Source organism: Pseudacidovorax sp. DMC4, assembly GCF_056314265.1.
The window spans coordinates 112,092-167,936 of record NZ_JBQUYR010000010.1 but is presented as its reverse complement, the minus strand read 5'-3'; the positions used below and the strand labels follow the sequence as shown (position 1 = coordinate 167,936).

Sequence of the window (55,845 nt, the reverse complement as noted above, 5' to 3'; positions counted from 1 at the left end):
CCGCGTACGCGCCGAGAAGCTGCGCGAAGCCAGCGAGCGCTACGCGCGTGGCCTCTTCGAGCGCTCGCCCGTGTCGCTGTGGGTGGAGGACTTCAGCGGCGTCAAGCGCCTGCTCGACGGGGTGCGGGCGCAGGGCATCCGCGACTTCGGTACCTTCCTCAAGGTGCACCCCGAGTTCGTCGGCCGCTGCGTGCAGGAGATCCGCGTGCTCGACGTCAACGAGGAGACGCTACGCATGCTGGGCGCGCCCGACAAGGCCACGCTGCTGCGCAACCTGCCCAAGGTGTTCCGCGGAGAGATGCACGACTCCTTCGCCGAGCAGCTGCGCGACCTCTGGGACGGCAAGACGCTGCAGCAGCGCGAGGTGGTCAACTACACGCTGGGCGGCGAGCCGGTCTACATCTACATGCAGTTCTCCATCCTGCCCGACCGGCAGGACAACTGGGACCTGGTGCTGCTCTCGCTGGTCGACATCACCGCGCGCCGCCGCGCCGAGGCCTACCTTGAATACCTGGGCACGCACGATGTGCTCACGCAACTGCGCAACCGCACCTTCTACACCGAGGAACTGTTGCGCCTGACGCGCAAGGGCCCCTGGCCCGTGTCCATCCTTGCGCTCGACATGAACGGCCTCAAGCAGGTCAACGACCAGGTCGGCCATGCCGCCGGCGACGCCCTGCTGCGCCGCGCGGGCGAGGTGCTGGCCAAGCTGGTGGACGCGCCCGCGTGCGTGGCCCGGGTGGGCGGCGACGAATTCATCGTGCTGATGCCCGACACCGACGAGCGCGGCGTGCGCAGCGTGCGCGAGCACCTGACCACCCTGGTGGACCTCAACAACCAGTTCTACGGCGGCCCCTCCGGTCACCTGCTGAGCTTCGCCATGGGCGCCGCCACCTGCCAGGCGGGCGAGTCGCTCGAGAACGCGCTGCAGGCCGCCGACCGCGCCATGTACGAGGACAAGGCCCGCCATTACGAGTCGGAGGGCCCGGCGCAGCGCCGGCCCCTCTGAGGCGCCCGCCGGACGCCGTCGCCGCCCTCTGCGCTGAACACCGGCCCTTCTTCCCCCACACCATGCCCCACCGTCTTCCCCGGCCGGCGGTCTGCCACTTTCGCACCGTGGCGGGGGAGCTTCGCTGGGCGGATGCCGCGGCCCAGGCGCTGACCTGCGGCGCGGCCGAACCCGGCATCAAGGCCAAGACCCTGCTGGCCGCCGGCGAGCGCGGCTTCGAGGAGGCCGAGGTGCCTGCCAAGGGGCCCGGCCCGGCCTGCTGGGTGGGCCTTCGCACGCCCAAGGGCCGCGTGCAGGTCGAATTGCGCGGCGAACGCGCAGAGGACGGCAGCGTGCTGTGGACCGCCAGCCGCGGCCCGGGCACCGAGGTGCTGCACCGCCTGGATCCGCTGACCCGCCTGCCGGGCCGCCTGCCATCGCTGCCCGAGCTGTCGGCCGAGCGCAGCGTGCCGCTGGCCCGACTGGCCGTCATCTACCTCGACCTGGACCGCTTCCGGGAGATCAATGGGCGCTTCGGCCCCTCTGGCGGCGACGCCGTCCTGCTGGAGGTCGTGCACAGGCTGGAACTGGGGTTGCCCGAAGACGCGGCGCTGGCCCGGGTGGGCGGCGACGAGTTCGCGGCCGTGCTGCCCAACGCGGGCTGGCCGGAATGCCAGGGCATCCTCGAGTACTGCCTCGGCCGGCTGGGCGACGACTTCCAGGTCCACGGCCAGCCGCTGACCGTGGGGGCCAGCGTCGGCGTGGCGCTGCGCGAGCAGGAAGGCCCGTCCATCGAGGTGCTGCTGCGCCAGGCCCGCCAGGCCGCCTTCGGTGCCAAGCGGGCCGGGGGCGGGCAGGTCAACTTCTTCGACGCGCAGGAGCATGCGCACGAGCAGCGTCTGGCCCAGCAGCGCCAGCGCATCGCCGAGGGGCTGGACGCGGGCGAGTTCTTCCTCGTCTTCCAGCCCAAGGTCGACATGCAGCGCGGCACCATCGTGGGCATGGAGGCGCTCAGCCGCTGGAACCACGCGCAGCGCGGCGTGCTGATGCCGGCCGAGTTCGTGCCCACCATCGAGGATCACGAACTGTCGGAGCAGCTGGGCGAATGGGCCATCGGCGCCGCCATCGAGGCGGTGCGGCAGTGGGCCGCGCAGGGTCGCCGGCTGTCGGTCAGCGTCAACATCAGCGCCGGGCTGCTGATGCGGGCGGATGTGGTGCGGCGGCTGTCCGCGCTGCTGGAGCGCTTTCCCGAGCGACATGCCGGCGCCCTGGTGCTGGAGATCCTGGAGACCAGCGCCATCCGCGACATCGACCTGGCCGCCAGCTTCATCGAGTCCTGCCGCCAGCTGGGCGTGGACGTGGTGATGGATGACTTCGGCACCGGCTATTCCTCGCTGACCTACCTGCGGCGGCTGCCGGTCAGCGGTCTCAAGCTGGACCAGTCCTTCGTGCGCAACGTGCTCACCGACCCGCAGGACCGCGCCATCCTGCAGGGCGTGATCTCGCTGGCCCGCGCCCTCGGTCTGGAGGTCACCGCCGAGGGTGTGGAAACCCGCGAGCACGGCGAGGCGCTGCTGGCCCTGGGCTGCCACCTGGCGCAGGGCTTCGGCATTGCTCGGCCCATGCCGGCAGCGGAGGTCTTCGGCTGGATCGACGCCTACGAAAGACAGCCGCTGTGGAAGCCGCCGTCGGACAATGCGCCCGCCATGAACAAAGCGCTCCCGCCGTGACGACCGTCCGCCGCCTGATGCCTCGCCTGGGCAGGAAGACGCCGGCCCGTGGGCAGGCCGCCATGCCGGCCTTCGACGACGTGGCATGGCGCCTGCGCGCGAGCCTGCTTGCCGTGGTAGCCCTGCTGGCCGTGGCGGCCAGCGTGGCCATCTGGCTGGCCGTCTCGCACCTGGCGCAGCGCATCGCGCGCGTGAGCGACGAAGACCATCAGCGCGCCAGCACGCGTGCCACGGCCGAGGCCATGTCCAGCCTGCAGCACCAGCGCGAAGCCGCGCTGGCCGGCACGGCGCGCATGCTCCAGCCCGCGGCCAGCGACGAGGAGCGCGCACAGCGCTTCACCGTGCTCGCGTCGAGCCTGGGCACCGTCTTCTCCGCCTCCTTCCTGATCGATGCGCTCGGCCAGCCGCTGGCACGTGCCGATGAGCATGGCGTCCAGGTCATGCCGGCCATCGGCCCCATGGACGACCGGTCCTACTTCCAGGAGGTGATGCGCACCCACAAGCCTGTGCTGTCGCAGCCCATCGCCGGGCGCAACACGGGCCGCGTGTCCATCGTGATGGCGCTGCCGGTGATGGATGGGCAGCGCGTGGTCGCGGTGGTGGCGGGTGTGCTGCGCCTGGACAGCGGCGACGTCGGCCGCATGGCCGTGGGACGGCTGCCCGGGGCCGTGCGCGTGGTCACGGACGACCAGGGCCAGATCCTGAGCCACGACGGTGGCCTGGCCCTGCAGCGCCTGCCGCTGTCGCGGGAGGCGCGCTTCGCGGAGGCCTTCGAGGCCTGGCGGGCGCAGGGCAGCCCGCGCCTCACCGAAGGCTTCGTCACCGTGGCCGGTGGACAGGTGGTGGCGGCCGTGCCGGTGTCGGAGACGCCGTGGCTCATCTGGCAGGCCCGGCCGGTCTCGGGCCTGCAGGGGGCGCTTGACGACGAACTCGAGCACACGCTGCAATGGACCCTCGGCGCCGTACTGCTGGCCGGCCTGTTGAGTTGCGCGTGGATCGTCTGGCGCCTGCGGCCGCTGGGCCGCCTGGTGCGGCGCGTGCAGCGGCTCACCGCGCCCATGGCCGATGCGCAGCCGGGCATGGGGTGGCCGGGCGGTGCGGGCGAACTGGGCCAGTTGTCCACCCTGCTTCGGCTGTGGGCCACTGAACAGGCCGGGCTGGCCCATGCCCACGCCGAGATCCAGACACGCCTGCGCGCCGTGCTCGCCGCCGCGCCCGTGGGCGTGGCCTTCGTGCGCGAGGGCGTGGTCGAGCTGGCCAGCGCCGAATGCTGCCGGTTGTTCGGCAATGACGCGCCGCAGATGCTGGGACGCGCCGCCCACGAGCTGTTCGAGGAAGCCGATGGCTTCCAGCGCTTCCTGCAGGCCGCGCGCGGCGCCGCCGCGCTGGGCGTGCCCTATGGCGGCGACTGGCGCCTGCGGCGCAGCGACGGCCTGGGCTTCTGGGCCAACCTGCGCAGCCGGCCGGTGGACTGGGACGACCTGTCGCTGGGCGAGATCTGGACGGTGGCCGACGTCACCGAGCAGAAGCTGGTGCGCCAGCGCCTGGAGTGGCAGAGCCGGCACGACCCGCTCACCGGTGCGGCCAACCGCATGTTCTTCGACCAGCGCATTGCGCGCGTGATGGGCAACCGGGAGCTGTTCAGCCCCGCGGTGCTGATCTTCATCGACCTCGACCACTTCAAGCCCATCAACGACACGGCCGGCCACCTGGCCGGCGACGAGGTGCTCAAGCAGGTGGTGCAGGCCATTGCGGCGCAGTCGCGTTCGGGCGACCTGGTGGTGCGGCTGGGCGGCGACGAGTTCGCGCTGCTGCTGGAGCAGTGCAGCGGCATGGCGGCTCTGGCGGTGGCCCAGCGCATCCGCGCGGCCGTCCAGGAGATCGTCGTGCCGTGGGAAGAGCAGGAGTTGCGCGTGGGCGCCAGCATCGGCGTGGCCGAGCTGACGCCCGACATCCGCACGGCCCAGGACTGGGTGGCCGCCGCCGACGCCGCCTGCTATGCCGCCAAGACCAGTGGCCGCAACCAGGTGCAGATGTCGCCGCCCCGCGTGGTGCTGCGCTAATCAGGCCGCGGGTGGCAGAAGCCGGGTCTGCTCCCGTTCTGCCACGGTCTTGAGCAGGTTCCACACGGCCAGGATGCGCGGCTGCTGCTTGCCTTCAGCGGGCATCGACATCCAGAAGGTGCGCGTGAAACGCGCCAGCGCCGGCAGCACGGGCGCCAGCCGCGCGTCGCCTTCGGCGACGAAGGCCGGCAGCACGGCAATGCCGGCGCCGGCGGCGGCCGCCTCGTGCTGGGCCAGCACGCTGGTGCTGCGCAGCGAGAAGCCATCGGGCCGGTGCAACTCGCCCAGGAAGCGCAGCTCCTTGGAGAAGAGCAGGTCGTCCACGTAGCTGACGAAGGCGTGGCCGCGCAGGTCCTCGCGGCGCGAGATGGGTGCATGGCGCGCCAGGTAGTCGTGCGAGGCGTACAGGCGCAGGCTGTAGTCCGTGAGCCGCGTGGCCACCACCGAGCCCCGCGCCGGGCGCTCCAGCGCGATCACGATGTCGGCCTCGCGCCGCGACAGCTGCAGCAGGCGCGGCAAGGCGAGCAGGTCGATGGTCAGGCGCGGATGGCCTGCGGCGAATGCGGCCAGCGCGGGTGCCAGCACCCGCGTGCCGAAGCCTTCCGTGGCGCCCACGCGCACGGTGCCCGACAGGCCTTCCTGCGGTGCCAGGGCCGGGCTGGTGCGCTCGACCGCGTGAAAGGCGGCCTCCATGGCCTCGGCCTGGGGCTGCAGTTGCCGGCCGGCCTCGGTCAGCCGATGTCCGCCGGCCTCGCGCGTGAAGAGGGCGGCGCCCAGGGCTTTTTCCAGCGCCTGGATGCGGCGCGCGACGGTGGTGTGGTCCACCGCCAGCCGGCGCGCCGCGGCCATCAGCGTGCCGGCGCGGGCGAGTTCGAGGAAGTAGCGCAGGTTGTCCCAGTCCATGGTCTGCAATTTTGCAAAGGCGACGCGAATTTTTGTCTATTGCTGGGGCAAAAGTGCAAAGCTATCCTGCGGCGGATCACATCGGCGGCACAAGCGCCGCCCCATCTGGAGACAAGCCATGACTGCCACCCCCACGCCCGCATCGCGGGTGCCCACCGTCAAACTGCTGATCGGCGGCGAGTTCGTCGAATCCCGCAGCACCGCTTGGCGCGACGTGGTCAACCCCGCCACCCAGGAGGTGCTGGCCCGCGTGCCCTTCGCCACGCCCGACGAGGTGGACGCCGCCGTCGCCGCGGCGCAGAAGGCCTTCAAGACCTGGCGCAAGACGGCCATCGGCCAGCGGGCGCGCATCTTCCTGAAGCTGCAGCAGCTGATCCGCGAGCACATGGGCGAGCTGGCCGCCATCCTGACGGCCGAGCAGGGCAAGACGCTGCCGGACGCCGAAGGCGATGTGTTCCGCGGCCTGGAGGTGGTGGAGCATGCGGCCGGCATCGGCAACCTGCAGCTGGGCGAACTGGCCAACAACGTGGCGGGGGGCGTGGACACGTACACGCTGCTGCAGCCGCTGGGCGTGTGCGCCGGCATCACGCCCTTCAACTTCCCGGCCATGATCCCGTTGTGGATGTTCCCGATGGCCATCGCCACGGGCAACACCTTCGTGCTCAAGCCGAGCGAGCAGGACCCGATGGTGACGATGCGCCTGGTCGAGCTGGCGCTGGAGGCGGGCGTGCCGCCCGGCGTGCTGAACGTGGTGCACGGCGGCGAGCAGGTGGTCAACGCCATCTGCGACCACCGCGACATCAAGGCGATCAGCTTCGTGGGCTCGACCAAGGTGGGCACGCATGTCTACAACCGCGCCACGCTGGCCGGCAAGCGGGTGCAATGCATGATGGGCGCGAAGAACCACGCCATCGTGATGCCTGACGCCAACAAGGAGCAGACGCTCAATGCGCTGGCCGGCGCGGCCTTCGGTGCCGCGGGCCAGCGCTGCATGGCGGTGTCGGTGGCGGTGCTGGTGGGCGAGGCGCAAAGCTGGATTCCCGAGCTGGTGGAGAAGGCCAAGACGCTGAAGGTGAGCGCCGGCACGGAGAAGGGCACGGACGTGGGGCCGCTGGTGTCGTGCGCGGCGCGCGACCGGGTGGTGGGGCTGATCGAGCGCGGTGTGGCCGATGGCGCCACGCTGGAGCTGGATGGCCGCAACCCGCAGGTGGCCGGCTACGAGAAGGGCAACTTCGTCGGGCCGACGGTCTTCTCGGGCGTGAAGCCGGGCATGTCGATCTACGACCAGGAGGTGTTCGGGCCGGTGCTGTGCCTGGCCGAAGCGTCGTCGCTGGACGAGGCGATCGAGTTCATCAACGCCAATCCGAACGGCAACGGCACGGCGATCTTCACGCAGTCGGGCGCGGCGGCGCGCAAGTTCCAGGAGGACATCGACGTGGGACAGGTGGGCATCAACGTGCCGATCCCGGTGCCGGTGCCGCTGTTCTCGTTCACGGGATCGCGGGCCTCGAAGCTGGGGGACCTGGGGCCTTACGGCAAGCAGGTGGTGTTGTTCTACACGCAGACCAAGACGGTGACGGCGCGGTGGTTCGACGACTCGACGGTGTCGCAGGGGGTCAATACGACGATTTCGTTGAAGTGAACTTGGTGCTGGGGCCCGGTGCTCGTTGTAAGTCCGACTGTGTGAGTACCGTTGCCATGTCTCCGGTCGTGGTGCGCTCGGTGTTCGAGGCGGGCGCGCCGGCCCGGGCGGCGGTGGGTAACGCGGCGTGCTTCAGTGAGGCGGTCGGCACTGCGTGCCGACTCCCCTGCGATGCTCGCGCACCCGGCCCGCGGCATAACTCGCTGCGCTGCCTGCGGCAGCTCCGCTCAAACAAACGCCGCGAGTCAGATCACGAAGCAGGCCTGTCCTTCGGCAGGCCTGCGGCCGGATGCACTGCGCTTCTCGGCGCCTCACAGGCGCACACCGCGTTACCCACCGCCGCCCGGGCCGGAACCGAAGCTGCGCGCGAATCCCGGTGTCGACACGTCTGTGTCGGTGTGACCGTTCTGGGCATGGCGGGCGTCGCGGCGGCCCCAGGCGATGGCGTCGGCGCGTCACGTCCGTCTCGCGCCATGCCGAAGGTGTTCTGGACATCCAAGGTCGGGCGACGGCGTAGGCTGCAATCCGTGGCGGGCAGGGATTGCGGCGTCGGTGGCACATGCGGCCAACCGGCAGGTGATGTCGGGCGCGGACGCCCGTGCCGGCACGATGATGCGCAGCGTCCCTGCGCGCGAGGACCGGCCCGCCGTGGGCGATGTGTGAGGCGGCGAGAAGCGCAGCGAACCCGGCCGCAGGCCTGCCGAAGGACAGGCCTGCTTCGTGATCTGACTCGCGGCAGTTGTTTGAGCGGAGCGCGCGAGCGCGCAGCGAGTTCTGCCGCGGGCCGGGTTCGGGAGCATCGCAGCGGAGTCGGCACGCAGTGCCGACCGCCTCACTCCGAGCCCGCGGCGGGCCGGTTCTCGCGCGCCGCCCCCACCGTACAAATTGCGCCGACCGAGAACGCACAGCCAGTCAATTGCGCACCTGAGCAGACCAAGCCGAGACAACGCGGCACAAACAAGCCGTCCAAGCGCCAAGAGAGACAAGAAGCACCATGGACTTTGAACTGACCGAAGAACAACGCGCCTTCGCCGACACTGCCCGCGACTTCGCCGCCAGCGAGTTCGCGCCCCATGCCGCGCAGTGGGACCGCGAAGCGATCTTCCCGCGCGAGGCCATTGCCAAGGCCGGCGAACTGGGCTTCTGCGGCCTCTATGCGCCCGAGCGCATCGGCGGGCTGGGCCTGCCGCGGCTGGATGCGGCGCTGGTGTTCGAAGAGATGGCTGCGGTCGACCCCTCGACCACGGCCTTCATCACCATCCACAACATGGCGACCTGGATGCTCGGCACCTGGGGCACCGACGCCGTTTGCGCGCACTGGGGCGAAGACCTGACCGCCGGCCGCAAGCTGGCCTCGTATTGCCTGACCGAACCGGGCGCTGGGTCGGACGCCGGCTCGCTCAAGACCCGTGCCGAGCGCGACGGCGACCACTACGCCATCCACGGCGGCAAGGCCTTCATCTCCGGCGCGGGCTCGACCGACGTGCTGGTGCTCATGGCCCGCACCGGCGGCGCCGGGCCGTCGGGCATCTCTGCCTTCGCCGTGCCGGCCGACGCGCCCGGCATCCGCTACGGCAAGAAGGAACACAAGATGGGCTGGAACAGCCAGCCCACCCGCACCATCGACTTCGACGGCGTGCGCATCCCGGCGGACCACCTGCTGGGCCAGGAGGGCGAGGGCTTCCGCATCGCCATGAAGGGGCTGGACGGCGGCCGCATCAACATCGCGACCTGCTCGGTGGGCGCCGCGCAGGGCGCATTGAATGCGGCGCGGCGCTACCTGCACGAGCGCCAGCAGTTCGGCAAGCCGCTGGCCAGCTTCCAGGCCCTGCAGTTCAAGCTGGCCGACATGGCCACAGAGCTGGTCGCCGCCCGGCAGATGGTGCGCCTGGCCGCCAGCAAGCTCGACGCCGGCCATGCCGATGCCAGCACCTATTGCGCGATGGCCAAGCGCTTTGCGACCGACGCCGGCTTCACCGTCTGCAACGAGGCCCTGCAACTGCACGGCGGCTATGGCTACCTGGGCGACTTTCCGCTGGAGCGCCTGCTGCGCGATGCGCGCGTGCACCAGATCCTGGAAGGCACCAACGAGATCATGCGGCTCATCGTCGCGCGCAAGCTGCTCGATGGCGATGCGGATCTGCGCTGACGTCCAGTCACGCCTCGCCGAGCCGCCAAACGAATCCCACTGCAGTCCCGTCCTTGATATCGCCGCGCGCCCTGCGTCGCTAAGCTCCCCGCCCATGACCGAACCTGTCGTCCTCTTCGATTCCCTGCCCACCGCCAATGGCAGACGCTTCGGCGTCGCCACGCTCAATGCGCCGGCGTCCCTCAACTCGCTGTCCGTCGACATGGTGCGGCTGCTCACGCCCCAACTTCGCGAATGGGCGGCCGACGACCAGGTCGTCGGCGTGCTGCTGCAGGCCGCGGGCGAAAAAGCCTTCTGCGCCGGCGGCGACCTGCGCCAGCTCTACCAGACGCTGCTGGATTGCGGCGAGCGCCGCAACGAATACGCCGAGCGCTTCTTCGCCGAGGAATACGAGCTCGACCACCTGATCCACACCTTCCCCAAGCCCTTCCTGTGCTGGGGCCACGGCATCGTCATGGGCGGCGGCGTCGGCCTGATGGTGGGTGCCTCGCACCGCGTGGTGACCGAAGGCAGCCGCATCGCCATGCCCGAGATCAACATCGGCCTGTACCCCGACGTGGGTGGCAGCTGGTTCCTGCGCCGCGCGCCGGGGCGCACGGGCCTCTTCCTGGCGTTGACGGCCGCGCAGATCAACGCCGCCGATGCCATCTTTGCAGGCCTGGCCGACGTGCTGGTGCCGCAGGCACGCAAACCCCAGGTGCTGGAGGCCATCGGCGCCACGGCCTGGCAAGGGCAGGGCGAGGCCGACCGCGCGCTGCTCTCCCGCATCCTCGCCACCGCGGTCGAGGATGCGCCGCGCCTGCCGTCGAAGCTGCGCGAGCACTACGACACCATCGAGTCGCTGATGGCCGGCGACGACCTGCTGGACATCGCCAAGCGGCTGCGTGCCGTGAAGGCCGACGACGCCTGGCTGCAGAACGCTGCCGCCGCCTTCACCAAGGGCGCGCCCAGTTCCATCGCGCTGTCGTGGGAACTCTGGCGCCGTGTGCCCCGCATGTCGCTGGCGGAGGTGTTCCGGCTGGAATATTGGGCTTCGCTGGGCTTCTGCGCGCACAAGGACTTCGCCGAAGGCATCCGCGCCGTGCTGGTCGACAAGGACCGCAACCCCAAGTGGCAGCCGGCCACGCTGGAAGAAATCACCCCTGAGTTCGTGCAGGACCACCTGCGCGAGCGCGGCGACATGGCGCCGGAGCTGGTGCCGCTGCGCTGAGCGGCGGTGGGCGGCTCCTCCGCAGCCGCCGCGCTTGCTCCCAAGGCACCAGCACCGACCACCGCACCCGCAGGCCGGCCTTCTCGTCCGCTGACATCACCCAAGACATCCAAGGAGACACACATGAAGATCGCATTCATCGGCCTCGGCAACATGGGCGGCCCCATGGCCCTGAATCTGCACAAGGCCGGCCATGCCGTCAGCGCCTTCGACCTGTCGGCCGCCGCGTGCGATGCGCTGCGGGCCCAGGGCGTGGCCATTGCCGCGTCGGCCGCCGCCGCAGTGAGCGGGGCCGAGGTGGTGGTCAGCATGCTGCCGGCCAGCGCCCATGTGGCATCGCTCTACCTTGGCGAGGGCGGCCTGCTGGCGCAGATCGCGCCCGGCACGCTGGTCATCGATTCGAGCACCATCGCCGCTGCCACCTCGCGCCAGGTGGCCGAGGCCGGCGCCGCGCGCGGCATCGCCGTCATCGACGCGCCGGTGTCCGGCGGCACGGGCGGCGCCATCGCCGGCACGCTGACCTTCATGGTGGGCGGCAGCGAGGCCGACCTGGCCCGGGCCCGGCCGGTGCTGGAGAAGATGGGCGCCAACATCTTCCACGCGGGCGGCCCCGGCGCCGGCCAGACGGCCAAGATCTGCAACAACATGCTCCTGGGCATCCTGATGATCGGCACCTCCGAGGCCATTGCCCTGGGCGTGGCCAACGGGCTGGATCCGAAGGTGCTCTCCGAGATCATGCGCCGCAGCTCCGGCGGCAACTGGGCGCTGGAGAAGTACAACCCGCTGCCCGGCGTGATGGAGACCGCCCCGGCCTCCAAGGGCTACGCCGGTGGCTTCGGCACCGACCTGATGCTCAAGGACCTGGGCCTGGCGCAGGAGAACGCCATGGCCGTCAAGGCCAGCACGCCGCTGGGCGGGCTGGCGCGCAGCCTCTATGCGGCGCACAGCCTGGCGGGGCATGGTGCGCTGGACTTCTCCAGCGTGATACGGATGGTGCAGAAGGGCTGACGCCCGGGTCAGCGCCACAGGCGGCGCGAGGCTGCCGAAGCCCATCCTGCAGCGGCCGCATCCGGGCATCGGTTCGAAGGCATTCCCGACAGGAACGCCCGGCATTTCCCTGCGGCTCGCGTTGCGTGGCGGGAGCCGCTGCGCAGACTGCTCCCTCCCACGCCTCTTTGTGTCGCTGCCCTTTGCAGGCGCGGCGCGCACTGTTTTGCGCAGTTTCCGCACCGCTCGGTTCGAATCCTCGGCGTAGCGCCGCCCGGCGCTCCATCGCTGCTGCATGCGTGCGCCGCATCAAAGCGCTTGCGCGCGCAACCTCATCCCATCTATTATTAGGTTAGTACCTTATGAAAAAGACCAGATCAAGTTTCGCGAGTGAACCGCTGTACCGGCAGGTCAGCGTGACGCTGCTCGAGCAGATCAAGTCTGGCGTGCGCTCCGTCGGCACCGTTTTGCCCAAGGAAATCGATCTTGCACAGGAGCTTGGGGTGAGCCGCGTCACGCTTCGGCAGGCGCTCGACATCCTCGAAAAGGGTGGGGTGGTCCAGCGTGTACGTAAGGTAGGAACCAAAGTCATCGCCGCTGCGATGGCCGATGCCTACGTGCAGCAGATGGACGGCCTCGAACACGCCCTGAGGCTGGCTGGCCAGACTGCCATGCGTATCCATGGCCATGCCACGGTCAAGGGAGAGCCCGACACCGGCCTCGTCGGCGTGCCGAGCAGCACCGGCTACTGGCTCGCGATCGACGGTGTCCGCCACATGCAGGGAGCCAGCACGCCGTGCACCTGGACCCGTGTCTATGTCGACAACAAATACGCGGGCATCACGCCCTTCCTGGCCGAGGAGGTCGACGGCGTCTACACGCTCGTCGAGAAGGTGTACGGGCTTGCGGTGCACAGCATCCGGCACTGCGTCTCGGCCTGTGCGCTGAATGCAGACGCCGCCGCTGCGCTGGGCCTGCCCGAAGGCGCGCCTGGGCTCCAGGTGCAGGCATGGCTCTATGCACCGGGGGATGTGCTGATCGAGTACGTGCGCTCCATCCACAACCCGGCACTCATTTCCATCGAACTCAAAAGCCATCGGGCACCCGCCTGAGGCGCTCATCCATCCATCCAAAGGAACACGACATGCGACTCATCGAGATCCCCGCCGGCGACGGCTTTTCATTGCCTGCCCTCCACGTGCCCAGCGCCTCCGGTGCCGGGCGGCCCCTGGTGCTGATCCAGGAGATCTTCGGCATCAACGATGCCATGGAGCAGGCCGCACAGGCCTGGGCCCTGGAGGGCTTCGAGGTCCTGTGCCCGGATCTGTTCGCTAGGCAGCAGCCGGGCGTGCGGCTGGATCCGCGCGCGCCCGCGCAGTTCCAGCAGGGCATTGCGCTCATGCAGGGCATGGACTTCGAACGCGCCGTCCACGACCTGGATGCCGCGCGCCAATGGTTCCAGGCCCAGGGCCGCGGCGACAAGGTCGGCGCGCTTGGCTACTGCCTGGGCGGACGGTTGGCCGTGATGATGGCGCTGTCCACGCCGATCGCTGCGGCCGTGAGCTACTACGGCGTCGGTCTGGAGGATCTGCTGCCGGCCCAGCGCGTCGATGCGGCCCCTTGCCTGCTTCACATCGCGGAGCTCGACGGGTTCGTGCCGCCCGCAGCACGCGAGACCATCCTGGCGCGGGCAGCGCTGCAGGACCGGATGCCGGCCCACGTCTACACGGGTTGCGACCACGCCTTCGCCCGCCCGGGCGGCGAGCATTTCGACGCCGAGGCCGCTGCACTCGCGCGCACGCGGACGCTGGCCTTCCTGGCAGCCTGAAGCGGATGTCGGACATGGCCGGGTCTTCCGGATCCCTCGAAGGTCGCGTCGTCGTCGTGACCGGCGCCGCGCAGGGCATTGGCCTGGCCGTGGCGCATCGCTTTGCGCGCGAGGGTGCGGCCATCGCCATGGTGGACGTGGATGGCGCTCGGCTGCGCGAGGCGGCAGCGCAGGTCCAGGCGACCGGTGTGCCGGTGCTGGAATGCGTGAGCGACGTCGCCCAGGCCGAGGCCCTGCAGGAGGCAGCCGAGGCGACCCGCGCGCGCCTGGGGCCCTGCGACGTGCTGGTCAGCAACGCTGGCATCCTGCTACGCAGCGCGTTGGACGAGCCCGGCAGCCTTGCCAACTGGCGCCGCACGTTGGCCGTCAACCTCGACGGATGCTTCCACGCCGCCTGGGCCTTCGCGCCCCAACTGCGGCAGACGCGTGGCTGCATCGTCAATGTGGCGTCGATCCACGCATTCGTGGCCGTGCGCAATTCGGCGGCCTACACCGCGTCCAAGGGCGGCGTGAAGCAGCTGACCCAGGCCCTGGCGCTCGAACTCGGCGGCGACGGCGTCCGGGTGAATGCCGTTGCGCCGGGCATCACGGAAACCGACATGACGGAAGGCACCCGCCGCGATCCCAAGGCGCTCTCCGCCTTCCTGGAGCGCGTGCCGCTCCATCGCACGGTCCTGCCGGCCGATGTGGCCCATGCCGTTCATTTCCTCGCCTCGGACCAGGCTGCCTGCATCACGGGTGTGACGCTGCCGGTCGATGGCGGGTACTGCGCCATCTGAACGCGCGGCTGTCCGATTTCCGTCAACCCTGAACCTGGAGTTTCCATGCTCACTCGCCGCCGACTCGTCGCCACCGGATCCGCCGCCCTGGTGCTGCCGCCCCTGGCCATCACTTCAGCACGGGCGCAGCCCGCACCCCTGAAGTCCACCCGGATCGTCGTGGGTTACGCCCCCGGTGGCACCACCGACCTGGTGGCACGCCGGGTGGCCGAGAAATTGGGCGGCAGCTTTGCCGAGACCGCCATCGTGGACAACCGGTCGGGCGCCGGCGGACAGATCGCCTGCATGGCGGTCAAAGGCGCGGCGCCCGATGGCCAGACGCTGCTGTGCACGCCGTACTCGTGCATGGTGATCTTCCCCTTCGTCTACAAGAAGCTGGGCTACGACCCGGTGGCCGACTTCGTGCCCGTGGGCATCGCCGCCACCACCACACAGGCCATGGCCGTCGGCCCGATGGTTCCGGCGTCGGTCAAGACGCTGCCGGACTACGTGGCCTGGGTCCGGGCCAATCCGCAGTTCGCCAGCTACGGCTCGCCGGCCGCGGGCTCGACCTCGCACTTCCTGGGCGCGCTGCTGGGGCTCGAATCCAAGCTGCCGCTGGTCCAGGTTCCTTACCGGGGCGCCGTGCCCGGTATTGCCGATGTGGTGGCAGGCCAGATCCCGGTGATGTTCACCACGACGGGCGATCTGCTGCCGCATTACAAGGCCGGCAAGTTGCGCCTGCTGGGCACTTCGGGGCCGCGGCGGACGGTCTTCACGCCCGAGGTGCCGACCTTTGCGGAGCAGGGCTTCCCGATGCTCAGCAGCGAGGAATGGTTCGGCTTCTATGCACCGGCGGGAACGCCGGCCAGTGTGGTGAAGAACGCCAACGAGGCCCTGCGCCTTGCCATGGCGAACCGTGCCGTCGTCGACTCACTGGCGGGCGTGGGTCTCGTGGCCTCCGTGTCGTCGCCGGAGGAGATGGCCGAATCGCAGCGGGCGCAGACCGAGCGCTGGGGTCCGCTGGTGCGCAAGATCGGCTTCACCGCGGAGTCGTGAGCCGCTGCCGTCGGCCGGGCGAGGACGCTGAGTCGCGGGCGGTCCAAGGCGCCGACTTCCGCCGCAACAGAGGCTACCGTGGCAAACCGTCGGCGCCCTCGATGCCGGCCCAGCCCGCATCCGGATACCGCGCGCCGGCGGCCGACCCGGGCGAGAAAAGCCGGTCCAGCGCCGCCATCTGCGCGCTGTCGAGCGCCACGCCTGCGGCGCCGACGTTCTGCGTCAGATGCGTCTGCCGCCGCGCTCCCGGGATCGGCAGCACGTGGGGGCCGCGGTGCAGCGCCCAGGCCAGGGCCAGTTGTGTGGCGGGCAGATCCCATTGCGCCGCCAGCGCCTTCAGGGCCTTCACCTGCCGCCGGTTGGCCTCGGCCGCTTCGCCGTTGAAGCGGGGCAGGGCCCGGCGGAAGTCGCCTTCCTCCAGTTCCGACGCTGCCGGCAGGGCGCCCGTCAGCATGCCGCGGCCCAGCGGGCTGTAGGCGACGAGAGCGACGCCCAACTGCTGGGTGAGCGGCAGCAGCTCGGTCTCCAGCCCGCGTTCCCAGAGGGAAAACTCGCTCTGCAGCGCAGCCACCGGATGGACCGCATGGGCGCGGCGCAGGCTCTCCGGTCCAATCTCCGAGAAGCCGATGGCCCGCACCTTGCCCTCGGCCACCAGTTGCGCCATCGCGCCGGCCACGTCCTCGATGGGCACCGCGGTGTCGCGCCGGTGGCAGTAGTAGAGGTCGATGCGGTCCGTGCCCAGCCGCCGCAGCGAGGCCTCGCAGGCCGCACGGATGTAGGCCGGCGTGTTGTCGATGCGCCGCTCGTAACGGCCCGGCTCGCGCACGATGCCGAACTTGGTGGCCACGGTCAGCCGCTGGCGGTCGGCGGCGGCGAGGCCGGCGAGCAAGCGGCCCACCAGTTGCTCGTTGTGGCCGAAGCCGTAGGTGTCGGCGGTGTCGAAATGCTGGACGCCGAGGTCGACTGCGGCGCGCAGCGTGGCGAGCGATTCGGCGTCGTCGGTGGCGCCGTAGAACTCGCTCATGCCCATGCAGCCGAGGCCGACGGGGAAGACCGGGCGGCCGGCGAGCGGGCGCGGTGCGGCAGAAACGGGATCGGAAGGGGCGGGGCGGATGCTCATGAAAGCCTGATGGAAGAAAGACGGCGGGCCCCCTGGCTGGCGGGCCAGGCACCGGCCTGGATGGAACTGACGCCAGCGCGGCGCGCACACCAGCACGCTGGACAGGTCTGCATCGTCGTCCGCAGGCGCCAGCGTGGCAATCCAGCGCAGGCTGCATGGCCCATGCAGCGCCGCTTCACAATCCGGCCCCATGACGCCGTCGCCACCCGACCTTCGCCAGCTGCGCGCCTTCGCCGCGGTGGCCGAACTGCAGAGCTATCGCCGCGCCGCCGCCCGCCTGGGCGTCACGCCCTCGGCGGTGAGCCAGTCGGTGCGGGCGCTGGAAGAAGCGTTGGGACAGCCGCTAGTGCAGCGCACCACGCGCAGCGTCGCGCCCAGTGCCGTCGGCCTGCAACTGCTGGCACGTCTGCGACCCCATCTCGACGGGCTGGAGGCCGCCTGGCAGTCCGCGCACGAGGCCGCGGGCGAGCCCGCCGGGCTGCTGCGCCTGAACATGCCCCGCAGCGCCGCACAACTGATCATGGCGCCGGTCATGTCCGCCTTCCTCGCCGCTCACCCGCGCATCGCGCTGGAGCTGCAGACGCAGGATGGCTTCCTGGACATCGTGGGCGCCGGCTGCGACGCCGGCATCCGTTTCGAGGAGGCGGTGCCGCGCGACATGGTGGCCCTGCCGATGGGCGGTCCGCAGCGCTTCGTGGTGGTCGGCACGCTGGCGCTGGCGGCCGCGGACGGCGCGCCTGAGGACCCCTGGGCGCTGCTGGCCCGGCCCTGCATCCGCCAGCGCTTTCCGCACGGCGAGCTCTATCACTGGGAGTTCGCCCGCGGCACCGAGCGCGTGGCGCTGGACGTGCCGGGTCGGCTGACGGTCGACGACCAGCCGCTCGCGCTGCAGGCCGCGCTCGACGGCGCCGGCTGGGCCTATGTCTACGAGGCGATGGCCGCGCCGCACGTGCGCAGCGGCCGGCTGGTGGCCGTGCTGGACGACTGGTGCCCGCCGGGCACCGGCTTCCAGCTCTACTACCCGGGCCGGCGCCAGACCTCGCCGGCCCTGCGGGCCTTCATCGACTGGTGGCGCGCGGAGGGCGAGCGGCTGCTCCGCACGGACCGGGCGGCGCCGGCCTGAGCAGCCGCGACCGGCTCGGTCGCGTCGAAGAAGAGGCCTCCGGCGACCATCTGCGGCCCATCAGTCGAAGGAGACGCCGAAGCCCACCCGGGCGATGGCCTTGCTGCCGCCCGTGCCCCAGCCGACGCCGGCATGCAGCGTCGTGCGGCCGTCGTCCGAGCGACGCAGGAGGTTCATGCCCACCCCCGCCTGGCCGTTGTAGCTCGCCACCGACCCGGTCAGGTGATAGCGCCGCTGGTCCATCGGCGTGACGACAGCCATCGCCGCAGCCGCCGCGATGCCGCCCGACAGGGCGGAGCCCTGGCGGCTGAGCTGATCCTGCAGCCGGTCGACCCGGCTCTGCAGGACCCCGGTGGACGCATTCAAGGCCTCCACGGCACGGTTGGTGGCGTAGAGCTGGCTGCCATTGACGGCGTCCGTGCTGGTGGGGCTCAACTGGCCTGCCGCCACGTTCTGGACCTGGCGCTCGCTGCCGTTGCTCCCGACCGAGACCGCCCCGGCCGGGCTGCCGCCCGCGAAGGCGTAGTCGCTGCCGGCGATCCGCGTGCCCGGCGTGGCCACGGTCGGGCGGGTCTGGCTGCCGGCGCCCAGGGCCACACTGTTGGGGGTGTCGGCCGTGGCGGATTCGCCGAGGGCCACCGACCCGGCACCGGAGGCCGACGCGTTGTGCCCGACGGCGACGGCGCCCGCGCCGGCTGCGCTGGTGTTCTGGCCGACGGCCAGCGCCTGGCCCCCGGCGGCGCTGGCGTCGGGCCCCACCGCCATGCTGCCCGTGCCGGTGGCGCCCGATGTGGCGGCCGAGGCATTGCCGGCAGTGCCGGCGTTGACGTTGAGGTACGACGTGTCGTTCACATTCACCCATCGGCCGCTGGTCCACACCATGAGCCCGGGTGCCAGGCCATTGCCCGAGGTGGTGTTGTAGACCACCATGCCATCGACGGGCTGGCTGCCCGCCAGGCCCCAGGTGCTGCTGTCGGTCAGGGGAATACGGGTGAACAGAAGACCGCGGCTGTTGCTGTCCATTTCGAGCAATGCGCCGGGATTGGCCGGCGCCACGCCGCTGTCGCTGATCACGATCTGTGCGCCGGCGGCCCCGCAAATCAATGCGCCCCCCAGAAGAATTGCCAGCGGTTTGCGCGCTGCGCCGACCGCCAATAAGACGTCTATTTTCTTTTTGTCAAAAAGCCTAAAAGCACATGGCTTCATGAGTGCACTCCCGGAAAGCCGGGAATGGTAGTGCGCCGCATTGCTCACTCGGAGTGGGCTTTCCATGCCAAGGAAGCTTACGTGAACAATTCTTTAAGCTTCACTGTTGCATTGACAGTTGGTTATCAGTCGTTTGGGCTTGCCGTCTTTTTTGAGCGTCAGTCGATCCATGGATATTCAGGGCCCGGCGGCGGAATAGGGACGCTGAATCGGCGACCGGTTCAAAGCTGCAAGACCACCTTCTGCCCGCAGGCCCGCGAGCAGCAGCTCATCATCTTGCGGTTCTCCTCGCGCTCGGCGCGGGTCAGCACGCGGTCGCGGTGGTCGATGTCCCCCTCGATGACCGTCACCTCGCAGGAGCCGCACAGGCCTTCCTCGCAATCGCTCTGCACGTCGATGTTGGCGGCGCGCAGGGCCTGAAGCAGCGTCTGGTCGGCCCGCACGGCGATGGTCAGGCCCGAATCCTTCAGTTCGGCGTCGAAGCCATGCTCCTGGCTCGGGTCCAGCGTGCCGAGCGTGGAGGCGAAATGCTCCACGCGCAGGCTGTCCTCGGGCCAGTGCGCGCTGTGCTCGGCCAGCGCGTCGAGCAGGCGCGTGGGGCCGCAGGCATAGACCTGCGTGCCGGGCATCGGCACGCGCAGCAATTCGGCCAGGTCCAGCCGCCGGCCTTCGTCGCCCGCGTGCAGGTGCAGCCGCTCGCCGTGCAGTGCCTGCAACTCGTCCACCATCGCCATCGTGGCGCGCCGACGGCCGCAGTAGTGGAGGTCGTAGGGAATGCCCAGCGCCTGCGCCCGCCGCGCCATGGCGCTGATCGGCGTGATGCCGATGCCGCCAGCAATCAGCACCAGGCGCTTCGCCCCTTCGTCGAGCCGGAAGTGGTTGCGCGGGCCGCGGATGCGCAGGCGGGCGCCTTCGTGGGCATGGGCATGCATCCAAGCCGAGCCGCCCCGGCTCTCTGCCTCCAGTAGCACGGCGATCTCGAAGGCACGGGCATCGTCCGGGTCACCGCACAGCGAATACTGGCGCGACAGCCCGGTGTCGCCGCACTCCACGTCGATGTGCGCGCCGGGCGACCAGCGGGGCAGGGTGCCCCCATCGGCGGCCACCAGGCGCAGGCGGACGATGCCTTCGGCCGCCGGCTCGGCACGCTCGACGACCACGGGCCGCGTCAGCGCATGGCCCGTGGGCTCGCCGATGCGCACCGGCGCGCGCTCGCCATCGCGGGCGGCCGGATCGCGGCGCTCGGGGTTGGCCGCCGGGTCCCATTCCACCCACAGGTGTTCGGGGCCGCGGAAGGAGGTGTTGGGCACGTAGCTGAACTGCTGCGCGGCCAGGCGCATGTGGGGCAGACGGCGGGTGAATTCCTCCAGGAAGACCTGCATCTCCATGCGCGCGAGGTTCTTGCCCATGCACTGATGCGAGCCGTAGCCGAAGGTCAGGTGGTCGCTGGCGTTGTCGCGGCGGATGTCGAACAGGTCGGCATCGGCGAAGTGGCGCTCGTCATGGTTGGCCGACGAGGTGACGATCAGCAGCTTGCTGCCCGCCGGAATGGCGATGCCGCCGACGGTCACGTCCTTGGTCGCAAGCCGGCGCCAGGCGGCGACCGAGCCGTTGTGGCGCAGGCATTCCTCGACGGCGTTGGGGATCAGGCCCGGGTCTTCGCAGATCTCGCGCCAGGCGGTGGGGTGCTGCAGCAGCAGCTTCATCGCGTTGGCCGTGGCGTTGGCCGTGGTCTCGTGGGCGGCGACGATGCCGGCCATCATCATCGAGTGCAGGTAGGAGTCGGTGACGACCTCCGGCAGTTGCTTCTGCATGCGGATGCCGTACTGCATCCAGCCCGGTGCGTCGGGGTTGGCGCGCATCTTGTCGAGCACCTGGCCCGCGTACTGCCAGAAGTTGCCGACGGCATGGGCGACCGCCACCTGTTCCTCCGGCTTCGGCCGGCCCCAGGTGTTGACGGTGTGGGCGATGGAGTACTGGCGCAGCGTGTCCATGTCCTCCTCGGGCACGCCGAGGAAGTGCAGGGCCACGGTGAGCGGCACTTCCCACAGCATCTGGTCCACCAAGTCGGCGCGGCCGTCGTCGATGAAGCGGTCGACGTACTCGCGCGCCAGCTGGCGCACCAGCGGCTCGTGGTGCTTCAGGTGCTCGGGCGTGAAGGGCTCCATCAGCGCACGGCGGCGCGGCATGTGGGCCGGCTCGTCCTCGTTGACCAGCGTGCGGTTGAGGGCGAAGCCGTAGCTGGCCAGCACCGCGTTGGCCTCGGGCCCGGTGGGGGTGATCTTCTCCAGCGCGATGGACGGGCTGAAGGTGAGGTTGTCCCGGAAGATCGCCTTGATGTCCTCGTAGCGCGTCACCACCCAGTAGCCCAGCAGCGGGCTGTAGAAGACGGGCTCCTGCTCCCGGGCCCAGCGGACGTACTCGGGCGGGTCCTGCTGGTAGCCGTCGCTGAAGGGATCGAAGGCGGCGCCGCCATGGCTGACCGGGCAGCCATTGGGCGCGGCCGGTGCGGGCGCGGCGGCATGGGCGAAGGGGCAGCCGCCGGCAGGAGCGGAAGCAGGGGCGTCGGCGGTCGAGGCAGTCATTCGGCAACTCCGGAAAGCGAAACGCCCGCGCTATCCCGGAAGACAGCGCGGGCGTCGGTGAAGAATCAATCGAGCGTGATGTTCAGGTCACGGATCAGCTTGTGCCAGCGCGCGTTCTCGCCCTTGAGCAGTTCGGCGAACTGCGCGGGCGTGTTGCCGACCGGCTCGACACCGAAATCGATCAGCTTCTTGTGCACATCGGGCGCATTGATGGCGGCCACCACCTGCTTGTTGAGGGCGTTCACCGTCTCGGCTGGCGTGGCGGCCGGCACGACCAGGCCCACCAGCGCGGCGGCCTCGACGTTCTTGAAGCCCAGCTCGGCGAAGGTCGGCACATCGGGCAGCTGCGGCAGGCGCGTGGCATTGGCCACGGCCAGGGGCCGCACCTTGCCGCCCTTGATGAAGCCCGCACCAGCCGCTAGGTCGACCATCATGGCCGGCACCTGGCCGCCCGCCACGTCGGCCAGGGCCGGGGCGGCGCCGCGGTAGGGCGCATGGGTCATCTTGAGGCCGGCCTCGGTCTTGAGCAGCTCCATCGCCAGGTGGTGCGGGCTGCCCGCGCCGGCCGAGGCGTAGTTGATGCCCTGCGGATTGGCCTTGACCTGGGCGATGAATTCCTTGGCGTCCTTGGCCGTGACGCTGGGGCTGACCACCAGGATCATCGGGAAGCGGCCCATCAGCGTGACGGGCGCCAGGTCCTTGCCGGGGTTGTAGCTCAGGCTCTTGTAGAGCACCGGATTGAACACCAGCGTGCCGTTGTCGGCCGAAAGCAGGGTGTAGCCGTCGGGCTGCGAGCGCACCACGTCGGCGGCGGCGATGGCGGTGTTGCCACCCGGCTTGTTCTCGACCAGCACGGGCTGGCCCGTCTGCGCGGACAGCTGCTGGCCGATGGTGCGGGCCAGGAAGTCCGAGCCACCGCCGGCCGGATAGGGCACCAGCCAGCGCATCTGCTTGGACGGATAGGCGGCCTGTTGTGCCTGGGCCGAGGCAACGGGCGCCAGCAGCGGCAGTGCCATGAGGCAGGAAGCCAGAAGCTTCTTCATTGGAAAAGTCTCCAGATCTTGACGCCCGACAAGGGGTCTTCGGGTTTTTGATAAGCGTAATTTTGGTACGCATTGCGTAATCTTGCGATCGGGTTAACCCCATTCCCTTGCGCACCATGCCCCGCCGACCTCCACCCTTGCCCGATTCCCCTGTTTCCGAAGCCGATGGCGCCACCGCCGGATCGGCCGAGCCTGGAGCCCCCGCGCGTGCCCGCGAACGCCGTCAGCGCGTGCAGTCCGCCGAAACCGGCATGGCCGTGCTCAAGGGCCTCGCGCGCCTCGGCGGGCGGGCCAGCCTGACGGCCCTGGCCGCCCACGTGGGCGAAAGCCCCGCCAAGGTCCACCGCTACCTGGCCAGCCTGGTCGAAGAGGAACTGGTGACGCAGGACAGCGGCTCGCAGCACTACTTCCTGGGGGCGGCGGCCATCCAGATCGGCGTGGCCGCCATGCGCCAGGCCGACCCGCTCCGGCTGGCCGAGCCCGCACTGGTGCACCTGCGCGAGTCGCTCGAAGTGACCTGCTTCCTGGCGGTGATGGGCAACAAAGGGCCGACCATCGTCCGCTTCGAGGAGCCCGGCCTGCCGATCACGGTGAACGTGCGCGTCGGCTCGGTGCTGCCGATGCTGTGGTCGGCCACGGGCCGCGCCTTCCTGGGGTGGCTGGGCGACGAGGCGCGCGTGCGTGCGTTGGCCGAGGCGGAACTGGCGCAGGCCGATGGGCGGCATCGGGCCTCGCTCGCGGACGAACGGCCCATCGCGCAGCTGTGCGAGTCCGTGCGGGCCGCCGGCTGCGCCTGGGTGCGCGACACCAACCTGCCGGGCATCAGCGCCATCGCGGCGCCCCTGTTCGACCATGCCGGTCGGGTGCGGGCGGTGATCACGGCGCTGGGCGCCACGGGCGGGTTCGATCCCGACCCCGAGGGGCCGGTGGGCCTGGCCTTGCGCGAGGCCGCGTCTGCCGCCAGCCGGCATCTGGGCCATGGGGTCCATGGCGGCGGCGCCTGAGTGCCGCCCGGCATGCGGCCCTTGCGCCGCATGTCGATGTCACGCCTGTCCTTGGGTGACCCTTACGCGGACTTGGCGAAGAACACCACGTCCGGCAGGTTCTTGAAGTGGGCATCGCAGGTCAGCAACTCCGCGCCCACGCGCCGGGCTGTGGCGTACACGATCGCGTCGGCCGTGGCCAGCCGGTATTCGCGGTGCAGGTCCGCCGCAAGCAGGGCAATGGCGGTGTCCAGGGGGACGACCACGCATTTCTGGGTGTAGGCCATCACCTGGTTGGCCTCTTCCTCGCCGACTTCCCGCGTCATCCATTTCGACAGTTCGAGCTGGACGATGGTGGGGACGATGCACTGCGCCTTCTGCGGAAATTGCTGGCCGACTCTCTTGCCCAATGCGCTGCCATCGAGCCATTCGATCCAGGCCGACGTATCGACCACCCGCTGCGCCGCCATCAGTAGCGGTCCTCGCGGTCACGGTAATCGTCTTTGCGCGCGCCCTTGGCAATGCCGGCCAATTGCTCCAACTCCGGTACGGGCATCACGAGCACGCCCTTGCCCTTGGGGATGAACACGAACTCCTGCCCGGGCTTCCACTGCTGTTCGTCCCGCACGGCCTTGGGAATGGAAATCTGGAACTTGCTGGACAACGTGGCTGTGGCGGCCATTTTCCTACTCTTCTGGTATCGATGATGAAAAGGTAAGAATATACCGCCCTGGCTCAATGGCGCCAGACCCGGCCGGCGGGGCCGCCCCATCGGCTCCGGTGACAGAGGGGATCGGCACAAACTGTCTGGATCGGACGCCGGGCGGCAGCGCGGCCGGCATGGCTGTCCAAGGCTCAGGCGGTGGCGCGACGGCGCCGCCGCCGCTCCGGCGATGCGGTCCGGAGCCCGCAGCGCCTACCTCATGCCGTGCTGGTCGTGCGGCTGCGCGCGCCGAGGTCGCGGCGAGGGTCGAATCCGGCCGTCGCCCTGGCGAGCTGCTCGTAGGCCGCGCGCGCCGCCGCGCTGTCGGCCGGCGCGACGGCGATCGAAAGCACCAGGTACAGGTCGCCACCCAGCCCGCGGCCCTTCAGCCGCAGCTTCATGCCCGCACGCGCCGCAGCCGGCACCTTCACCTGCCCGGTGCCGCCGCCCGGCAGCGGCACCTCCACCTCGGCACCCAGCGCGGCCTCGGCGGGCGTCACGGGCAGATCCATGACCAGGTCGCGCCTCTCGACGCGGTAGAGCGGGTGCGGCGCGATCCGCACCTCGAGGTACAGGTCACCGGCCGGCTCGCCGCCGATGCCCGGCATGCCCTGGCCCGCCAGGCGGATCTGCTGCCCGGGCCGCACACCGCGCGGCACGCGCACCTGCAGCGTCCGGGTCACCGGCCGGGGCCGCCCGCCGGCGTCGAGCTCCACCGCCTGCAACTGGATCTCGCGCTCGCCGCCGGCCAGGGCGAATTCCAGCGGGACCTCGATGGCGGCATGGCGGTCCTCGCCCGTTGCGGCGCGGGTGCGCCGCGCGGCACCGCCACCCGTGGGCCCGGCAGCGCCGGCGCCGAACAGGTCGGAAAAGAAGGCGCCGAGGTCCGGCGCCTCGGCACCGGCGCCCGGGCCGCCGCTGCGGAAGAAGCTGAAGCCGTCTTCCCAGCCCGGCGGCGGCGCAAAGCCGTCGCCGTGCCCCATGGTCGCGCCGCGGCGCAGGCGCTCGGCCATCGCGTCGTATTCGGCGCGCCTGGCGGGGTCGCCGAGCACCTCGTGGGCCTCGTTGATCTCGCGCATGCGCGTCTGCGCGTCGGCTTCCTTGCTGACGTCGGGGTGGTACTTGCGCGCAAGGCGGCGGTAGGCCTTGCGGATCTCGTCGGCGGTGGCGTCGGGCGCCACGCCCAGTGTGTCGTAGTGGTTCTTCGAAGCGTCCATGGCGTTGCGTGTCCCAGGTTGGTGGATGCGCAAGGCCCTGGCCGTGCCGGGCCTTGCGTCGCCGGACGCTCAAGGCGTGCCGCCCGGACGGCGCGGCGCTGTGGGGGCGCGCCACGTCGCGGGTCCTGCACGCGTTGCGCGCCAGGCGATGCTGACCCACAGGTGCAGTCCTGGCCCGATATTTGCAAGGGCGCGGCGACGCTCAGTCGAAGACGACCCGGTTGCGCCCCCGCGCCTTGGCGGCATACAGGCGTTCGTCGGCCGTCCTCAGCACCGCCTCCAGGTCGTCGTCCGGACCCCGCCACTGGGCAACGCCGAGCGACAGGGTGGCGGCCTGCCCCCCGGGCGCAGCCGACTCGGCCGCGCGGCGCCGCAGCGACTCGGCGATGGCCACCGCCTCGGGCAGGGCGGTGTGGGGCAGCAGCAGGGCGAACTCCTCCCCTCCGATGCGGCAGGCCAGGTCCTCGGGCCGCAGGCCTTCCGCCATGAGAGCCGCCAGCTGGCGCAGATGGGCGTCGCCCACGTTGTGGCCGAAGCGGTCGTTGACCTGTTTGAAGAAATCGATGTCGAGCAGCACCACGCAGAACGGGGTCTCGCCCTCGGCCAGCACGGCCAGGCTGAAATCGAACTGCCGGCGGTTGCCCAGGCCGGTCAGCGGATCGGTGGCCGCGTCCTTCTGCAGCCGGCGCAGGTTGCCGTCGAACACGCCCAGGCCGCGCAGCATGGCCTTCTTGAGCTGTGCCGCCTCGAAGTACCACGACGAGATCGAGCGCAGCCGCGCGTCGGACTCGCCGGGCTGGTGACTGGCAGCGGTGGCCGCCAGGGCGTGGAGCGGGCTGGCGATCTTCAAGGCAAAGGCCCAGACCAGCAGGAGCGCCACCGCGGCCAGCGGCAGTGTCCACTCCATCACCTGCCGCATCAGCGCACCGATGGGGGCGAGCGTAGCCGACAGGGGCCGTTGCACGACGATGCCCCAGCCCGTGGTGGGCACGATGGAATAGCCCGCCACCATCTCGATGCCCCGCGAGTTGACGAGCACCTCGCTGCCCGAGACGCCCTGGGCGATGCGGTCGGCCGCCACGTTCACGCCCATGAATGCGCCGACGCGCTGCGCCTCGGGGTGGTACAGGATGCGGCGCTGGCGGTCGACCACGTAGAGGTAGGAACCATCGTGGTAGTAGTGCGTGCCCAGCAGCTTGTTCAGCGCGCTCTCCTGCCGCAGGTAGATCGCGCCCAGGATCACGCCCTTGCGCGCGCCGTCGGTGGCCACGATGGGCTGCGAGACCAGCACCAGCATGTTGCCGCTGGGCGCGAGGTAGGGCGCGCTGACCCGCGGGCCCTCCGCCGCAAGGGCCTGTGTGGCCTGCGGCGTATGCAGCATCGAGCCACGCAGGTTGAGCTGTGGGGGCGAATCGGCCAGCACCCGGCCCGCGCTGTCGGCGATGACAACCGAATTGAGGCTGTCCGTCTGCAGGTGCAGGCGCCGGGCTTCGGCATCCACGCGCTCGGCGTCATGCAACGCCGGGGCCACCTGGCTGGCGGCGTAGGCCATCTGCTGCAGCACGCCCTTGAAGTAGTCGTCGGTGCTGCTGGCAAGCTTGTTCGCATAGGCTAGGTTGGATTCGAGCGACTGCGCGATCAATTGCTGGCGCTGCACCTTGTAGCTGGCGTAGAAGGTGGCCAGCAGCGACACCACGGCGCTGGACGTGGTCAGCGCAATGATCAAGTGCCTCAGGTTGACCACCAGGGGCCAACGGCGGCGGACGGATTTCATGAAGGCTGGTATCAACCGCCTGTGGCGTCAGAAAAAGTCAACTCATCGTTAATGTAGGCGCAATGACCAGTGCGCCGCCCCACAACAGGCGCCGCTGCCGTGTGTCAGGCGACAGCGGCGATGCTGCCGTCAGCGGCCCGCAACGCGCGCACGCCCCAGCGGCCATCTGCGGCGCGCTCGAAACGCAGGGGCTGCGCGTTGCCCAGCACCGCCGCATCCACGGGCACGTTCAGCAGCGCCGCCAGCACGTACAGGGTGCCGCCGTGGGCCACGACGAGCACGGGCGCCGGCTCCTGCAGGGCGGCGTCCAGGGCGGCACGCTTGCGGTCGACGAACTGGGCCAGCGTCTCGCCGCCTTCGGGGGCGCATGCCCAGTCGATGTCCACCGACGAGGTGCCCACGAGGCAGCCGAAGTGACGCTCGCGCAGCACCTCGCGCGCCACCGGGGTGAGCTTGAGCGGCGCCGCCACGGTGTGGGCCGTATCGAAGGCCCGCCGCGCGTCGCTGCAGACGATGCTGCGGATGGGCTCGTTCGCCAGCACGGCGGCGGCCAGCGCGGCCTGCTGCAGGCCCAGATCCGACAGCGGCTCGTCGTAGGACTGGAAGATCCGCAGCGCATTGCGCGGCGTCTGGCCGTGGCGAAGGAAATAGAAGTGGTCGACGGCCGGGTCCAGGGGCACGGCCGAGGCCAGCTGGATCAATTGCGCCAGGCCCTTGGCATGCTGGGTGAGTTGGGGTGCGGGATGGGTCATGGAACAGATCGGAGGTAGCGGCGCGGGTGCAGACGCTCGGTCGGGCGCGTTCAGAACTTGGGGATGCGCAGCGTCTTGCTGATCATCAATGTGCCCGACAAGGCGTACAGCAATGTGAAGGCATGCAGCGTCCACGGCCCGATCTCCCAGCTGCCGCCCCACAGCGCGCCGCCCAGGCGGTCCTGCGCTGCGGCCCAGGCCAGCAGCCCCACCAGCACCACGCTGGTGGGAATGGGCGTGCCTTCGAAGTAGCGCACCTTGTCGCCGCCTTCGGACAGCGTTTCGGCCGTGACGTTGTAGCGGGCCAGTCGGCTCACGCCGCAGCACACGAAGTACAGCAGCACCACCGCGTCCCAGCCGCCGCGCAGGCCGGCCGCGAAGCCCAGGGCAGCGGGCGCCACGCCGAAGGAGATCACGTCCGCCAACGAATCCAGCTCGCGCCCCAGCGCGGAATGGGTCTGCCGCCAGCGCGCGATGCGGCCGTCGAAGATGTCGAGCACGAACGCCGCCGGGGCTAGCACGGCGGCCGCATAGAAATGCCGCACATCGCCGCTGGCGACATAGGCCATGGCCAGCAGCACCAGGCCCATGCCGCAGGCGGCGTTGCCCAGGGTGAAGAAGTCGGCCAGATGGAAGCCGCGGATCATCGAGAAATGCCGACGACGCGCGGAAGCGTCGACGGGAGAGGCGTGGGTGGACATGGCGCGTTCACTCCTGGAAAGGGCTGAAAGACCGCATCACCCTAGCCGGCGACGGCGGCGGCCGATGTAGTCTGCCGTCCGGTTCCGGCCGCGGCGAGCCGCGCAAAGCGGCCCAGCAGGCTGGCGGCCTCCGGCGTGGGCCGGACCTGTGACGCCACCGCAGCGGGGTCGTCAAGATGGGGCGCCTGCGCCTGGACGTAGCCCTGCATCGCCTCGGCATCGAACTCCGGGTGGAACTGCACGCCCCAGGCACAGCGGCCGATGCGGAAGGCCTGGTGCGGCTCGTGCGCGTTGGACGCCAGCGGCACGGCGCCGGGCGGAAGCTGCAAGGCACTCTGGCGATGGATGACCTGGACGGGGAACTGCTCCGGCAGGCCGTTGAACAGGGCATCGTCCTGCGCAGTGGACGCCAGCCGCAGCGGCACGGTGCCGATCTCCAGCCCGCCCGGGTGGAAGTCCACCTCGCCGCCCATCGCATGCGCCAGCAGTTGGTGGCCGTAGCAGATGCCCAGCACGGGCACCTCGGCCTTCACGCAGCGCGCCAGCCAGGCGGCCGTGCGCTCGCTCCAAGGCGCGCGGTGCGAGACCATTTCATGAGAACCGGTGATGACGACGCCGCGCAGCGTGCCCGGCTCCGGCAGGAGGCCGCCATCACGCGGGTCGCAGACCTGGATCTCGCCCTCATCGACGCCGAGGCCACGGGCGATCCAGTCGTCGAAATCGCCCCGCTTGGCGCGCAGCGCGTCGAGCGTGCTGCCGGTCTTGACGATGAGCAGCGGCCGGGAATCGGCCGAGAGCGGGGAGGGGGAGGATGCAGGGGAGGAGAGGGCGGCACCAGCGGAAGTCATCCGCCGATCATGCCGCAGTGCGGCGGCATCCGGTGCCGGATGGCCCGGCGTCGCGCCGAGCCATGGGTGGGCCACTCAGCGCAGGCCGAAGAAGGAGAGCACGGCAGCGATGACGACGACCAGACCGACGATGTAGATGATGGTGTTCACGGAGGAGCTCCTCGAATTGCGATGGAATGCAGTGTGGGCCGGTCGGACGGCCGTCCGCCGTCGGACGGCCCAGGGGCCCGGTGTAGGAAGCCCGTCCGCGTTGTGAGGGAATTCGGCCCATCGGCCGGCCGCAATCGAGGCGTCAAAAGGGGGCAGCACGGCTTTCGGCCACGGGGCCCGCAGCGTGCACCAGGTGCGCCGCCACGCGCTCGACGGCCTCGTCGCGCGCGGACGAGACCACGTCCCGGCGTGCACCGGTCGGCCGCCACTCCGGATGCGCCCGCGCCACGCGCGTGGCCTGGACGGCGGCGCGCAGGGCATCGGACCGCTCGGGTGACACGGCGGCGGTTGCGGTGTCGACGGCCGCCGTGCCCACCGCGCCATGCCCGCGCGCCTCGAGCGCCCGCACCAGGGCCAACTGGCGCTCTGCCAGCACGTACAGCACGGTGTCCTCCACGGTCAGTGCCTGCTGCCCGCGCAGGCGTCCGGCCAGGCGGCGGCCCAGCGGGCCGAGCCCCTGGGCCAGCGCACCGCCCAGGGTGCCGCCCAGCAGGGCGCCGGCCCCCAGCGACAGCCCGCCCACCGCCAGATCGGCCGCGGCGCCCAGCACCGCGCCGACCGCCGCGCCCTGGCCCAGGCGCAGCCCCGCCTGACGCAGCAGTTCGGGGTTGAACAGGTCCATCCCTTCGAGGCCTTCCAGCTGCGGCAGCGGCGGCTCCGCCGCGTCGCCGGACCGGAAGCCATACAGCCTGAGCAACGCCGCGGTGTTGCCGCGCACCTCGTCCTGCAAGGTGGCGCGCAGGGCCTCCACCTCGGCGGCGCGGCGCTGCGGATCGGCCAACTGCGCCGTCGGCACCACCCGCTGCAATGCGGCGCAGGACACCAAGGTGCCCGCGACGGAATGGCAGGCGCCGGCATGCCGGGCGGCGGCTTCGGCCAGGAGGTGCGCGGCCACGGCACGCAGCGCCTCGCGGCGTGCAGGCAGCAGGGTGCCCAGGTCGTGGTACAGGTCACGCTCGGCACCGGTGAAGGGCGCGGCGGCGTCGAATCGCACCACGGCATGCAGGCCGGCGTCGGACAGCATGGCGCGCCACTGCGGCTCCCGGCTGGCGCCATGGGCGATGAAGTTGAGGATCGGCAGCACGGGCCGGGCACAGGCGCCCAGCAGTTCGACCTCGTCGCGGTACTTGGGCAGCACCGGCTCGCGCGTGTCGATCACCAGGAAGGCGGCATCGGCATCGAGCAGCAGGCGCAGCACCTTGGCCTCCTGCTCGAAGGCGGCCTGCGCCTCGGGGCCCTGCAGGAAGGCCCGGACGCGGGCGGGCCGGCTATCGCCGGGCAACTGCGACACGTGGGCCAGCAGAGTGACGGCGTCCTCCAGGCCCGGCGTGTCGTGGAAGCGCACGACCGGCGTGCCGTCGATGCGCAGGTCCACCTGCTCCACGTGGCGGGTGGTGCCGGGCCGGTCGGAGACCTCGCCGAAGTCGACCCGCCGCGTCAGGGTGCGCAGCAGCGAGGTCTTGCCGACATTGGTGTGGCCCACCACGGCGATGCGCAGCGTCGGCGCGTCAGGGCCAGCGCCTGCGGCGCGGTCCAGGGTGGTCGACGGGGGTGTGGACGGGGTCATCGGGGCGCCTCCGGCGTCGCCGCTCCGGGGGCCAAGTCCGCCAGGGCGGACTGCCAGCGCGGATGGCAGGCGACGAGTGCATCCAGGCCGGTGTCATGCAGCCACCGCGGCCAACGGGCGCGCTGCGCCTCGTCGGCCTGGTCGGCATCGACCAGCCACAGGTGCAGCGAAGCGGCCAGGGGCAGCAGCTCGCGCAGCAGGCGCTCGGTGCCGCGGTCGGGGCTCGCCGTGGCCTGGCAGGCCACCACCAGCCGCCGCGGTCGCCAGGCCGCCACCTGTTGCACGGCGGCGGCGCGGGCCGCGGCGCTGCCGTCGCAGCCCCATGCCCTTACGTCGTGCGGCAGGTCGGCCGGCGGCCACGGCTGCTCGGGTGGGAGTTCGAAGGCCAGCAGCACCGGGGCGCCCGGCGCATCGTGGGCGCGCCGGGGAAGGGCCGCACCATGTCCGGCCACCGGCTCGGCGTCGACCACCCGGGCGGGTGCCAGGGCATCCAGCCGCGCCTGCAACTGCCGGTAGTAGGGCAGGGTGAAGTCGGGCTGCAACCGACGGCGCCGTGCCTGCCACAGGGCGGTGCACCACAGGGCGCACAGCAGCCGGGGCAGCAGGCCGTAGACGCCCACGCAGCCGACCAGCCACCAGGCCAGCACCGCCTGGCCCGCCGCATCGGGCGGGGCGGCGGGATCGCCCGCGGCACGAATCAGCGTGGCATCCGGCACCGGAAAACCCAGGAGGCCGGGCAGCCATGCCATTGCATCGATGGCCCGGGCAAAGCCGGCGGGATCGAGCAGCGTCGTCTCCCAGCCCAGCGTGTAGCGGCGGAAGGCCAGGGCGGACAGCAGCGCCGCGATGGCGACGCCGAAGCCGATGGCCCACAGCAGGTGGCTGGCCAGGCCCAGCAGCCAGGGCAGCAGCCGCGCCCGCTCCAGCAACTGGACGCCGGCCTGCAGCAGCGCAGAGCCCTCGCGTCCGCGGCCCAGGGCCGTGCGCGCGGTGAGGGCCAGCCACAGCCGGCCAGCCAGGGCGCCGCCCCGGCCCTGGCCCGGCACCAGCAGCGCCGCGAGCCAGGCCAGCAGCGACAGGCCGTGCAGGCCCAGCAGGCCCGCCAGCGAGGCGATGACGTTGATGCGGCGCTCCTGCGCATCCACCACCGCGCCCGCCAGCCCCAGGCCGGCCGCCACCATGAGGGCGGCGACGCCTAGCAGCACCAGGGGTGCCAGGTCGCGGGCGCGGGCCAGCCGGCCGGGCAGGCCCAGGCGCTCGGCCAGCAGGCGAGCCCGCTGCACCAGTGGCCAGGGCGCGGGTTCGGGCGCATGGGCAAGCTGGCGCAGCACCGACTGGTCTTCCAGCGGACCATCGGACTCGATGCGCCGGATCGCCTCGGTCGTCAGCGCATCGGCGAAGGACAGGGGGACAGGCGGGAGGCTCAAGAGGGAAAGCGCGGCAGCAGCCGGCAGCTCGGCGAGGGGCGGGACATGGGCCGCATTGTCCCCGGCGACGGGCGTCTGACGGTCGGCTGACCGTTCATTTGCCTGCCCCCCGGCCCGCTGATAGCCTCGCCCGCCATGCGAATCCTGCTGGTCGAAGACGATGCCGTGCTCAGTGGCGTGATGTGCCGCAGCCTGGGCGACACGGGCCACGCGGTGGCCCTGGCCGCCACGGTCGAGGAGGCCGATGCGCAGTGGTCCAACGGCGGCTTCGACGCCGTGCTGCTCGACCTGAACCTGCCCGAGAACACCCGCCCCGACAGCGGCCTGGGCAGTGGCCTGCTGGCCCTGCGCCGCGCCCGGGCCCGCGGCGACCGCACGCCCGTCATGGTGCTCACGGCCCGCAACCGCACCGACGAGCGCGTCATCGGCCTGGATTCCGGGGCCGATGACTACCTGGGCAAGCCCTTCGATCCTGGCGAGCTCGAAGCGCGGCTGCGCGCGCTGGTGCGCCGTGCCGAAGGCGCGAAGGATGTGGTGGCCGTGGGGCGCCTGCAACTGGACCGCCGTGCCCGGCGCTTTCGCATCGATGGCGAGCCGCTCGACCTGCCGGCGCGCGAATTCGGCCTGCTCTGGGCCCTGATGAGCCCACCCGGCCAGGTGTTGGCCAAGCGCGAACTGGCCCGCAAGCTGGCCGAGGAGGCGGACGGCCCGCTCAGCGACAACGCGCTGGAGGCCTTCGTCTCCCGCCTGCGCAAGCGGCTGGTGGACAGTGGCGTCGGCGTGCGCACCCTGCGCGGCATCGGCTACCGGCTGGAAGCCGACACCGCCTGACCGGCACCGGCGCCTGTGGCGCATCCATGAAAAAAGCGGCCCCACGAGGCCGCTTTCGTCTTGATGGGGCCGAGGAAGCCCCGTCCGCCGATCAGCGCTTGCTGTCGTCCTTGATCTGCGGCAGCTCCGTGCCCTCGGGCTTGGCCAGCAGGCCGGCCTGCACGTAGGTGGCCAGCTTGGCGCGCGTGTCGACGATGTCGAGGTTGCGCATGGTCAGCTGGCCGATGCGGTCGGCGGGGGAGAAGGGCGCGTCTTCCACCTTCTCCATCGACAGGCGCTCGGGCGCGTAGGTCAGGTTGGGCGACTCGGTGTTCAGGATCGAATAGTCGTTGCCGCGGCGCAGCTCCAGCGTCACCTCGCCGGTGATGGCGCGGGCCACCCAGCGCTGGGCGGTCTCGCGCAGCATGATGGCCTGGGGGTCGAACCAGCGGCCCTGGTAGAGCAGGCGGCCCAGCTTGAGGCCGTTGACGCGGTACTGCTCGATGGTGTCCTCGTTGTGGATGCCGGTCACCAGCCGCTCGTAGGCGATGTGCAGCAGCGCCATGCCGGGGGCTTCGTAGATGCCGCGGCTCTTGGCTTCGATGATGCGGTTCTCGATCTGGTCGCTCATGCCCAGGCCGTGGCGGCCGCCGATGCGGTTGGCCTCTTCCATCAGGGCGACCAGGTCGTCGTAGGTCTTGCCGTTGAGGGCGACCGGGCGGCCTTCGTCGAAGCGCACGCGCACCTCCTCGGCCTTGACCTCGACCTCGGGCTTCCAGAAGGCCACGCCCATGATCGGGTTGACGATGCGGATGCCGCTGGAGAGCAGTTCCAGGTCCTTGGCCTCATGCGTGGCGCCGAGCATGTTCGAGTCGGTGCTGTAGGCCTTCTCGACCGACATCTTGTAGTCGAAGCCGTTGGCGATCAGGAACTCGCTCATCTCCTTGCGGCCGCCCAGCTCGTCGATGAAGGTCTGGTCCAGCCAGGGCTTGTAGATCTTCAGGCCCGGGTTGGTCAGCAGGCCGTAGCGGTAGAAGCGCTCGATGTCGTTGCCCTTGAAGGTCGAGCCGTCGCCCCAGATGTTGACGTCGTCCTCCTTCATGGCGGCCACCAGCATGGTGCCGGTCACGGCGCGACCCAGCGGCGTGGTGTTGAAGTAGGTCACGCCGCCAGTGGAGATGTGGAAGGCGTTGGCCTGCAGCGCGGCGATGCCCTCGGCCACCAGCTGCTGGCGGCAGTCCACCAGGCGGGCCTTCTCGGCGCCGTAGGCCAGGGCCTTGCGCGGGATCTCGTCGTAGTCGGGCTCGTCGGGCTGGCCCAGGTTGGCGGTGTACGCATAGGGCTGGGCGCCCTTCTTCTTCATCCACAGCAGGGCGGCGCTGGTGTCCAGGCCGCCGGAGAAGGCGATGCCGACCTTCTGGCCGGTGGGGAGGGATTGCAGGATGGTGCTCATGTGCGTCGGAAGGAAGCGTCGTCGTATCGGTTGCGGGGCGGGCCGCGAACCCGCGATTGGACCATAGGGCGGCGCCCGCGGCGTCAGCGCGGCAGCACGAGCCGGCAGCTGTCGCCGCCGGCCTCGCGCCACACGCGCACGGCCGACACGGGCAGCTGGCGCTCGCGCAGCGCGGTGGCAATGTAGGCGCAGAGGTTCTCCAGCGTGGGCGTGCCCAGGCCGGGGACTTCGTCGAGGAGATGGTGGTCCAGCGTCTGGCGCAGCGTCTCGATCTCGGCACGCAGCACGGCCAGGTCGACCACCATGCCGGTGGCGGCCTCGCGCAGGCCTTGCACGCTCACCTCCGCGTGGTAGGTGTGGCCATGCACGCGCAGGCTGCTGGCGGTGTCGTGCACCCGCCGCAGCGTGTGGGCGGCGTCGAAGAAGAAGCGCTGCGACAGCTCGAATTCGAACTCCATGGCCGTGCTCACCGGATGCCGATCACTTTGTGCGTCTGCGTGCTCAGGCGCCATTGCGGGCGCTGCAGGCAGACGTCGATGCACTCGCGGGTGTGGGCGGCGCGCTGCGGATCGTCCAGCGGCTGCAGGTAGCGCCGGCCGAAGTCCAGCGCCTCCATATCGGCCAGGTCGATGCCGGCCTGCGGCCACACCAGCTTGAGTTCGTCCCCATGGCGCTGCACCAGCGGGTTGCCGGCCTTGGGGCTGACGCAGATCCAGTCGATGCCCTCCGGCGCGGGCAGGGTGCCGTTGGTTTCGATGGCGATGGCGAAGCCGCGCGCATGCAGGGCGGCGACGAGGGCGGCGTCCACCTGCAGCAGCGGCTCGCCGCCGGTCAGCACGACGAAGCGGTGGTCGTGGGCCGGCGCGGGCCAGCAGGCGGCGACCTGATCGGCCAGAAGCTCGGCTGTCGCGAACTTGCCGCCGAGCGTGCCGTCGATGCCGACGAAGTCGGTGTCGCAGAAACGGCATTGGGCGCTGGCACGGTCCTCCTCGCGGCCGGACCACAGGTTGCAGCCCGCGAAGCGGCAGAAGACGGCCGGGCGCCCGGCCTGGGCGCCCTCGCCCTGGAGGGTGTAGAAGATTTCCTTGACGGCGTAGGCCATGGCGCGGCGCGGCGAAAAAACCCGCGATTGTCGCAGGCGAGCCGCGCTGGACGGTCGGCCCCGGCCGGCCGCACCTCAGCGCGCCGCGGCTTCTGCCGTCGCTTCGGCCTCGTCGCCGAAGTCCTCGCCCAGGAAGCCGCCGCTCTGGTGCGCCCACAGGCGGGCATACAGCCCGCCGCGCGCCAGCAGCTCGCGGTGCGAGCCTTCTTCCACCACACGGCCGGCATCGAGCACGATCAGCCGGTCCATGGCCGCGATGGTCGACAGGCGGTGGGCGATGGCGATCACCGTCTTGCCTTCCATCAGCCGGTTCAGGCTCTGCTGGATGGCCGCCTCCACCTCGGAATCGAGGGCGCTGGTGGCCTCGTCCAGCAGCAGGATGGGCGCGTTCTTGAGCATCACCCGCGCGATGGCGATGCGCTGGCGCTGCCCGCCGCTGAGCTTGACGCCGCGCTCGCCCACATGCGCCGCCAGGCCGTGGCGGCCCTGTGGGTCGGTGAGCGTGTCGACGAAATTGGAGGCCTCGGCCCGCTCGGCGGCGGCGCGCACCTCGGCTTCGGTGGCGTCGGGCCGGCCGTAGGCGATGTTGTCGAACAGCGAGCGGTGCAGCAGGCTGGTGTCCTGCGTGACCATGCCGATGTGCGCACGCAGCGAATCCTGCGTCACGTGGGCGATGTCCTGACCGTCGATCAGCACGCGGCCGCCTTCCAGGTCATGGAAGCGCAGCAGCAGGTTCACCAGCGTGGACTTGCCCGCGCCGGAGCGGCCGACCAGGCCGATCTTCTCGCCCGGGCGCACGGTGAGGTTCAGGCCGTCGATCACCGTGCGGCCCTGCACGGCGGGTGCCGTCACACCGGGCAGCAGGGGCGGGCGGTAGCTGAACTCCACGTCCTCGAAGCGCACCTCGCCGCGCTCGACCACCAGGGGCTTCGCATCGGCCGCATCCACCACGGTGCGCTGCCGGCTCAGGGTGTTGATGCCGTCCTGCACGGTGCCGACGGCCTCGAACAGGCTGGTGGTCTCCCACATGATCCAGTGCGACATGCCCTGCAGCCGCAGGGCCATGGCGGTGGCGGCGGCCACCGCGCCCACGCCCACTTCACCACGGCTCCACATCCACAGGCCCACGCCGGCCATGCCGCCCACCAGCAGCATCGACAGTGCGTGGTTGACGATCTCGAAGGCGCTCACCAGCCGCATCTGCGTGTAGCCGGTCTTGACGAAGTCCTGCATGGCGGCGCGGGCGAACTGCGCCTCCCGCCGGGTGTGGGAGAAGAGCTTGACGGTCGCGATGTTGGTGTAGGCGTCGGTGATGCGCCCGACCATGGCCGAGCGCGCATCCGCCTGTGCCTTGCCGATGCGGCCCAGCCGCGGGACGAAGTACGCCATGGCCAGCAGGTACAGCACCAGCCAGACGACGAAGGGCCAGATCAGCCCGCCCGCGAACACCCCGGCCAGCACCACGATGGTGGCGACGTAGGTGGCCATGGTCACCAGCACGTCGGCCATCACGAACAGCGTGTCGCGCACGGCCAGCGCGGTCTGCATCACCTTGGTGGTGATGCGGCCGGCGAACTCGTCCTGGTAGAAGGACATGCTCTGGCCCAGCATCAGCCGGTGGAAGTTCCAGCGCAGCCGCATCGGCAGGTTGATGGCCAGCACCTGGTGCTTGACGATGGTCTGCAGCGCCACCACCAGCACGCTGGCTGCGAGGGCAACGGCCAGCCAGGTGAGCGCGCCGCCGCGCTCGGCCCACAGCTGTGCGGGTGAGATGCCCGACAGCCAGTCCACCAGCCGGCCGAGCATGCCGAAGAGCAGCGCCTCGAAGGCCGACATGATGGCCGTGAGGAAGGCTAGCGCCGCCACCTTGCCGCGCACGCCGTCGGTGGTGAACCAGAGGAAGGCGAAGAAGCCCTTGGGCGGCAGCGAAGGCTCGTTGGGCGGATAGGGCTGGAGCAGTTTTTCGAAGAAGCGGAAGAGCAAGCGCGGTGTCTCCTGAACGAGGCCCGGCACTGTACCGGCGGTGCAGCGACGGCACGACGAGCAGGGCTTTGCGGAAGAGGGCAGCGGCGTCGGCCGGCGATGGCCGGCCGCGGACAAAAAGAAGGGGCGCCCCTGCAGGGCGCCCCTTGTGTGCCGGCGATCGTCCGCGGGGAATGGCGTCAGGATCGGCAGGCCTGCTGGCTTCGCGGCGGGCATCCCCTTCGCAATGCACGGAAGACTGCGCCTGTGTCGCCGATCCCGTTTCCCGCGGGGTGCTCGACCTGGCACGACTGCAAGTTGCGCCGGGCGCCGGGGCAGGCCTGTAGGACGTGTGCGCTTCAGCGGCGGCGCTGTCGGCGGTCCGCGTGTCGGCCATGGCGGCGGCGCGGAACCCGCATCGCCCGAGATCGTTCAGCCAGCCGGCCCGAGCGCGACGGCCAGGAAGTCGATGAAGCTGCGCAGCGCCGGCGCCATGTACTGCCGGCTCGCATACACGGCGAACAGCGTCGTGGCCGGCGTGCGCCATTCGGGCAGCAGCTCCACCAGCCGTCCCTCGGCCAGGTCCTCATCCACCAACCACACCGGCAGGTAGGCGACGCCCAGGCCGGCATGCACCGCATGGCGGGTGAGGTGGGTGTCGTCCGAGCGCATCACGGGCGTGAGCCGAAGCATGGCCTGACGCCCGTCCGCCGCACGCAGCACCCGGCCTTCGAGTTGCACGTAGCTGGGCACGATGGCGCCCAGGCCTGCCAGGTCCTCGGGCTTTGCAGGCGTGCCGCGGGCCGCCAGGTAGGCGGGTGCGGCCACGATGTGGAAGTCCACCGTGCACAAGGGCCGCGCGATCAGGGCGGCGGCCGGCTCCTGCGTGGCCCGCAGCGCCAGGTCGAAGCCGTCCGCGACCAGGTCCACCCGCCGGTTGGCCAGGTGCAGGTCCACCAGCACCTCGGGGCACTGCACGTGGTAGTCCGCCAGCAGCCGGGCCATGCGCGGGGTGGCGAACCACACCGGCGCGCTCACCTTCAGGCGACCACGCGGCGTGGCGTCGGCATCGGCCACCAACGCGGCCTCGGCGCTGTCGAGCAGGTCGAGGGCGCGGCTGCTCTGCTCGTACCAGCTGCGGCCCGCGTCGGTCAGGCTCAGGTGCCGGCTGGAGCGGTGCAGCAGCCGCGCGCCCAGGCTGCGTTCCAGCTGGGCGATGTGCCGGCTGGCCATGGGCGCGGAGAGGCCCATGGCCTCGGCCGCGCGGGCGAAGCTGCCCGATTCCACGACCTCCCGGAACAGGCGCAGGCTGGTGAGGCGGTCCATGTCTTGATTGCGTGGAATGAAACTGAACCTTGATTGTGCGGCCATCGATTGCGGCCCGCGAAAGATCTAAAGTCCATCCCAACACGATTCAGGAGCCCTTCGCCATGAGCACGATCAACAGCCCGCGCCTGCCCACTTACTTCATCTCCCACGGGGGCGGCCCCTGGCCCTGGATGAAGGCGGAGATGGGCGACACCTATGCCCGCCTGGAGGCTGCACTGGCCGACATGCCGCGGCAGATCGGCCGCAAGCCGCGCGCGATCCTGATGGTCTCCGCCCACTGGGAGCGCCCGCGCTTCACGGTGCAGGCCAATCCGCATCCGTCCATGGTCTACGACTACGGCGGCTTTCCGGTCCACACCTACCAGGTGCGCTACGACGCCCCCGGCGACCCGGCGCTGGCCCAGCGCGTGCAGGCGCTGATCGAGGCGGCCGGCCTGCCGTCGGGCATCGATGCCGAACGCGGCTACGACCACGGCATGTTCTCGCCGATGAAGGCCATCTACCCGGACGCGGACGTGCCGGTGATCCAGCTCTCGCTGCGCCAGGGCCTGGACCCGGCCGAGCACCTGGCGCTGGGCCGCGCGCTGGCGCCGCTGCGCGACGAGGACGTGGTCATCGTCGGCAGCGGGCTGAGCTACCACAATCTGCGCGCCTTCGGCCCCCAGGCGCAGGCCCCGTCGCGCGCCTTCGACGACTGGCTGGGCCAGACGCTGGCCCAGGACCCGGCCGCCCGCGCCCAGGGCTTGATCGGCTGGGAAACGGCGCCCGCCGCCCGCATCGCGCATCCGCGCGAGGAACACCTGATCCCGCTGATGGTGGCCGTCGGCGCCGCCGAGCAGGAGGCGGCGCACCGCGTGTACTACGAGAACGGCTTCATGGGCGGCCTGACCGTCTCCAGCTACCGCTTCGGCGACGCCCCCGGCGCGCATTGAGCAAGAGCTCCTCTCCCCGACCCTCTCCCACGAGGGGAGAGGGAGCAACGCGCCGGCGCGACATCGGCACCGCGGCTATGCTCCCGCGCCGATGACCACCGACACCGACCTCCTGGCCTTCGCCGAGCGCCATCCGCGCCTGTTCGTGCTGACCGGCGCAGGCGTCAGCACCGAGTCCGGCATCCCGGACTACCGGGATGCGCAGGGCAACTGGAAGCGGCCGCCGCCGGTCACCTTCCAGGCCTTCATGGGCGAGGAGGCCACGCGCAAGCGCTATTGGGCGCGCAGCATGATCGGCTGGCGAACCATGGGTCATGCGCAGCCGGGGCCGGCGCACCATGCCCTGGCCGCGCTGGAGTCGCAGGGCCGTGTCGCCAAGCTGTTGACCCAGAACGTCGACGGCTTGCATCAGGCGGCCGGCAGCCGCAACGTCATCGACCTGCATGGCCGCATCGACACCGTGCGCTGCATGGCCTGCGAGCACCGCCTGCCGCGCGCCGACTTCCAGGCCGAGCTGCTGCGCCTCAACCCCGGCTGGGCCGCGCTGGACGCCCGGGCCGCGCCGGACGGCGATGCCGACTTGGAGCTGCGCGACTTCTCGGGCTTCGACATCCCGACCTGTCCCGTCTGCGGCGGGCTGCTCAAGCCCGACGTGGTGTTCTTCGGCGAAAGCGTGCCGCGCCCCCGCGTCGATGCGGCGTACTCGGCGCTGGAGGCGGCCGACGGCGTGCTGGTCGTCGGCTCCTCGCTGATGGTGTATTCGGGCTTTCGCTTCGTGCAGCGTGCGGCGGAGCACGCCTTGCCGGTGGCGGCGCTCAACCTCGGCCTGACGCGGGCGGACGGCCTGCTGTCGCTGAAGGTCGAGGCGCCAATCGGGCCAACGCTGGAGCGCCTGGCCGGGCTGCTGGTGCCGCCGGACGTTCGCGCGGCCTGAGGGCGCGGATTCGCGGGCGCTCCGTACAGGGCGTGCGCCCGGGCGACGTCCGTCCAGACCTGCAGCGACGCATGGTCGGCAACGACCGGCGCGCTTCCATGCGCCGGCGCAAGCTTCGCAACAGCCAAGGGTGCTAAAAGACGCCCCAACCGCGCGGCCACGCCAGCCGCCCGGGCAGGAGACAACACGCCATGCCCAACGCCATGTTTCGCCCCAAGCCGGCGGCCGGTGCCGGATTGCCGCTGGCCGCGCCCGACGCCATCCTGGCCTCGCACGCCCGCAGCGCCGACTTCGGCCTGCGCAGCCACGAACGCGCCGACCTGCCGCCGCTGGCCGCCGCCGATCTGGCCGAGGCCATGGGCCGCAACGCGCTGCTCTTCGACCACGCCCGGCCGGTGATGGAGACGCTCTACGCCCAGATCGCCGGCACCCAGAGCCTGGTGCTGCTCACCGACGCCGACGGCGTGATCCTGCATGCGCTGGGCGACGACGACTTCCTGGGCCGGGCCGACCGCGTGGCGCTCAAACCGGGCGCGGCCTGGTCCGAGCGCTGCCGCGGCACCAATGCCATCGGCACGGCGCTGGCCCTGCAGCAGGCGGTGCAGGTCAACGGCAGCCAGCATTACCTGCAGGCGAACCACTTCCTCACCTGCTCCTGCGCGCCCATCCTCGATCCGCGCGGCCAGGTGCTGGGCGCCCTGGACGTCAGCGGCGACGAGCGCACCCGCAGCGCCCACACGCTGGCGCTGGTGCGCATGTCCTCGCAGATGGTCGAGAACCACCTGTTCGACCAGGTCTACGAAGACGCGCTGCGCCTGCGCTTCCATGCCCGGCCGGAGTTCCTGGGCACGCTCATGGAAGGCCTGGCCGCGTTCACGCCGGATGGCCGCTTCCTGGCGGCCAACCGCAGCGCGCAGTTCCAGCTGGGTCTGTCGACGGCGGCGCTGGAGGCCCACACCTTCGGCTCGCTCTTCGGCCTGCCCGTGTCCCAGGCGCTGGCGCAGGCCCGGCAGGGCCCGGCCGCGCTGATGCGCCTGCACCTGCCCGGGGGCGTGGCGGTGTCGGCGCGGGTGGAATGGCAGCCCCGGACCGCCAGCCTGGCCATGCCGCGCGAAACGGCCCCGGCCACGCCGGTGGCCGAGCGGGCCCGCGAATCCGGCGGCCCGCGCTTCTCGGGCCTGCGCTACCTGGACACGGGCGATGCCCAGCTGGCGCAGGTGCTGGCCCGCGTGGGCAAGGTGCTCGGGCAGGACGTGCCGGTGCTCATCCTGGGCGAGACCGGCACCGGCAAGGAATGGCTGGCCCGCGCCATCCACCACGATTCGCCAAGGCGCAACGGGCCCTTCGTGGCCGTCAACTGCGCCGCCATCCCCGAGACGCTGATCGAGTCCGAGCTGTTCGGCTACGAAGAAGGCGCCTTCACCGGCGCGCGGCGCAAGGGCAATCCGGGCCGCATCCTCCAGGCGAACGGCGGAACGCTCTTCCTCGACGAGATCGGCGACATGCCGCTGGCGATGCAGGCCCGGCTGCTGCGCGTGCTGCAGGAGCGCAGCGTGGCGCCCCTGGGCAGCGGCCGGCAGGTGGCGGTGGACGTGGCCGTGGTCTGCGCCACCCACCGCAACCTGCGCACCATGATGGCCGAGGGGCGCTTTCGCGACGACCTCTACTGGCGGCTCAATGGCCTCGTCACCCGCCTGCCGCCGCTGCGCGAGCGCAGCGACCTGGCCGTGGTGGTGCAGCGGCTTCTGCAGACCCAGCAGTCCGAGGCCGGCCTGGCCGACGCGCCGCCGCTGGCGCCGCAGACCCTGGCGTTGCTGCGGCGCCATGCCTGGCCAGGCAACCTGCGCCAACTGGCGAGCGTGTTGCGCACGGCGTCGCTGATGGCACGCGGCGAGGCGCAGATCCTGCCGGAGCATCTGCCCGAGGACTTCATGGACGACCTGCAGGCCCATGCGGCCGATGCAGCGGGTGGTTCCGTTGCGTCGCCCAACCATCCCGCGCCGTCCACGGCCACGCTGGAGGCGCTCGAACGGGCGGCGCTGGAGCACGCCATGGCCACCCACGGTGGCAACGTGTCGGCCGTGGCCCGGGCGCTGGGCCTGTCGCGCAACGCCGTCTACCGGCGGCTGCGGCGGCAGGGCTGAGCGATCACCGGCGCGCCGGGAAGGGCTCGCTTAGGCCGGCCTTAAGCCAGCCCGTCGGCCGGGAACGCGCTGTGGCGCGTTGGAGTCCCATCCACGCAAGGCCCATGCTGGGCCGAGGAAGGACGACCGAACCATGACACCCCAAGAACTGTCCATGCTCGAAGACCTGCTGCAGCGGCTGGCCGCAGTGCACGGCGTGCAGAAGGACCCCCAGGCCGATGCGCTGATCCGCGAACGCCTGGCCGGCCAGCCCGATGCGCTGTACCTGCTGACCCAGCGCACGCTGCTGCTGGAACATGCGCTGCAGGACGCCCAGCGCCAACTGGCGCAACGCGCCGCCGCGCCGGCCGACCCGGGCGGCGCAGCCTTCCTGCAGCGCGGTCTGGAGCCCGGCTTCGGGCGCGAGACGGCCGATCCGGATGCCTACAACCCGGGCCGGCCTGCCTACCGCGGCGCGCCCTCGGGCTATGCCCCCGGTGCGCCGGCCGTTGCACCCGCTGCGGCACCCGGATGGCGCGAACGCCTCTTCGGCGCCGCGCCCGCGGCAGCGCCGGCCCCAAGCAGCGGCCCGAGCTTCCTGGGCCAGGCCGCCAGCGCCGCGGCCGGGGTGGCGGGCGGCATGTTCCTGTTCAATGGCATCGAGCACCTGCTCGGTGGCCGCAGCGGCGCAGGCGGCGGTGGCTTCCTGGGCCTGGGCGGCGGCAATGTCGGTACGCCCGAGGTGATCGAGAACGTCACCCAGAACTTCTACGAGGATGGCAGCGGCGGCGGTGGAGATACGCGGCAACTGGCCGATGACGCCGGCGGCGACTGGTCGGGCTTCGACGGCGGTTCCTTCGACGACGACCAGATCGTCTGAGCGATGCTGTCGACCGCGCGTTGATCGCGGCGGCACTATCGGTGCCCAGGCCGCGGCGAAGCGGACGCGAGAAGCGCTCCAGGTTCAGGCCTGGGGTGCTTCTCGCATCGCGGCCATCAGCAGGCGGGCTGCGCCCTCGGGGTCGTCCGCGCCCACGAAGGCCCGCACCACCGCGATGCTGCCCACGCCGCTGGCCAGCGCCTGCGGCAGCCGATCGGCGTCGATGCCGCCGATGGCGACCAGCGGATAGCCGCGCACCAGCCGCGCGTAGTCATGCAGGCGCGCCAGGCCCTGTGGTGCGGTCGCCATCTTCTTGAGCGTCGTCGGGAACACCGCGCCGAGAGCCAGGTAGCTGGGGCTGACGGCATCGGCCCGCACCATCTCGGCATAGCCGTGGGTGCTGACGCCCAGGCGCAGACCGGAGGCGCGCAGTTCCTGGACCTCGTCCGCCGTCAGCGCGTCCAGGTCTTCCTGGCCCAGGTGCACGCCGTAGGCGCCGGCCGCGATGGCCTGCCGCCAGTGGTCGTTGATGAAGAGCAGGGCGTCGGTGCCCTGGACGGCGGCGATGGCGGCGTCGATCTCGCGGGCGACGGCCGCTGCGTCGTCGGACTTGAAGCGCAGCTGCACCGTCGGGATGCCGGCCCGCGCCGCGCGGCCGACCCATTCGGCGTCGGGCAGCACGGCGTACAGGCCCAGCGCCACAGGGCAGGGCGCGAAGGCATCGCCGCGGGACTGGGGCGGAAAGTCGCGCAGCCCGAAGTCGGCAGGATTGTCCGGCCAGGCATTGGCGTCGAAGCGGCCCTGGCGCTTGGTCATCGCCTGCCAGGCGCGGCCCAGGCATTCGGCATCCACCTCGATGAAGCCCAGCGCCGCGCAGGCCGCCTTGGCACCGCGGTAGACCGGGTCTTCGTCATGGAAGGGACCGGCTTGCACCGGCGGATGCCCGTCGAAGCGTTTGCGGTGGGCGGCCAGGATGGCGGTCTCGATCTGGTGGGCGTTCATGGATGGCTCCGTGTTCTTGTGGGCGGCGGCGCCCAGCAGTGCACCGCCGAGCAAGGCTCAGCCACCGTTCTGGGCGTGGTGCCAGAAGGGCGTGCCCAGGACGGGCGTGCTGGGCTGGGCCGCGTCCTGCGCGCTCATGGCGCCAGCCCGGAAGGCGGCACGCCCCGCGGCCACCGCGTCGGCAAAGGCGCCGGCCATGGCCACCGGGTCCTGCGCCAGGGCGACGGCGGTGTTCAGCAGCACGCCGTCGTAGCCCCACTCCAGCACCTGGCAGGCATGCGAGGGCAGGCCCAGGCCGGCGTCGACCAGCATGGGCACCGTCAGCCGCTCGCGCAGCACCTGCATGGCGTAGGGGTTGACCGGCCCGCGGCCGGTGCCGATGGGCGCGGCCCAGGGCATCACGGCCTGGCAGCCGACATCGACCAGGCGCTGGCACAGCACCAGGTCCTCGGTGCAGTAGGGCAGCACCTGGAAGCCGTCCTTGATCAGCCGATCCGCCGCGCCCACCAGTTGCAGCGTGTCGGGCTGCAGGGTGTAGTCGTCGCCGATCAGCTCCAGCTTGATCCAGGGCGTGTCGAACAGCTCGCGCGCCATGTGGGCGGTGGCGATGGCCTCCTGCACGCTGTGGCAGCCGGCGGTGTTGGGCAGCACCGGCACGTCCAGGCGGCGCAGCAGTTCCCAGAAGCCGTTGTCGGCCTTGGCACCGCCGGGCGCCGCGCTCTGGCGGCGCAGCGAGGCGGTGAGCATGGCCGGCCGGGCGCGCTGCACGGCGGCCTCGAGCACGTCGGGCGAGGGATAGCGGGCGGTGCCCAGCAACAGCCGGCTCTGGAAGCGCTGGCCGTAGAGCACCAGCGCGTCGGCGGGTTCGGAGATGGTCATGAGCGTGTCCTTTCGTCGATGGCCGCAGCGCCGTCGAGCCAGTCGCTCAGCGAAGCGGCATTCCTCCCTCTCCCCTCGCGGGAGAGGGTTGGGGAGAGGGGGCAGGGCGCAGGCGTGGTCAGCATCTCAACCCCCGGTGACGGGGCGGATCACCTCGACCTCGTCGCCCGGCTGCAGGGCGCGGCCGGCATAGGCCGAGCGGGGCACGAAGTCGCGGTTGACGGCCGCCGCGAAGGGCGGGGCGGGGTCGAGCAGGGCGATGGCGTCGGCCAGCGTGGCGCCGGAAGGCAGCTCGCGCGGCTCGCCGTTGAGCAGGATGTTCATCATCGGGCGGGAAGGTGTTCGATGCCGATCTGCAGGCGCTCGGCCAGGGGCGATTCGCGATGCTGCAGGCTCTGCATGGCGGCGTCGAGCATGGCCGGCGCGATCATGAAGCCGTGGCGGTAGAGCCCGTTGATCTGCAGCACCCGGTCGCCGAGCCAGCGCAGCGCGGGCAGGTTGTCGGGCAGCGTGGGGCGGCACTGGGCGGCGATCTCGACGATGCGCGCCTCGGCAAAGCCGCTGTGCACGGTGTAGGCGGCCGACAGCAGCTCCAGCACCGAGCGCACGCTGGGCGGAGACATGTCGTCCGATTCGATCTCGGTCGCGCCGATCACGAACAGGTGGTCCTGCTTGGGCGCGATGTAGATGGGGTAGCGCGGATGCACCAGGCGCGTGGGCCGCTGCAGCGTGACCTCGGGCGCATGGATGCGGGCCACTTCGCCGCGCACGCCGCGCACGGCCGGCCACTGGGCATGCGCGCCCAGGCCGCGGCAGTCGATGACGCGCTCGCGCGGGCCGGGGGACAGGTCCTGCGGGCTGCGGGCGCTGTGCCAGTGCAGGGTGACCCGGGGATGCGCCTCAAGCGCCTGCTGCAGCGCGGCAAGCAGCTGGCGGTTGTCGAGCTGGCCTTCGCCCGGCAGCAGCAGGCCCTGCATGAAGCGGCCGGCCAGGGCAGGTTCGGCCTCGGCAAGGGCTGTGGCGTCCAGCGACTGCGGCGCCGCCAGCGAGGGCTGCTGCGCCTGGTTGTGGACCAGGGTGCGGCCCAGGCGGCTGGCGTCGGCGGCGTCCTGCCGGTGCCAGACGACCAGTGTGCCGGCCTGCTGGAAGAACACCGGCGCCGGCAGCTCGGCCAGCAGCTGCGGCCACCGTCCGAGGGCATATTCGCCCATGCGCACCACCGACAGCGGCGCCACGGCCGATTCGGCCAATGGCGCGAGCATGGCCGCGGCCACGCGGGCGGCGGCGCCCTGGGCATCAGGGCCCTGGGCCTCGTGCATTTCCACCGCGCAACCGGTGCGGGCGAGGCTGAGTGCCATCAGCCGGCCCATCAGGCCGCCGCCCAGTACCCAGGCCTTGTCGAAGTCCATCGTGGTGTCCGTCATCGAACGGCCCCCTTCACTGCTGCACGCATAATTTCCGCCCCATGACCCTTCCCACCCAGCGCTATGCGCGCGTGCTCACCATCGCCGGCTCCGACAGCGGCGGTGGCGCCGGCATCCAGGCCGATCTCAAGACCTTCGCCGCACTGGGCTGCTACGGCATGAGCGCCATCACGGCCCTCACTGCCCAGAACACCCGCGGCGTGAGCGGCATCCATGCCGTGCCGCCCGCCTTCCTCAAGGCCCAGCTGCAGGCCGTGATCGAGGACATCGGCGTCGATGCCGTCAAGCTGGGCATGCTGCATGCGCCCGAGGTGGTCGAGGTCGTCGCCTGGGCCATTGACCATTACCGCCTGCCCAACGTGGTGCTCGATCCGGTGATGGTCGCCACCAGCGGCGACCGGCTGATCGCCGCCGAGACGGTGGAGCGGCTGGTGGCCGAACTCTTCCCGCGTGCGGTGCTGATCACGCCCAACCTGGACGAGACGGCGCTGTTGGTGGGCCATGCGATTGCGGACGCCGATGCGCTGGATGGCGCCGCGGCCGAACTGCTGGCGCAGGGCGCCCAGGGCGTTCTGCTCAAGGGCGGACACCTGCCCGGCGACGAGGTCGTCGACCTGCTGGCCATGGCCGGCGGCGAGCGCCACCGCTACGCCGCACCGCGGATCCAGAGCCGCAACCTGCATGGCACGGGCTGCACGCTGTCCTCGGCCATCGCCTGCGGCCTGGCGCTGGGCAAGCCGCTGCCCGAGGCCGTGGCCCAGGCCCGCGACTATGTGCGTGGTGCCATGCAGGCCGGGGTGACCGTCAAGGTGGGCGAAGGCCACGGCCCGCTCAACCATGGGTTCGCACCGCAGCCGACGGTGCGCCTGCCGCTGTAGGCCGCGTCAGCCGGGCCAGCACGAAGGTCAGCAGCAGCGCCGGCAGGGCCGAGCCCCACTGCGGCGCCCAGGCCGCGCAGCCGTGGTAGACGGCGATGCCGGCGATCCACAGTGCGGCGGCGCTCAGGTCCACGTTGCGGCCGGCCGGCAAGGGCACGCCGCCACCGCCCAGCCGGCCCAGGATCACGCCGTACAGCGGCACGAACACAGAACTGAGCATGAGCAGGAAGGGCTCCAGCGCGTGCATGGGCAGCACCAGCGCCAGAGCCACGCAGACCAGCGCGATCAGCAGACCCCAGCGGCGCACGCTCCAGCGCGGGCGCAGACTGTGCATGGACACCGAGCCTGAGTACACGTCGCCATAGGCGTTGTCCAGCTCGTCGATGAGGATCAGGCCCAGCGCCACCAGGCCACCCTGGGCCAGCAGCAGTGCCATCACGAGCGTGGTACCGGGCGCCGCCGTGCTGGCCACCATCACGCCCAGCGCGTAGCACCAGAGGTTGGCCACCGCATAGCCGATCCAGGTGCCGGTGAAGGCGCCGCCCGGCTTGCCCGGCTGGGCGCGCTGGCCATGGCGCGCATAGTCGGCCACCAGCGGCAGCCAGGAGACGGGCATGGCGATCACCAGGTCCATGGCGCTGAACAGGCCCATGCTGCCGTCGCCCTGGCGCTGCCAGAAGGCCTCGAAGCCCTGTGCCTGCAGCTTGCCGGCGAACTGCCAGGTCAGCCAGATCAGCGACAGCACCACCAGCGGCAGGCCGAAGCGGCTGACGAAACGGCGCACAAGCGTCACCATCGAGCCCGACAGCAGCGCCAGCAGTACGGCGCCCCACAACAGCGTGGCAGCGAGCGCACCGCCCACGGAATCCAGCGACAGGCCGAAGGCCTGCTTGGCGATGGCCTGGGTGCCCTCGCGCATGATCACCAGCTCGAAGGTGGTCCAGCCGACCAGCTGGACGATGTTGAGCACCACGGGCAGCCGAGCGAACACGCTACCGTAGGCAGAATGCATCAGGCCCGCGCTGGCCAGGCCGGTCTGGCAGCCCAGTCGCGCCGTCCACGCCAGCAGCCCGGCGCCGATCAGCGACCCGACCACGATGGCAACCACGGCATCGCGCGTGCCCACCGCCGGCACCAGGAAGGCGCCCACCTGCATCACCAGCAGGCCGACGCCCAGGCTGAACCACAGCGACAGGTGGTCGTGCCAGCGGAAGGCGCGGCGGGCGTCGGGCAGTGGGGTCAGCGCCTCGTTGGCGGGCGGGGTGGATGCGTCGTTCAAGGCCATGCGTCGTTGCTCCAGAGCGGTCGGGCACAAGAAGCACTGCCGACGGCACCGGCCCCTTCTGGCCCGGCGCAGGCCCATGCGGGCCACCGGAGCTGCTTCCCTGCGCGAGGATTACCTCAGGCCTGAAGCGCCTGAGGCGCTCCGCGGCTCCGGCTGGCCTTTGCACCTTGGACGATGCGTCGGGCCGGCCGAACAGGTTCAAAGGGTGTCTTCTCAGCCCGGCTTCCAGCGAAGCCCGGCACCCCTAGCGAGTCGCGGATTGTAAGAGTGGGAGGGCGGCCCGGCTTGCCGCCGGTCAACGCTCAGGCGCCGCACCCAGCAGCTCGCGCAGGCGGGTGCTGGTGGTGGTGTATTGCAGCGGCGGCACCTTGCCGTCGAACACCCGCTCGGCCACGGCCCAGGCGGCCAGGGTGGCCTCGTGGAAGGCGCTCACGATCAGCTTGCGCTTGCCCGGGTAGGTGTTGATGTCGCCGACGGCGTAGAGGCCGGCTTCGCGGGTCTGGAAGCGCTGGGTGTCGACGGGAATCTGCTTGCGTTCCAGTTCCAGCCCCCAGTCGGCGATGGGGCCGAGGCGGGGCGAGATGCCCTGGCAGACGACCAGCGCATCGAGCGTCAGGGCGCGGGATGTGCCTTCCGGCGTGTCGATGGTCAGCACGCTGCCGTCGAAGGCGCTGGGCTGACCGATGGCGATGTGGATGTCGGCCGCGTCGATGCGCTCGCGCAAGGCGGCGAGCAGCGCCTCATCGGCGCGGAAGACGTCGCGGCGGTGCAGCAGGGTCACCTCGCGTGCCACGCCAACGAGGCCCAGCGCCGCCTCCACGGCCGCTTCCTCACCGCCATGCACGACCACCGACTGGCCGGCGAAGCGTGACAGGTCCGACGGGTGGTAGAAGAGGCGGTGGCCCTCATGGGCTTCGGCGCCTTCGACGCCCAGCCTCTTGGGCACGAAGGCACCGACACCCGCCGCGATCACGACGGCCTGCGCGCGGAAGACGGTGCCGGCCGAGGTGGTGGCCAGCCAATGGGAATCCGCATTGCCCGGTTGCTCGCGCTGTAGCGTCGCCACCTGCTCGCCGAGGTACATCGGCACGTCGAACGGCGCGATCTGCACCAGCAATGACTCGGCAAGCCCAGCCCCCGTAGTGACGGGCGTGCCGGGAATGTCGTAGATGGGTTTGTGGCCGTAGAGCTCGACACACTGGCCGCCCGCATGGGGCAGGGCGTCGACGATGCGGCAGGGAATTTCGAGCAGGCCCAGCTGGAAGGCCTGGAACAGGCCCGCCGGGCCGGCGCCGATGATGAGGGCGCCGGTGTCCAGGTGCGGGGAAGGGGCCTGGCCGGTCACGCGCTCAATCGGATCGGCTTACTTGACCAGTTCGGCCAGCTTGTTGGGCTTGTCTTTCCACTCGTCGGCATCGGGCAGCGCGGCCTTGCGCTTGGTGATGCTCTTCCAGCCGTCGGCCCGGGCCAGCTCGGCATTGAGCTTGATGAAGGCGAGCTGGTCAGCCGGCAGGTCTTCCTCGGCGTAGATGGCATTGGCCGGGCATTCGGGAATGCACACCGCGCAGTCGATGCACTCGTCCGGGTCGATCACCAGCATGTTCGGCCCCTCGCGGAAGCAGTCCACGGGACACACGTCGACGCAATCGGTGTACTTACAGCGGATGCAGTTCTCGGAAACGACGTGGGTCATGGCTGGATGGCTGGTGAAGGAGTCGGGAAAAACCCGAGATTGTAAAGGGCGGCCCATGCCTTCGCGGACATGGGCAGCACTGGCAACGGCGCCAGAAAGGATTTGAAGGTGCTCGGCGTGCCCGGTGCGAGGGCCGGGCATGGCCGCTCAGCGCACCAGAACGGCTGCGCAAGTGCGGTGCGAGGCCGTGTCGACCAGGACCAGCGATCCCAGCGTGCGCGAGGCGGTAAAGGGCTGCACGGCCAGTGGCTGCTGCAGGGCCAACACGACCTGGCCGATGGCATTGGCGTCCAGTTGCGTGGCGGCCTCGGCGCCCAGCGTGGCGATGTTGAGCCGGTCCACGATCTTCTGCACCTTGGCCTTGACCCAGCGGTGGCCCTGCAGCGCCCAGTAGACGCGGCCGGGCACCAGCGGCTCGTCGTCCAGCCAGGCAACCGTGGCAGTGATCTCGCGCGTCGGCTCGAAGGCGCCGGGTTCCAGCAGCCAGTCGCCGCGGGAGACGTCGACCTCGCGGTCCAGCACGATGCCGGCGCTGTGGCCGGCGGCCACGCCGTGCTCCCGGCGCACATGGTCGAGCACGCGGGCCACGGTGGCGGTCTGGCCGCTGGGCAGCACGGTCACGCGCTGGCCGGGCACCACCTGGCCGCCGCCGACGCGGCCCCAGAAGATGCGGCGGCCCTGGCTGGTGTCGGCCGACGACGAGAACTTCTCCACCCACTGCACCGGGAAGGTGAAGGGCTGCTGCGTCTCGGCAGCCGTCACGGGCAGCGCTTCCAGCAGTTCGAGCAGGCTCGGCCCTTCATAGCCGGCCCAGCCGGCGGCGCCTTCGCGGTGCGGCTCGGTCACGTTCCAACCCTTGAGGGCGGAGATCGGCACGATGGCTTCCACGCGCACGCCGGCGGCGGCCGCGAAGTCGTTCAGCGCGCCCGAGATGCGCTCGAAGGCCAGCGCCGCATCGTCGATCGCGTCCAGCTTGTTGATGGCGACGACGATGGACTGCACGCGCAGCAGGTGGGTCAGCAGCATGTGGCGGCGGGTCTGCGGCAGGAGCTCGCGCACCACCACCTCGCCGTCGCCCACCTCGGCCGCCCAGGGCAGCTTGGTGGCATCGACCAGCACCACCGCGGCATCGGCGCTGGAGGCCGCCGTCACCATGTTGCGGGTGTACTGCTCATGCCCCGGCGCGTCGCCGATGATGAACTTGCGCTTGGCGGTGGAGAAATAGCGGTAGGCGACGTCGATGGTGATGCCCTGCTCGCGCTCGGCCGAGAGGCCATCGGTCAGGAGCGCCAGGTCGGTCTCGCCGCCGCGCTGAACGCCGGCCAGCTGGTCGGCCAGCACGGCGCGGCTGTCCACCAGCAGGCGTCCGATGAGGGTGCTCTTGCCGTCGTCCACCGAGCCGCAGGTGATGAAGCGCAGGGCGGTGCCGGTGTCGGCGCTGTCGGTGTGAAGAGCGTCTGTGGAAGTCATGACAGTCATTAAGAGGTTCAAGCGGGCGGCGCGGTTCAGGTCGGGAACACCCGCGGAACTGGCTTTGCCAGGCCGCAGGGTGTTCCCCCTTGAGGGGGGAGGCGGTTACACGAAGTGAGCAAGCAACGGGGGTGGGTTAGAAGTACCCGTCCTTCTTGCGCTTCTCCATGGAAGCGTCGGAGGTCTTGTCGTCCATGCGGGTGGCGCCGCGCTCGCTGACCTCGGCGGACAGCGTTTCGATCACCACGTCGGCCGGGCCGGCGGCCAGGCTGGCCACGGGGCAGGTGCAGGTGATGTCGCCCACAGTGCGGAAGCGCACGTCCCGCAGCTCGACCGTTTCGCCATCGCGGGCGGGGGTCAGCTCGGTCACGGGCACCAGCAGGCCGCGGCGCTCGACGATCTGGCGCTTGTGCGTGTAGTAGAGCGAGGGCAGCGCGATCTGCTCGCGCTCGATGTACTGCCACACGTCCAGCTCGGTCCAGTTGCTGATGGGGAAGACGCGGAAATGCTCGCCCGGCGCCAGGCGCGTGTTGAACAGCGTCCACAGTTCGGGGCGCTGGTCCTTGGGCTGCCATTGGCCGAAGGCGTCGCGGTGCGAAAAGATGCGTTCCTTCGCACGGGCCTTCTCTTCATCGCGGCGGGCGCCGCCGATCAGCGCGTCGAAGCGGAACTCCTCGATGGCCTCCAGCAGCGTGACCGACTGGTGCACGTTGCGCGACTCGCCGGGATGGGCCAGGCGCACCGTGCCGCGGGCCATCGAATCCTCGACGCTGCGCACGATCAGCTCGGCGCCCAGCTCCTTGGCGCGCTCGTCGCGGAAGTCCGTGACTTCGGGGAAGTTGTGCCCGGTGTCGATCATCAGTAGCGGATAGGGCAGGCGGCCGGCGCCGAAGGCCTTCTCGGCGCACTTGAGCAGCACCAGCGAATCCTTGCCGCCCGAGAACAGCAGCGCCGGCCGCTCGAAGGCCGCGGCCACCTCGCGCAGGATGAAGATGGCTTCTTCCTCCAGCGCGTCGAGGTGGGCGTTGGACAGGCGGGCCGTGGCGGAGGCAGCCAGGGCATCGGGCAGCAGCAGGTCGGCTTCGGTGCGGGCGTTCATGGGTGTGCGGGGCAAAGGGGATTCGGAGGGTGGACGGGTTGGATCAGTGCGCGATGTGCAGGCCGCACTCGCGGTTGTCTTCGCCCTTGGTCGGGTCCACGTAGTCGAAGTTGTTGGGCAGGCCGTGCTGCACGCAGTAGTCGTGCAGGTCCTTGGACGACCAGTGCAGCAGCGGCGCCACCTTGATCAGGCCGTCGGGATTCACGCTGACGGGCTCCATCTGCGCGCGCACGGCGGTGTCGGTGGCGCGCAGCGCGGTGAACCAGACCTGGGGTGCCGTCTCGCGCAGGGCGCGGGTGAAGGGCTCCAGCTTGACCTCTTCGGTGAAGGCCGCATGGCGCGGGTCGTCCAGCGCCGGCGTGGGGCCTTCGACGGCCTCGCGGTGCGCGCGCGAGCGCAGCGGCAGGTAGATCTTCAGGTTCAGCTCGAGCTGGCGGGTCACCTCGTCGGCGAAACGGTAGGTGGCCTCGGTGTTGTAGCCGTTGTCCATCCACACCACCGGCACGTCGGGCTGGGCGCGCGTCACCATGTGCAGGATCACGGCCTCGAAGGGACGGAAGTTGGTGGTGACGATGGCCGGGCGGTGCAGGCCGATGGCCCAGTCCACCAGGCCCTGCGCATTGCGGCCCAGGCGGGCATTGACCTCGGCCAGGTCGAAGGCGGTGGAGTTCTGGACTTGGGAAGGAATGGCGTTCATGGCTCGGGCTCTTTCGAATGGCATGGCGCCGACAACGACAGCAATGCCCTGGGACCGAACTTTAGGGAGAGCCCTTATGAAACCAAACGATCTTTTTGTTCGCGCCTTATGCGGATAAGCATATTCACCGCTGCTGATGCGGCTTCTCGCGCGATGAGCGGCGAGCTTCGGATAAGGCGCTCGCGGCTCGCTGGGCGCCTGTGTCGGCCGACGCGGCCAAGAAAAAGCCGACCAGCACCCGCAGGCGGTGGTCGGCTGTTGGGCGCTTCGCCGCTCGGAGGATCAGGCCTCGGCGCGCACGAAATGCGGCGCGGGCTGTACCGCATCGCCCTGGTAGAAGTCGGCAAAGCGCTCGAACTGGCGATGGGCCTCGGCCACGTCCTTGCCTTCCTTGAGCACGGCGCTGGTGAAGCCCGTGCGCTGCATCTGCACCAGCTGGTCGATCAGCACGTCGCCGGTGGCGCGGATGTCGCCGGTGAAACCCAGGCGACGGCGCAGCAGGAAGGCCTGGCTGTAGGCCCGGCCGTCGGTGAACTTGGGAAAGTGCAGCTCGATGCGCGTCACACCGCCCAGATCGGCTTCCCGGGGATCGGCATCGTTGGGCAGCTGCAGCACACGGCCGGTGGCGGCTTCGGCCTCGTGCTGGCCGGCCGAGAGGATGTTCAGGGTCTTGTTCATGCGTCTGTTCTCCCTGTGACTCAGGCGACTTCCTCGACCTTGAAGCGGGCGCCGTTGGCCGCCGCCTTGAAGGGCTCGTGGCCGACGCGGCGCAGCGTGTCGATGAAGGTTTCGCCCGCGTTGCGGGTGTCGCGGTAGGTGCCGAGCACGGCCTCGATCACGCCCGGCACTTCGGCCGCCGAGAAGGAGGGGCCGACCACCTTGCCGGCCTGGGCCGGGCCGCTCAGGTCCGAGCCGTCCGAGCCGGCCAGCGTCACCTGGTACCACTCCTTGCCGTCCTTGTCGACGCCGAGGATGCCGATGTGGCCGCTGTGGTGGTGGCCGCAGCTGTTGATGCAGCCGCTGATGTGCAGATCGATCTCGCCCAGGTCGTCGAGCTCGTCCAGGTCCTGGTAGCGCTCGGTGATGGCCTCGGCGATGGGGATGGACCGCGCATTGGCCAGCGCGCAGAAGTCGCCGCCGGGGCAGGCGATCATGTCGGTCAGCAGATGCACGTTGGCACTGGCGAAGCCAGCGGCGCGAGCGGCCTGCCAGAGTTCGAACAGGTCTTCGGCATGCACCCAGGGCAGCAGCACGTTCTGGTCGTGCGTCACGCGCAGCTCGCCGGCCGAGAAGCGGTCGGCCAGTTCGGCCACGGTG

Annotated in this window: 50 protein-coding genes (2 of these 50 running past the window's edge); 19 read left to right on the top strand and 31 right to left on the bottom strand. The window is 70.8% G+C overall.

The annotated features are described in order from the left end of the window. The 3 genes from ACT54X_RS19505 to ACT54X_RS19495 all read left to right on the top strand — a co-directional run. Positions 1–1,009, top strand: the 3' portion of a protein-coding gene (locus tag ACT54X_RS19505) for a sensor domain-containing diguanylate cyclase (RefSeq protein ID WP_294365822.1). Its footprint begins 428 nt before the window's first position; only the last 1,009 of its 1,437 coding nucleotides appear in the window; its start codon lies beyond the left edge, outside the window; the stop codon is at positions 1,007–1,009. Positions 1,010–1,071: 62 nt separating this feature from the next. Further along, positions 1,072–2,718: a putative bifunctional diguanylate cyclase/phosphodiesterase gene (locus ACT54X_RS19500; RefSeq protein ID WP_294365819.1), complete on the top strand. Its 1,647-nt coding sequence runs from the start codon at positions 1,072–1,074 to the stop codon at positions 2,716–2,718. Continuing rightward, a complete protein-coding gene (locus ACT54X_RS19495) occupies positions 2,715–4,781 on the top strand; it encodes a sensor domain-containing diguanylate cyclase (protein WP_476347984.1) in 2,067 nt (688 codons plus the stop codon). The genes ACT54X_RS19500 and ACT54X_RS19495 overlap by 4 nt, the downstream gene beginning before the upstream one ends. On the opposite strand, the gene ACT54X_RS19490 is transcribed toward ACT54X_RS19495, so the two are convergent. Continuing rightward, a complete protein-coding gene (locus ACT54X_RS19490; protein WP_294365815.1) occupies positions 4,782–5,684 on the bottom strand; it encodes a LysR family transcriptional regulator in 903 nt (300 codons plus the stop codon). Positions 5,685–5,802: 118 nt separating this feature from the next. Between ACT54X_RS19490 and ACT54X_RS19485 the strand changes: the two genes are divergently transcribed. From ACT54X_RS19485 to ACT54X_RS19450, 8 genes are all read left to right on the top strand, one after another. Then, positions 5,803–7,326, top strand: coding sequence for a CoA-acylating methylmalonate-semialdehyde dehydrogenase (locus tag ACT54X_RS19485; protein WP_354321336.1), 1,524 nt, complete (start codon positions 5,803–5,805; stop codon positions 7,324–7,326). Positions 7,327–8,320: 994 nt separating this feature from the next. After that, positions 8,321–9,475 (top strand): acyl-CoA dehydrogenase family protein, encoded by a 1,155-nt coding sequence (locus tag ACT54X_RS19480; protein WP_294365811.1) that lies wholly within the window; start codon positions 8,321–8,323, stop codon positions 9,473–9,475. Between the two features lie 94 nt (positions 9,476–9,569). Continuing rightward, positions 9,570–10,685 (top strand): enoyl-CoA hydratase/isomerase family protein, encoded by a 1,116-nt coding sequence (locus ACT54X_RS19475; RefSeq protein ID WP_294365809.1) that lies wholly within the window; start codon positions 9,570–9,572, stop codon positions 10,683–10,685. Positions 10,686–10,808: 123 nt separating this feature from the next. Continuing rightward, a complete protein-coding gene (gene mmsB, locus ACT54X_RS19470; protein ID WP_294365808.1) occupies positions 10,809–11,693 on the top strand; it encodes a 3-hydroxyisobutyrate dehydrogenase in 885 nt (294 codons plus the stop codon). A 341-nt stretch (positions 11,694–12,034) separates the two neighbouring features. Beyond that, positions 12,035–12,784: a GntR family transcriptional regulator gene (locus ACT54X_RS19465; protein ID WP_294365807.1), complete on the top strand. Its 750-nt coding sequence runs from the start codon at positions 12,035–12,037 to the stop codon at positions 12,782–12,784. Between the two features lie 32 nt (positions 12,785–12,816). Beyond that, a complete protein-coding gene (locus ACT54X_RS19460) occupies positions 12,817–13,500 on the top strand; it encodes a dienelactone hydrolase family protein (protein WP_476347980.1) in 684 nt (227 codons plus the stop codon). A gap of 14 nt (positions 13,501–13,514) precedes the next feature. Next, positions 13,515–14,279, top strand: a complete 765-nt coding sequence (locus tag ACT54X_RS19455) for an SDR family NAD(P)-dependent oxidoreductase (RefSeq protein ID WP_476347978.1) — start codon at positions 13,515–13,517, stop codon at positions 14,277–14,279. 45 nt (positions 14,280–14,324) lie between these two features. Further along, on the top strand, positions 14,325–15,317 hold the full coding sequence (locus tag ACT54X_RS19450) for a Bug family tripartite tricarboxylate transporter substrate binding protein (RefSeq protein ID WP_294365799.1): 993 nt from the start codon (positions 14,325–14,327) through the stop codon (positions 15,315–15,317). Positions 15,318–15,390: 73 nt separating this feature from the next. Here ACT54X_RS19450 and ACT54X_RS19445 read toward each other — a convergent pair whose 3' ends face one another. Next, entirely contained in the window at positions 15,391–16,437 is a 1,047-nt protein-coding gene (locus tag ACT54X_RS19445; protein WP_354321330.1) for an aldo/keto reductase, read from the bottom strand. Between the two features lie 190 nt (positions 16,438–16,627). On the opposite strand from ACT54X_RS19445, the gene ACT54X_RS19440 reads away from it, so the two are divergent. Next, complete coding sequence (locus tag ACT54X_RS19440; protein WP_476347975.1) at positions 16,628–17,560, top strand: LysR family transcriptional regulator; 933 nt, start codon at positions 16,628–16,630, stop codon at positions 17,558–17,560. A gap of 60 nt (positions 17,561–17,620) precedes the next feature. Here ACT54X_RS19440 and ACT54X_RS19435 read toward each other — a convergent pair whose 3' ends face one another. The 3 genes from ACT54X_RS19435 to ACT54X_RS19425 all read right to left on the bottom strand — a co-directional run bounded on the left by ACT54X_RS19435 (position 17,621) and on the right by ACT54X_RS19425 (position 22,394). Further along, a complete protein-coding gene (locus ACT54X_RS19435) occupies positions 17,621–18,634 on the bottom strand; it encodes a hypothetical protein (RefSeq protein ID WP_476347973.1) in 1,014 nt (337 codons plus the stop codon). 353 nt (positions 18,635–18,987) lie between these two features. Further along, positions 18,988–21,351, bottom strand: a complete 2,364-nt coding sequence (locus ACT54X_RS19430) for a cytochrome P450 (RefSeq protein WP_476347972.1) — start codon at positions 21,349–21,351, stop codon at positions 18,988–18,990. Positions 21,352–21,416: 65 nt separating this feature from the next. Then, positions 21,417–22,394, bottom strand: a complete 978-nt coding sequence (locus ACT54X_RS19425) for a Bug family tripartite tricarboxylate transporter substrate binding protein (RefSeq protein WP_294365788.1) — start codon at positions 22,392–22,394, stop codon at positions 21,417–21,419. A gap of 116 nt (positions 22,395–22,510) precedes the next feature. On the opposite strand from ACT54X_RS19425, the gene ACT54X_RS19420 reads away from it, so the two are divergent. Next, entirely contained in the window at positions 22,511–23,398 is an 888-nt protein-coding gene (locus tag ACT54X_RS19420; RefSeq protein ID WP_476347970.1) for an IclR family transcriptional regulator, read from the top strand. 62 nt (positions 23,399–23,460) lie between these two features. Here ACT54X_RS19420 and ACT54X_RS19415 read toward each other — a convergent pair whose 3' ends face one another. The 9 genes from ACT54X_RS19415 to ACT54X_RS19375 all read right to left on the bottom strand — a co-directional run bounded on the left by ACT54X_RS19415 (position 23,461) and on the right by ACT54X_RS19375 (position 32,576). Beyond that, positions 23,461–23,847 (bottom strand): PIN domain-containing protein, encoded by a 387-nt coding sequence (locus ACT54X_RS19415; protein ID WP_476347968.1) that lies wholly within the window; start codon positions 23,845–23,847, stop codon positions 23,461–23,463. Next, positions 23,847–24,059, bottom strand: coding sequence for an AbrB/MazE/SpoVT family DNA-binding domain-containing protein (locus ACT54X_RS19410; RefSeq protein WP_354321326.1), 213 nt, complete (start codon positions 24,057–24,059; stop codon positions 23,847–23,849). The genes ACT54X_RS19415 and ACT54X_RS19410 overlap by 1 nt, the downstream gene beginning before the upstream one ends. Positions 24,060–24,298: 239 nt before the next feature. Continuing rightward, positions 24,299–25,297: a DnaJ C-terminal domain-containing protein gene (locus ACT54X_RS19405; protein WP_354321325.1), complete on the bottom strand. Its 999-nt coding sequence runs from the start codon at positions 25,295–25,297 to the stop codon at positions 24,299–24,301. Between the two features lie 202 nt (positions 25,298–25,499). Then, complete coding sequence (locus ACT54X_RS19400) at positions 25,500–27,071, bottom strand: GGDEF domain-containing protein (protein ID WP_476347966.1); 1,572 nt, start codon at positions 27,069–27,071, stop codon at positions 25,500–25,502. Positions 27,072–27,175: 104 nt separating this feature from the next. Then, complete coding sequence (locus ACT54X_RS19395; RefSeq protein WP_294365779.1) at positions 27,176–27,823, bottom strand: histidine phosphatase family protein; 648 nt, start codon at positions 27,821–27,823, stop codon at positions 27,176–27,178. 50 nt (positions 27,824–27,873) lie between these two features. Continuing rightward, the gene (locus ACT54X_RS19390; RefSeq protein WP_294365776.1) at positions 27,874–28,524 is read right to left on the bottom strand and encodes a CDP-alcohol phosphatidyltransferase family protein; all 651 of its coding nucleotides are present in this window, start codon (positions 28,522–28,524) and stop codon (positions 27,874–27,876) included. Between the two features lie 41 nt (positions 28,525–28,565). Further along, on the bottom strand, positions 28,566–29,372 hold the full coding sequence (locus ACT54X_RS19385) for a glutamine amidotransferase (RefSeq protein WP_476347963.1): 807 nt from the start codon (positions 29,370–29,372) through the stop codon (positions 28,566–28,568). 292 nt (positions 29,373–29,664) lie between these two features. After that, on the bottom strand, positions 29,665–31,149 hold the full coding sequence (locus ACT54X_RS19380; protein ID WP_476347962.1) for a GTPase/DUF3482 domain-containing protein: 1,485 nt from the start codon (positions 31,147–31,149) through the stop codon (positions 29,665–29,667). Continuing rightward, the gene (locus ACT54X_RS19375; protein WP_476347960.1) at positions 31,146–32,576 is read right to left on the bottom strand and encodes a DUF2868 domain-containing protein; all 1,431 of its coding nucleotides are present in this window, start codon (positions 32,574–32,576) and stop codon (positions 31,146–31,148) included. Before ACT54X_RS19375 ends, ACT54X_RS19380 begins: the two co-directional genes overlap by 4 nt. A gap of 135 nt (positions 32,577–32,711) precedes the next feature. Here ACT54X_RS19375 and ACT54X_RS19370 point away from each other — a divergent pair, with 135 nt between their 5' ends. Next, positions 32,712–33,407, top strand: coding sequence for a response regulator transcription factor (locus tag ACT54X_RS19370; RefSeq protein ID WP_017760790.1), 696 nt, complete (start codon positions 32,712–32,714; stop codon positions 33,405–33,407). Positions 33,408–33,498: 91 nt separating this feature from the next. Here the strand turns inward: ACT54X_RS19370 and argG are convergent, their stop codons facing one another. The 5 genes from argG to ACT54X_RS19345 all read right to left on the bottom strand — a co-directional run bounded on the left by argG (position 33,499) and on the right by ACT54X_RS19345 (position 39,229). Then, entirely contained in the window at positions 33,499–34,839 is a 1,341-nt protein-coding gene (gene argG, locus ACT54X_RS19365; RefSeq protein WP_476347958.1) for an argininosuccinate synthase, read from the bottom strand. Positions 34,840–34,922: 83 nt separating this feature from the next. After that, the gene (locus tag ACT54X_RS19360; protein WP_476347956.1) at positions 34,923–35,297 is read right to left on the bottom strand and encodes a 6-carboxytetrahydropterin synthase; all 375 of its coding nucleotides are present in this window, start codon (positions 35,295–35,297) and stop codon (positions 34,923–34,925) included. A gap of 8 nt (positions 35,298–35,305) precedes the next feature. Beyond that, a complete protein-coding gene (queE, locus tag ACT54X_RS19355) occupies positions 35,306–35,941 on the bottom strand; it encodes a 7-carboxy-7-deazaguanine synthase (protein ID WP_476347954.1) in 636 nt (211 codons plus the stop codon). A 75-nt stretch (positions 35,942–36,016) separates the two neighbouring features. Further along, positions 36,017–37,924 carry an ABC transporter ATP-binding protein gene (locus ACT54X_RS19350; protein ID WP_476347952.1) on the bottom strand — a complete coding sequence of 636 codons (1,908 nt, stop codon included), beginning with the start codon at positions 37,922–37,924 and terminating at the stop codon, positions 36,017–36,019. Positions 37,925–38,335: 411 nt separating this feature from the next. Further along, entirely contained in the window at positions 38,336–39,229 is an 894-nt protein-coding gene (locus ACT54X_RS19345; RefSeq protein ID WP_354321318.1) for a LysR family transcriptional regulator, read from the bottom strand. Between the two features lie 104 nt (positions 39,230–39,333). On the opposite strand from ACT54X_RS19345, the gene ACT54X_RS19340 reads away from it, so the two are divergent. The 4 genes from ACT54X_RS19340 to ACT54X_RS19325 all read left to right on the top strand — a co-directional run bounded on the left by ACT54X_RS19340 (position 39,334) and on the right by ACT54X_RS19325 (position 44,101). Next, complete coding sequence (locus tag ACT54X_RS19340; RefSeq protein ID WP_476347950.1) at positions 39,334–40,164, top strand: DODA-type extradiol aromatic ring-opening family dioxygenase; 831 nt, start codon at positions 39,334–39,336, stop codon at positions 40,162–40,164. 91 nt (positions 40,165–40,255) lie between these two features. Beyond that, entirely contained in the window at positions 40,256–41,098 is an 843-nt protein-coding gene (locus ACT54X_RS19335; RefSeq protein ID WP_294365755.1) for an NAD-dependent protein deacetylase, read from the top strand. Positions 41,099–41,289: 191 nt separating this feature from the next. Beyond that, positions 41,290–43,242 carry a sigma-54-dependent Fis family transcriptional regulator gene (locus ACT54X_RS19330; protein WP_476347946.1) on the top strand — a complete coding sequence of 651 codons (1,953 nt, stop codon included), beginning with the start codon at positions 41,290–41,292 and terminating at the stop codon, positions 43,240–43,242. Between the two features lie 133 nt (positions 43,243–43,375). Continuing rightward, positions 43,376–44,101: a DUF2076 family protein gene (locus tag ACT54X_RS19325; RefSeq protein WP_294365752.1), complete on the top strand. Its 726-nt coding sequence runs from the start codon at positions 43,376–43,378 to the stop codon at positions 44,099–44,101. An 84-nt stretch (positions 44,102–44,185) separates the two neighbouring features. Here ACT54X_RS19325 and ACT54X_RS19320 read toward each other — a convergent pair whose 3' ends face one another. The 4 genes from ACT54X_RS19320 to ACT54X_RS19305 form a co-directional block, all read right to left on the bottom strand. Then, positions 44,186–45,103, bottom strand: a complete 918-nt coding sequence (locus tag ACT54X_RS19320) for a thiamine phosphate synthase (protein WP_294365750.1) — start codon at positions 45,101–45,103, stop codon at positions 44,186–44,188. Between the two features lie 57 nt (positions 45,104–45,160). After that, positions 45,161–45,982 carry a thiazole synthase gene (locus tag ACT54X_RS19315; protein ID WP_354321313.1) on the bottom strand — a complete coding sequence of 274 codons (822 nt, stop codon included), beginning with the start codon at positions 45,980–45,982 and terminating at the stop codon, positions 45,161–45,163. 126 nt (positions 45,983–46,108) lie between these two features. Beyond that, positions 46,109–46,309 carry a sulfur carrier protein ThiS gene (gene thiS / locus ACT54X_RS19310; protein WP_476347943.1) on the bottom strand — a complete coding sequence of 67 codons (201 nt, stop codon included), beginning with the start codon at positions 46,307–46,309 and terminating at the stop codon, positions 46,109–46,111. Further along, entirely contained in the window at positions 46,306–47,406 is a 1,101-nt protein-coding gene (locus ACT54X_RS19305; RefSeq protein ID WP_476347941.1) for an FAD-dependent oxidoreductase, read from the bottom strand. The genes thiS and ACT54X_RS19305 overlap by 4 nt, the downstream gene beginning before the upstream one ends. Before the next feature lie 41 nt (positions 47,407–47,447). Between ACT54X_RS19305 and thiD the strand changes: the two genes are divergently transcribed. Continuing rightward, a complete protein-coding gene (thiD, locus tag ACT54X_RS19300; protein WP_294365743.1) occupies positions 47,448–48,284 on the top strand; it encodes a bifunctional hydroxymethylpyrimidine kinase/phosphomethylpyrimidine kinase in 837 nt (278 codons plus the stop codon). Here the strand turns inward: thiD and ACT54X_RS19295 are convergent. From ACT54X_RS19295 to ACT54X_RS19260, 8 genes are all read right to left on the bottom strand, one after another. Continuing rightward, complete coding sequence (locus ACT54X_RS19295) at positions 48,238–49,569, bottom strand: purine-cytosine permease family protein (protein ID WP_354321310.1); 1,332 nt, start codon at positions 49,567–49,569, stop codon at positions 48,238–48,240. The two genes, thiD and ACT54X_RS19295, sit on opposite strands and share 47 nt — an antisense overlap. 295 nt (positions 49,570–49,864) lie before the next feature. Then, entirely contained in the window at positions 49,865–50,914 is a 1,050-nt protein-coding gene (locus tag ACT54X_RS19290) for an NAD(P)/FAD-dependent oxidoreductase (protein WP_476347939.1), read from the bottom strand. Positions 50,915–50,932: 18 nt separating this feature from the next. Then, a complete protein-coding gene (fdxA, locus tag ACT54X_RS19285) occupies positions 50,933–51,262 on the bottom strand; it encodes a ferredoxin FdxA (RefSeq protein WP_043118085.1) in 330 nt (109 codons plus the stop codon). A gap of 147 nt (positions 51,263–51,409) precedes the next feature. After that, on the bottom strand, positions 51,410–52,732 hold the full coding sequence (locus ACT54X_RS19280) for a sulfate adenylyltransferase subunit 1 (RefSeq protein WP_476347937.1): 1,323 nt from the start codon (positions 52,730–52,732) through the stop codon (positions 51,410–51,412). Positions 52,733–52,868: 136 nt separating this feature from the next. Further along, complete coding sequence (cysD, locus tag ACT54X_RS19275; protein ID WP_476347935.1) at positions 52,869–53,831, bottom strand: sulfate adenylyltransferase subunit CysD; 963 nt, start codon at positions 53,829–53,831, stop codon at positions 52,869–52,871. 43 nt (positions 53,832–53,874) lie between these two features. Continuing rightward, on the bottom strand, positions 53,875–54,528 hold the full coding sequence (locus ACT54X_RS19270; protein ID WP_476347933.1) for a phosphoadenosine phosphosulfate reductase domain-containing protein: 654 nt from the start codon (positions 54,526–54,528) through the stop codon (positions 53,875–53,877). A 282-nt stretch (positions 54,529–54,810) separates the two neighbouring features. Further along, positions 54,811–55,206, bottom strand: a complete 396-nt coding sequence (locus tag ACT54X_RS19265; protein WP_476347931.1) for a DUF934 domain-containing protein — start codon at positions 55,204–55,206, stop codon at positions 54,811–54,813. A 20-nt stretch (positions 55,207–55,226) separates the two neighbouring features. Further along, a protein-coding gene (locus tag ACT54X_RS19260; RefSeq protein ID WP_476347929.1) for a nitrite/sulfite reductase crosses the window boundary here: on the bottom strand, positions 55,227–55,845 show its end. The gene runs 1,160 nt beyond the window's last position; only the last 619 of its 1,779 coding nucleotides appear in the window; the start codon falls outside the window, past its right edge; the stop codon is at positions 55,227–55,229.

What these genes read in the sequence shown, in the direction of transcription:
- ACT54X_RS19500 (WP_294365819.1), top strand. Translation starts at nt 1,072, where the DNA reads ATGCCCCACCGTCTTCCCCGGCCGGCGGTCTGCCACTTTCGCACCGTG.
- ACT54X_RS19490 (WP_294365815.1), bottom strand. Translation starts at nt 5,684, where the DNA reads ATGGACTGGGACAACCTGCGCTACTTCCTCGAACTCGCCCGCGCCGGC.
- ACT54X_RS19485 (WP_354321336.1), top strand. Translation starts at nt 5,803, where the DNA reads ATGACTGCCACCCCCACGCCCGCATCGCGGGTGCCCACCGTCAAACTG.
- ACT54X_RS19480 (WP_294365811.1), top strand. Translation starts at nt 8,321, where the DNA reads ATGGACTTTGAACTGACCGAAGAACAACGCGCCTTCGCCGACACTGCC.
- ACT54X_RS19475 (WP_294365809.1), top strand. Translation starts at nt 9,570, where the DNA reads ATGACCGAACCTGTCGTCCTCTTCGATTCCCTGCCCACCGCCAATGGC.
- mmsB (WP_294365808.1), top strand. Translation starts at nt 10,809, where the DNA reads ATGAAGATCGCATTCATCGGCCTCGGCAACATGGGCGGCCCCATGGCC.
- ACT54X_RS19465 (WP_294365807.1), top strand. Translation starts at nt 12,035, where the DNA reads ATGAAAAAGACCAGATCAAGTTTCGCGAGTGAACCGCTGTACCGGCAG.
- ACT54X_RS19460 (WP_476347980.1), top strand. Translation starts at nt 12,817, where the DNA reads ATGCGACTCATCGAGATCCCCGCCGGCGACGGCTTTTCATTGCCTGCC.
- ACT54X_RS19455 (WP_476347978.1), top strand. Translation starts at nt 13,515, where the DNA reads ATGGCCGGGTCTTCCGGATCCCTCGAAGGTCGCGTCGTCGTCGTGACC.
- ACT54X_RS19450 (WP_294365799.1), top strand. Translation starts at nt 14,325, where the DNA reads ATGCTCACTCGCCGCCGACTCGTCGCCACCGGATCCGCCGCCCTGGTG.
- ACT54X_RS19445 (WP_354321330.1), bottom strand. Translation starts at nt 16,437, where the DNA reads ATGAGCATCCGCCCCGCCCCTTCCGATCCCGTTTCTGCCGCACCGCGC.
- ACT54X_RS19440 (WP_476347975.1), top strand. Translation starts at nt 16,628, where the DNA reads ATGACGCCGTCGCCACCCGACCTTCGCCAGCTGCGCGCCTTCGCCGCG.
- ACT54X_RS19430 (WP_476347972.1), bottom strand. Translation starts at nt 21,351, where the DNA reads ATGACTGCCTCGACCGCCGACGCCCCTGCTTCCGCTCCTGCCGGCGGC.
- ACT54X_RS19425 (WP_294365788.1), bottom strand. Translation starts at nt 22,394, where the DNA reads ATGAAGAAGCTTCTGGCTTCCTGCCTCATGGCACTGCCGCTGCTGGCG.
- ACT54X_RS19420 (WP_476347970.1), top strand. Translation starts at nt 22,511, where the DNA reads ATGCCCCGCCGACCTCCACCCTTGCCCGATTCCCCTGTTTCCGAAGCC.
- ACT54X_RS19415 (WP_476347968.1), bottom strand. Translation starts at nt 23,847, where the DNA reads ATGGCGGCGCAGCGGGTGGTCGATACGTCGGCCTGGATCGAATGGCTC.
- ACT54X_RS19410 (WP_354321326.1), bottom strand. Translation starts at nt 24,059, where the DNA reads ATGGCCGCCACAGCCACGTTGTCCAGCAAGTTCCAGATTTCCATTCCC.
- ACT54X_RS19405 (WP_354321325.1), bottom strand. Translation starts at nt 25,297, where the DNA reads ATGGACGCTTCGAAGAACCACTACGACACACTGGGCGTGGCGCCCGAC.
- ACT54X_RS19400 (WP_476347966.1), bottom strand. Translation starts at nt 27,071, where the DNA reads ATGAAATCCGTCCGCCGCCGTTGGCCCCTGGTGGTCAACCTGAGGCAC.
- ACT54X_RS19395 (WP_294365779.1), bottom strand. Translation starts at nt 27,823, where the DNA reads ATGACCCATCCCGCACCCCAACTCACCCAGCATGCCAAGGGCCTGGCG.
- ACT54X_RS19390 (WP_294365776.1), bottom strand. Translation starts at nt 28,524, where the DNA reads ATGTCCACCCACGCCTCTCCCGTCGACGCTTCCGCGCGTCGTCGGCAT.
- ACT54X_RS19385 (WP_476347963.1), bottom strand. Translation starts at nt 29,372, where the DNA reads ATGACTTCCGCTGGTGCCGCCCTCTCCTCCCCTGCATCCTCCCCCTCC.
- ACT54X_RS19380 (WP_476347962.1), bottom strand. Translation starts at nt 31,149, where the DNA reads ATGACCCCGTCCACACCCCCGTCGACCACCCTGGACCGCGCCGCAGGC.
- ACT54X_RS19370 (WP_017760790.1), top strand. Translation starts at nt 32,712, where the DNA reads ATGCGAATCCTGCTGGTCGAAGACGATGCCGTGCTCAGTGGCGTGATG.
- argG (WP_476347958.1), bottom strand. Translation starts at nt 34,839, where the DNA reads ATGAGCACCATCCTGCAATCCCTCCCCACCGGCCAGAAGGTCGGCATC.
- ACT54X_RS19360 (WP_476347956.1), bottom strand. Translation starts at nt 35,297, where the DNA reads ATGGAGTTCGAATTCGAGCTGTCGCAGCGCTTCTTCTTCGACGCCGCC.
- queE (WP_476347954.1), bottom strand. Translation starts at nt 35,941, where the DNA reads ATGGCCTACGCCGTCAAGGAAATCTTCTACACCCTCCAGGGCGAGGGC.
- ACT54X_RS19345 (WP_354321318.1), bottom strand. Translation starts at nt 39,229, where the DNA reads ATGGACCGCCTCACCAGCCTGCGCCTGTTCCGGGAGGTCGTGGAATCG.
- ACT54X_RS19340 (WP_476347950.1), top strand. Translation starts at nt 39,334, where the DNA reads ATGAGCACGATCAACAGCCCGCGCCTGCCCACTTACTTCATCTCCCAC.
- ACT54X_RS19335 (WP_294365755.1), top strand. Translation starts at nt 40,256, where the DNA reads ATGACCACCGACACCGACCTCCTGGCCTTCGCCGAGCGCCATCCGCGC.
- ACT54X_RS19330 (WP_476347946.1), top strand. Translation starts at nt 41,290, where the DNA reads ATGCCCAACGCCATGTTTCGCCCCAAGCCGGCGGCCGGTGCCGGATTG.
- ACT54X_RS19325 (WP_294365752.1), top strand. Translation starts at nt 43,376, where the DNA reads ATGACACCCCAAGAACTGTCCATGCTCGAAGACCTGCTGCAGCGGCTG.
- ACT54X_RS19320 (WP_294365750.1), bottom strand. Translation starts at nt 45,103, where the DNA reads ATGAACGCCCACCAGATCGAGACCGCCATCCTGGCCGCCCACCGCAAA.
- ACT54X_RS19315 (WP_354321313.1), bottom strand. Translation starts at nt 45,982, where the DNA reads ATGACCATCTCCGAACCCGCCGACGCGCTGGTGCTCTACGGCCAGCGC.
- thiS (WP_476347943.1), bottom strand. Translation starts at nt 46,309, where the DNA reads ATGATGAACATCCTGCTCAACGGCGAGCCGCGCGAGCTGCCTTCCGGC.
- ACT54X_RS19305 (WP_476347941.1), bottom strand. Translation starts at nt 47,406, where the DNA reads ATGACGGACACCACGATGGACTTCGACAAGGCCTGGGTACTGGGCGGC.
- thiD (WP_294365743.1), top strand. Translation starts at nt 47,448, where the DNA reads ATGACCCTTCCCACCCAGCGCTATGCGCGCGTGCTCACCATCGCCGGC.
- ACT54X_RS19295 (WP_354321310.1), bottom strand. Translation starts at nt 49,569, where the DNA reads ATGGCCTTGAACGACGCATCCACCCCGCCCGCCAACGAGGCGCTGACC.
- fdxA (WP_043118085.1), bottom strand. Translation starts at nt 51,262, where the DNA reads ATGACCCACGTCGTTTCCGAGAACTGCATCCGCTGTAAGTACACCGAT.
- ACT54X_RS19280 (WP_476347937.1), bottom strand. Translation starts at nt 52,732, where the DNA reads ATGACTTCCACAGACGCTCTTCACACCGACAGCGCCGACACCGGCACC.
- cysD (WP_476347935.1), bottom strand. Translation starts at nt 53,831, where the DNA reads ATGAACGCCCGCACCGAAGCCGACCTGCTGCTGCCCGATGCCCTGGCT.
- ACT54X_RS19270 (WP_476347933.1), bottom strand. Translation starts at nt 54,528, where the DNA reads ATGAACGCCATTCCTTCCCAAGTCCAGAACTCCACCGCCTTCGACCTG.
- ACT54X_RS19265 (WP_476347931.1), bottom strand. Translation starts at nt 55,206, where the DNA reads ATGAACAAGACCCTGAACATCCTCTCGGCCGGCCAGCACGAGGCCGAA.